We start from the raw sequence: 57671 nt of genomic DNA, 5'->3' as shown, positions 1-57671 counted from the left end.
GGCGAAAGCCCGCTGCAAAACAGAATCGGGAAGCTTACGCATCCCGCTCGCATCTATGGCCAAGACCCGCACCTTTATCGCCGTGGAAGCCGTGGATGGCGTGCATGCCCAAGCGCAGGCGGCGATTGAACGATTGCGCCCTTTGGCTAGTAACGTGAAGTGGGTCGAGCCAGAGAATCTCCACTGGACGCTTCAATTCTTGGGTGATCTCAAGGATGAAGAAATCGCCGAGGTTTGCCGCCGCGTGCAAAAGATCGTGGCTGATGTCGCCCCCTTTTCACTCACGGGCTCGGGAGTGGGTGCGTTTCCCAAGTTGGATCGTCCCAAAGTGCTATGGCTTGGTGTCTCTGAAGGGATGGATCAATTCGCAGCCCTACAAGCCAAAGTGGAAACCAATCTGGAAGGGATGGGCTTTCGCGGCGAGAATCGCCAATTCGTGCCGCATCTGACCCTGGGCCGCGTGGGCCCTGGCCAGGATAACGGTGCCTTGGTCGAAGGGGTGACGCAACTGAGCAACTTTGCCGGCGGGCAAATGTTTGTCGACGAGGTTGTTGTCTATGCCAGCGAGCCACAACGCTCCGGGCCCAAATACACGCCGCTGGCGCATCTAAAGTTGGGCGGATAAGCAGGCGTTGAGCAGCGCTATAGCATGCTTATTCAACTTCATCCACGCCGGCGCATCGTTAGACCTACGCCCGCAAAGGCCAGCGGTAGCGATGCCGTCATGGGTTCGGGAACAGTCGAAACGGTGACCCCGCTTCCCGAAAGTTGATAAGTAAACGCTTGGCCGAGGGCGCCATTTGCAGCGCCTTGATCGGTTTGAATGGTCAACGTCGCACTGTAGGACCGGATTTCGGTCGGATGAAAGTGGATGGGGAGGTTGGCAAATTGCTGTTCATACAGAATTGCTGGAATGAGACTATCAACGCTGAACGCCGCGGCATCGGGGCCTCCGAGAGTCACGCTCAAGATGCCCAGGGACGTGAGCGATGAATCCATGCCCAGATCGGTGCTGGCGTTGTTGAGAATCAAGTGAAAAGCAGCACTGTAATTTACGCCTGTTGTGCCTAAATTGATTGTTGTGTTGGGATGAGCCCCCATATTCGTTGCGAATGTAGGTCCCACCCCCCGTCCGACTGCCAGCACCGCATCTCCGCCATTGCTATGCACGGTTACAGTTTCAGTTGTTCGACTGTTGGTGCTATACGTCAACGGGAGGAGTTGAACGACACTTCCTCCCAGGCCACCACTGAATGCAAACGTGGAGCCCTCGGCTACTCCTGTAAAACCCGCTCCAACATGGTCAAAGAGCCCGTAAAGAGCGCCTGAGAAATCGCCACCGCGTGCTAAAGATGTGAAACCCGATTTCGAACCAGTCCCTATCCGGACGTTCAAAGGGAGTGTGCTGGTGCTTACGTAAGTTTGGAGTTGTTCCACAGTCCCGTTGCTGCCCGGTTGAGCCGCACCAATTGCTGATCCACCGTTGGCACTGACCCCGCTCGCCAGAGGGGCGGCATTTTGTTGAATCAGAACCCGGCCACCACCGCCTCCTCCCCCTGCGTTTGTGCCACCACCGCCGGAGGCATTACCACCGTCGCTGCCGTCGGCAGAAATGGTACCTGATAGTGCCTGAGTGACTTTTTGCCCCGCAACCCGAATAGACCCACCGCTGCCTCCCCCGCCCCCGCCATAGCCATTTGCGGCGACACCCGCTGCTCCACCCTCCGACGTGACCGGAGCTAAAATTTTGACCTCGCCAAGAGCGCTGATTTCGAGAACGCCACCCCCACCGCCTCCGTCACCGTATGTATCGCCGTTACGGCCGGAGCCGCCGCCGCTGCCGCCATATAGCGAGCCCACAATGGAATTGCTCGCCGGGTAGGAGGCACCACCAAGGCTGTCCGTGTCGCTATATCCGCCTCCTCGGCCTCCATTGCCGCCGTAGGCACCTCCACCCGCACCAGCGTAATTGCCAATGTAAGTCGGTTGGCCGGCACCAGGTCCGGCGCCAGCAGCTGCAGAACTTCCACCGGCGAAACCGCCAGCCACGCTCGGTGCGCCATAATTGCCACCATTCACGGAAAGGGCGCTGCGAATAACCACATCGTCACGCGACAAAAGCGCCAGTCCGCGGCTCCCTGTGACTGTCACCGCCACGCCAGGGCCGATGCTGATGTCGTCGAAACTAAAGATGGCAAGTTCGGGCACTCCGGTTGCAGGATTGGCTAAACCATTCTGGTTATCGATCGTCGCGGTAAAGGCGAGGATTCCATTGACTCGGATTTCTCCAGCGGTTGTATCAATCGTCACCGCATTACCAATGCCCACCTCAAAGCTGCCTTGCGAAGTGTAGGCAAGCGGGTTCAGTAGCGACGCCCGCAGCTGGTCTGAGCCGTACGCTGAAAAAAGCAAAATGACTAAGAGATGACAAACGATACTGCAACAAATCCGCCGAGGATGACGGTGCCACATAATTAATCTCCGAGTGAATTACCAAGAAAGGCGATGCAGGTGGGAAAATGATGTTCAAACGACCCGCAAAGCCCACGGGGCAATGCGCTTTAATTATCATAATTTCCGTGGATTTTCACGCAATCTGAACCGCAAAACGCCGTAACGTGGCTTTTTTGCATTTGAAAAGGTCTGTCTTAGAGGCCTTGTTTCTGGATTTCCTTGGGCAGATAAGAACAAACGTCTCGTCTCCGGAGGTCGGGAAATTCTCGCTTGTCCAAATAGGCAGTCCTGAGTTTCGTCGTAATATGCCTAAAAACCGGTGAAAAATCAACAAAAAAATCTTCTTGCAAACTTTACTGAACACCGATACAGTATTCGTGCGTACAGTATAAAAGTTGTGCCGTTCGCTGCGGCTTGCATCCCCGCCTTTTCTGTTGGATAAAGGGTCCGAACACATGGTAACAGCAGTTGCTAGCAAGAATTCCGTGCCGAGCCAAAACACATCGTCGAGAACCACCATGGCTAAAAAAGAAAAGGCGAAGCCTGTTAAGGCTTCCGCAAAACAGACTCCCGCCGAGAAGATGCTCTCTGGCAGTACCGAATTGCGAAATACGGTCGAAGCGATCGAAAAGCAATTCGGCGAAGGTTCCATCATGCCCCTAGGTGCCGACAAGATTTGTCGGATCGAAGGGATTTCCACGGGGAGCCTGTCCGTCGACATCGCCCTGGGGGGCCAGGGAATTCCCCGCGGACGCATCATAGAAGTCTACGGCCCAGAATCGAGCGGTAAAACGACGCTCGCCCTGCACGTGATTGCCGAAGCTCAAAAGGCCGGTGGCATTGCAGCTTTTATCGATGCCGAGCATGCCCTCGACCCCACATGGGCCAAAAAGCTCGGTGTCGATCTCGAGACGCTCTTGGTAAGCCAACCTGGACATGGTGAAGAGGCCATGCACATCACTGAGATGCTTATCAAGTCGAACGCGGTCGATGTGATTGTGGTCGACTCGGTTGCGGCATTGGTTCCTAAAAAGGAACTCGACGGGGAAATCGGCGATTCGCACGTCGGCTTGCAAGCTCGTTTGATGAGCCAGTCGATGCGGAAACTCACGGCCGTGATTGCCAAAGCCAAGACCTCGGTGATTTTTATCAATCAAATTCGCGAAAAAATCGGTGTCATGTTCGGCAGCCCCGAAACGACCCCCGGTGGTCGGGCCCTCAAGTTCTATGCTTCCTGCCGCATCGACGTCCGTCGGATCGGTCAGTTGAAGGATGGCGAAGAAGTCATCGGCCAACGCGTGCGTGCCAAGATCGTAAAGAACAAGGTCGCCCCACCATTCCGTGCTGCCGAATTCGATATGATGCATTCCGATGGCATCAGCTACGAAGGTGACATTCTCGATTTGGGTTTGGAAAAGAAAGTTCTTTCCCGCACCGGTGCTTGGTTTCGCTATGGCGAAATGCAACTCGGGCAAGGCAAAGAAAAGTCACGTGTTTTTCTGAAAGAGAATCCTCAGATCACCGAGGAGATCAAACAGAAGATTCTAGCCGTCGGTGGATTTGATGATTTGCTCTCCACCGCGGGCCGCGCCGCCAATCTCGATGAAGAAGACACTCCCGCAGATTTTGAAGAATAAGAACGCACAAAACCGGGTGACAACGGTTGAGTGACACACCGAAGGTTGATGGTGTGACGACAGAGGAAACCCGGGGAGCAGTCTCCCCGGGTTTTTTTGTGCTATTACCATCGTGGCGGAGGCAGTTTACCTTCACGGGACTCGCCACGAAGATTCGTTTGCCACACTTTGCCGGTTTCGGCTTCCAGCGCCGTGAGCCAACCGCCGCCGTGGGCGTAGGTGTCGATGCAGATTAAATGGCCCAGATTGAGAATCGCGCCTTGCTTATCGGAAGTGTGGCCCAACACGGCGGTCTTTCCCGAGCAATGCATGCCGGGGCGAAAATTGCGGAGCGACTCCCAACGCATCTCGTACCACGGCTGTTGGTCGAGCGGTTTGCGCGCGAGATAGTTTCCGTGGGCGTAAAAATGCGAGGGGGTTTCAAAATAGTCGCCCCATGATCGTAAGAATTCGATATGTTCTGGCGGCAGCCGCGATGCCGCCCAACCCTTGCCATAGGAATCGAGCGTTTCGTCGCCACCGTGGCTCAGCCAATCTTGCAGCGGCATCTTGTTGTCGACCGAGTCGAGTAACATTTCTTCGTGATTGCCCGAAATGCAAATCAGCTGGCATTCATCCTGGAGCTGAAGCAAGCGTTCAATCACGCCGCGGCTATCGGGTCCACGGTCGACAACATCACCGAGAATGACGAGCGTATCCTCGGTTTGAAGCGAGAGCGCTGCCAGCAAGCGTTCAAAGGGTTCACGGCAACCGTGAATATCGCCGATGGCAATGGTGCGGGAAGTGGTCATGCCGATTCAATGCGGAGAGCGAAACGTGTTCCCGCGATTGTCGCTATCTGCCAGCGGAGGGCAACCGCATAAATCGTCGTGAATAAACTGTAATTATTCTCCCGAGTTCACGTGACCTCGCTAGATTGACAAGCGCGGCCCGAGCGATAGGATGAACAATTGCTAACAGCCCCAAGTTCATGGGCTGTTTGACTTTCCATTGCAAATGTTCGCCGGATCGTCGAGGCGATTTGGCGGCTCAGGGAGAGGAATTCCTCAAGAGATGTCAGAGCCGATCACCCAGTTGGAGCATGCCAGAGCCGGAACTATCACCCCTGAAATGGAGTTCGTCGCCCAGCGCGAAAAGCTCGAAGCAAATACGGTCCGCGAGGAAGTCGCCGTGGGTCGCATGGTGATCCCGGCCAATCGCATTCATTTGGAGGGCCGGCTCGAACCGATGTGCATCGGCATCGCCGCCACGTGTAAAGTGAACGCCAACATCGGCAACTCGGCCGTGACGAGCGATCAAGACGGCGAGCTCGAAAAGCTGCACACGGCCGTTCACTATGGTGCTGACACCGTGATGGATCTTTCCACGGGCAAGAACATCGACATGATTCGCAAGTCGATCATCGATGCTTCCCCTGTGCCCATCGGCACGGTGCCCATTTATCAAATGCTCGAGGAGTTAGGCGGCGACATCGAAGAGATGCGTCCGCAGCATTTTCTTGACATGGTCGAGCATCAGGCCAAGCAGGGCGTCGACTACATGACGATCCATTGCGGCGTGAAACTCGAGCATTTGCATATGACCATGGGCCGCGTAACTGGCATCGTCAGCCGGGGTGGCTCGCTCATTGCTAAATGGATGATGTCTCATCGTAAGCAGAATCCGCTGTACGAAGCGTTTGATGACCTGTGCGACATCATGCGACAGTACGATGTCACGTGGAGCTTGGGCGATGGCTTGCGGCCTGGTTCGTTGGCCGATGCCAGCGACGACGCGCAATTCGCTGAACTCGACGTGCTCGGTGAACTCACGAAGCGTGGTTGGGAACGTGGCACACAGGTGATGGTCGAAGGTCCCGGGCATATTCCCATGGACGAAGTCAAAATGAACGTCGACCGGCAGATCGAAGTTTGCCAAGGCGCGCCGTTCTATGTGTTAGGTCCGCTGGTGACCGACTTCGCTCCTGGTTACGACCACATCACGAGTTGCATTGGCGGTGCGCTTGCTGGTTGGGCCGGGGCCGCAATGTTGTGCTACGTGACCCCCAAAGAGCATTTGGGACTTCCCGAACGCGAAGACGTCAAGCAAGGTTTGATCGCCTACAAGATCGCCGCCCACGCTGCCGATATCGCCCGCAAGCGTCCTGGGGCTCGCGATCGAGACGATGCCCTGTCGCGCGCACGGTTTGCCTTCGATTGGGACGAGCAATTCCGTTTGTCGCTCGACCCCGAAACGGCTCGTGCTTACCACGATCAAACGTTGCCCCAAGACACGTTCAAGAGCGCTCATTTCTGCAGCATGTGCGGGCCGAAATACTGCTCGATGAAGATCACCGAAGACATCCGGGCCATGGCCGCCGAAGGTAAGCTAGAATTACCGGTAGTGGCTGTGGGTGATTCGAGCCAAGGTTGATAATTATTCAAAAAGATAAGTAGGAAAATATAATGACTACTCGATTGGCTATCGTTTTGCTGATTGTAACTGTGGTTGGCTGTGCTGATAGCAACGTCGCAACCACCGATGCGACAAGGCCCGCAGCAACGGCCGTCGCCTTTAATGTCGCTGGCGCGCCGACCGTGCAGTTTGAAGTTCCCGACATGATGTGCGAGGAGTCATGTGCCAAGGCGGTCCGCGAAACTTTGGCTGCTCAACCGGGAGCAAAGGAAGTCGTTGTCGATTTTCCCAAGAAGATTGCGACGGTAGCTATTGATGAAAAAGCCTTTAGCTCGGACGACGCCTTAGCAGCACTGCTGGACAAGCAATTTACTGAAGCGAAGCTCGTCGCTGCTCCCGAAAAGCCAGCGGCAGAACCCAAGGCACCTGCGTCACCGGATGCTCCCAAGCCGGCGGATGGTTGAGCGGCTCGCTATTGATCGCTCAGCATCTCATTTTTGGGATGATAAAACAGGGCGATCGGCAGCATAAGAACTGCGATAAACAAAAAGCAAATCGACCGCGGCCAGTCTTGCCATTCGATGATCTTTGTCAGACCCCAGTAGATTGCCACGGCGAGCAAGATGCCAATCCAGTTGGCTTGGTTCATTACGGCGATCATTCGGCCTTTCTTGTCATCAGGTGGACGGGACTGCATAAATACCTGCAATGGCACGGCGAACAAGCCCGTGAATGCGCCCATGACGAGAAACATGGGCATGCTACCCCAAAAGCCCAACCATTGATCGCTCTCGCCCAAGCCAGGAAGTCGTGTCAGCTTTCCTGCTGCATCTTTAAGGTTTGCTATGTCACCGCTTGCTGGGATCGCAACGAGTGCCAATGTGACAAGCATGCCGATGCTCCCCACCCGTAGCAAGCGAAAATCGACACGTCCACGCGAAACGATGCCCCCGATCACGCAGCCGACTGCGATCCCGACGCCGATCATGGCACTCATATAACTCGTGTTGTCGTCACCAACTTGCAAGACGAGCTTTCCCAATGAGTTAACGGCGGGGGGAACAAGGCCCGCCAAGAGCCAAAACCCGCTCGAGACGATGAGCGCCATCATCAGTGGCCGATCAGCCCTTAGCAATTGGATCATGTCCTTGGGAACTGTGAGGGCTTCGGGTGTGAATTTTAGCTCGGGATTGGCAACAGGAACTCGTCTCACAAGGAGTGATGTCAACGTGCCTACCACGGCGATGCCAATGCAGGCGATGGAACCCATCCACAGTTGGCCAGCGACCCGTTGTCGATCAGCGGCAACACGCTCGGCCTCAGGAAGTTCGGCTGCTACTGCGAGTTGTTCCGGGGATCGATGATCTGCCAAGAGAAGCCCTGCCACGGCGGTCCCGAAAATAATTGCCAGAAACGTCGTCATAAGCATGAAACCATTTGCACGCGGTAAGTCGCGATCGCGGAGCATCTCTGGCAGGATGCCATACTTGGCAGGACCGAAAAACGCACTCTGGGCGGCCATAAAGAAAAGCACCGCGTACATCGGCCACATGCTTTTGCTACTGCCATACATTGTGAAAGCAATGCCACCCAAACCCATCGCCACGATTTCGGCAACCTTGGCCCACACAACGATTGATCGCTTGCTGTGCTTGTCGGCAAGGTAGCCTGCATATCCGGTGAAGAGCAGAAACGGGACGGCAAACATAAACATTGGGAGCCACTGATTGTCGGCCGCTTCGCTCTTCAGCGCCTCATCCACGCCCGTGATCGACAACAACAAAACCAGTTGCTTGAACAGATTGTCGTTGAACGCCCCCAGAAACTGGGTGACCGTCATCCCCCAAAAGCTTTTGTCCGCATACAGTGTGGGCAGGGCGGACGTGTCGAGATGTTCGGTGACGGCTTCGGCTGTGGTTTCGGTGGAGGACATGCGGAGATTATGGAAGCCATTGCCGCCAGCAGCAATATGAATTGCCGCCGAAAGACGGAGCGTTCAGCTGAATCCGGGCGAACGCTCTTTGATTTTGGCCAGTACTGCGGGGAGTGGATACGCGATGATCGGGATGTCGAGCGTGACGATTTCTTTAAGTCGTCGCCACCCCCGGGTGAGCAATTCTTCCTGCTGCCGCACGAACTCGGGGTCGAGATTGCGCTTGTCGAACGGTCCGTCGCGAAAAATGGGTTCAAAATCATCGGCGACGATGTATTGCGCCAACTCGGGATTGCAGCGGATATGCCGCTCCGGCGTCGTGTGGAGGACCTCGGGATCGAGCATCCCCACGATATAGCGCAAATAAAGATCGCTGTCGGTGAGCGTGGCGACATCCTGGCCGCAAACGTCGCAGAGATATCCTTCGTCACATTTGGCCATGATTGGTCCTTTGTCAGTTGTTCGCGGTTAACTGCAACTGACAACTGGCTACAGGCAACTTACAAACCCAAGACATCGTTCATGCCGTAAAGTCCGGGTTTCTTGTCGACCACCCAATCGGCGGCGAGTAAGGCCCCTTGGGCGTAGCAATCGCGATTGGAGGCCGCGACGGTCAGCTCAATCGTCTCGCCCAACATGCCAAACACGATCGTGTGCTCACCGGGATTGTCACCTGTGCGCAACGCGTGGTAACCGATTTCGTTACGCGGCCGTTGGCCAGGTCGACCCGAACGGCCGTGGATGTGCGACGATTGGCCCATCGCTTCGGACACGATGCTGCCAAACCGCAAGGCCGTGCCGCTGGGCGCATCTTCTTTAAAACGGTGATGGCGTTCGATGATTTCGACGTCCACGCCCGAGGGCAACTTGGATAAAGACTTCGCCGCGACTTCGGTGAGCTTCATCAGTAAGTTCACCGAAGTGCTCATGCTCGGGGCCCAGACGATGGGAATCTTCGTCGCCGATTGCCGGATGAACTCATCCTGGTTGGCATCGAAGCCAGTCGTCGCAATCACCATCGGTTTCTTGAATTCCAAGCAATGAGTCACGGCAGCGATTGCAGCATCAGGGACCGAGAAATCAATGACCACATCGGCGTCGGATTCGCCAACCACAGACAGTGGAATACGAATTTGACCAACGCCAGCAAGCAGTCCGGCATCTTGGCCTAGGGCAGGGTGAGTTGCGGATTCCAGCGCGGCCACGATTTGGTAGCGACTATCCTTGCTGGCCACAGCGATAACGCGCTGTCCCATTCGTCCCGCGGCACCGTGTACAGCGATTTTCATGATGTGCCTTCCTTGTATCACAATATTAGCTATTCAATTGTATCGCGCGGACGATCTCATCCAGGTCGTTGGCCACGGCAACGGCACGGTTGGCGAACTCAGCTCGTTGGACACCTCGGCTTCCCAGCACGCGATTGAATTCTTCTTGATCGGTGGTGTGATAAGCGACCGTGGCCGTCGGGTCTTTCAACTGATGGCCAGTAAGAATGCAAACGACACGATCCGAAGGAGCAATCACACCCTCGGCACGTAAAACCTTCGCGCCGGCAACACTCGCGGCGCTGGCTGGTTCGCAACCCAAACCACTCGCACCTACTTGCGCCTTGGCATCGAGCATTTGTTGGTCGGTGACTTCGCGGACAACGCCGTCGCAGAAGTCGAGTGCTCGCAGGCATTTTTGATAATTCACCGGGCGATTGATCTCAATCGCACTGGCGATCGTCGATGCGCGGCGATGATCGCGGTCGAGTTCGTGGTAGTAATTTTGCGCGGCTTCGGTGTCGATGTTTCCTTCATTCCACCGCTGGCCGCGAACTTCGAAGAGTTGATGCAGCGTATTGGCACCGGCGGCATTGATAATCGCCAGCCGAGGCACACGGTCGATCAATCCCAACTCGTGGAGTTCTATGAAGGCTTTTCCGAACGCCGAACTATTGCCGAGATTACCGCCGGGTACAACGATCCAGTCAGGAACTTCCCAATTCAGACTTTCGATCACGCGGTACATGATCGTTTTCTGGCCTTCTAGGCGGAAAGGATTCACGCTATTGACCAGATAGATCCCCATCTTCTGGCTGACTTGTTGCACGCGCATCATCGCGTCGTCAAAGTCGCCGGCAATTTGCAGCGTCAGCGCGCCATAATCGAGCGCCTGCGATAGCTTGCCGTAAGAGATTTTGCCCGAGCCGATGAAGATGATGGCGTCCATCAGCTTACTCATGCCGCAATAGAGCGCAAGTGAAGCACTCGTGTTGCCAGTTGAAGCACATGCGGCCCATTTTGCTCCAATCGTATGGGCATGGGTGAATGCAGCCGTCATGCCATTGTCTTTGAAGCTGCCTGAAGGGTTCATTCCTTCGTATTGCAGTAGCAATTGACCGGGGTTTACGCCCACATATTGGGCAACACCGTTCGACGGTAATAGGGGCGTTTGACCTTCGCCGATCGTGACGACTCTTTCAGGCGGTGCGAACGGCAGCAACTCGTGAAAACGCCAAACGCCGCTGCGGCTCAACGGCTCGTTTCGCTGTGACCACTTCTTTTCAAATTCCTTCAGCGACTTGGGGACGGGCAAGCGGTCCCACTCATAGGCCACATCTAACAGCCCCCCGCAGTCGTCGCACGATGTGCGTACTTCGCCCACATCGTATGTCGCTCCGCAAGCGGGTGAAACACAACGCTGAAATGCCAAATCGGTGTTGATTTTGACCGAGGTCGCCACTTGTACTCCGCAATTCGACCCGCGCGCAACTCGAACGGCAGCACCGGAGGAGCCGTGCGGGAATTATGCCGGTGCGTTTGACGCTTGCACGAAAAACCATCGGCCAAAGGCTCACCGATTTACGGTAAGCATAAAGAGTAAAACAACTTAGTGTCAGTTTAATGCGGGTTGTGTCTGGCTGCAACTCAGCACACTTTAGGCTACTACGGACCTATGAAAATCGCGAATTTATCTGCGCGAATTCACCCGAAAATCGAGCGATCAGATAAGCTCTTGATACGTACTGAGGTATGTGACTCGGGAAGAGAATCCTGGCCGATCGAGACAATCTAAATTGCTGTGAATAGGCTAGTTGCCATTGTTGTAAGTTGTTGTTTTCACAGGGTTTATGGGATTGTGTTTCGCTGCCAAAGTGTTTGACGCCTTGTTTTGAACGTATTAGAATAACTGGTCTGGTCTCAATCGCAGAGTGCGTGCTGGGAGAGGTTTACTTCGGAGAACGATAGATGAATTCCGCTGACTTGAAACAGTACAAAGAACGTTTGCTGTTGCTGCGTGCGCGGCTTCGCAACGACGTTACTTCCATGACCGATGCCGCTCTGCATAACGATGGCTCGGAAAGTTCGACAATGCCCATTCATATGGCCGAGCTGGGAAGCGACAATTTCGAGCAGGAATTTACGCTGAGTTTGCTGGCGACCGAAGAAGATACCCTCGGCATGATCGAACGTGCTCTCGAGCGGATCGAAAACGGTACCTATGGTACTTGCGAAGAGTGCGATGGCTCGATCCCCAAGGCCCGTCTCAACGCCTTGCCGCATACGCCCATGTGCGTGAAATGTGCTTCCACGCGTGACGCCCGCGAAATGGCGGGCTAAACCGGGAATTGGCGTCGTTGCGTTTTACATCGTCTGGCAGCGGAAGTCGTGTTGGCTCGTTCCGAGAAACGCGTTACAGTGCGCGTTATGGAACAAGCACATCAATTGGGCGGAACGCGCGCTATGAGAGCCCCCGCTAAAGCTCAAGCAATCGAAATTGGATCGCGTACGATTTCTGCACGTCGCGTGGTGTGGTTTTGCTGTCTGGTCGTTGCCGGGCTCGCGCTTGATCTCTGGACCAAGCATGCCGTCTTTACCAGTCCCAGTTTTTTTCACGGCGATGAGTGGTGGCTGTGGGAGAATCACATCGGGATTCAAAAGAGTCTCAACGAGGGAGCCTTATTTGGGATGGGGCAGGGCAAGGTTTGGATCTTCGCCTTCTTTTCGATTGTAGCCGCGATCGCAATTCCCACGTGGTTGTTCAAATTTCGCGCCGCCGAAGATTTCTGGCTCACCACCATTTTGGGTGTCATCATGGGGGGCGTGATTGGCAACTTCTATGACCGCGTTGGTTTGCCAGGCATGACGTGGGATCAGTTCAATCCCCATCGTGCGGGCGAAACTGTGCATGCGGTGCGCGACTGGATCTTGTTTCAAGTCAACGATCAATGGGTCTGGCCAAACTTCAATATCGCCGACTCATTGTTGGTCTTAGGAGCATTGGCATTGTTTGTGCGTTCGTTTTTTATAACCGAAGCATCACAACCGAAATAAGTTTGAGCACCAACTTTTGGGCACTTTGCAAGAGTTCGCATTCTTTGTGACATAAGTGAAATCGCGATTTCTTTCATGGCTCCTGATAATCGTTCTCAAATTCGCAGCGCAGTTGTTAGGTTAAGATTCTGTTAGAATTTAGCTTGACATGGCTCTTCCACCCAGCGCACACTAACTGCCAGAACTCTTCTTCTCTGAAATACTGCAATTAATTTTTGGCTAGATCCGTAATCAATACTTTTTCGTGGCGAATTGACTAGCGCCGCGTGTATTGAAAGGTGGTGTCGAGTGCTGAATATCGGCTGGGCAGAGCCGCACCTTTTCTCTTCATTCTGGGGGTCCATCTCATGCGATTATCGCGCGCGTCTGCCTATGCGTTGGGAGCGGTGTTACAGCTCTCACACGCTCCCGCAGGATTGCCGGTTCCTTGTAGCCAATTGGCCAGACATGGCCAAATGCCTGAACGGTTTTTGTTACAAGTGCTCCGAAGTCTCGTCAATCACGGCATTCTTGTCTCCACCCGCGGCGTCGATGGAGGGTATGCCTTGGCGAGATCACTTGATGATATCTCGCTACTGCAAATCTTAGAGGCCACCGACGGTCCACAAGTCCCCGTGATTCCGCCGCTAGATGCAATACCCGAGCAATCCCGCGAAAGCCTGGAGGCGGTCCTGCGCGATGTTACTGCAATGGCCTGCAGACGGATGTCCGACGTAAAACTTTCGAGCCTGCAAACCAGAAAGGCTGAACAGGAAGTCAGCGGCTGACTATTGCACGGCGGCCTTGCTGCCGTGAGGCGAGATGCCGATATTGATGCCCGGTGGAAGCGGTTTGACCGCCAGCGAGAAGCCCATCTCCCACAAACTACGTTTGAGCAAGCGAAATTCGCCAAAGCTATCCGTGTGGACCCACACCACAACGGCCGAGGAATTCCGGCGATTCGCGATTAGATGCTGATGCACAGAGCCACCCGCGCCCATCGCAAGTTCGATGTCCTGGCCAATCGATTCTGATGTGGGAAGTATCTCCGCGGCGAAATCGTAAGAATTGCGTTGCATTTCTCCCGCGCGGGGTCCATGAATAGAATTCAAGTCATCAATTTTGAAAACTTGGACTCGAATGCGATAACCATTAATTGGTCCAAAGGTTTCCGTTACGGCGTCACTCGATTGGAGTCGTCGTCCGATGTCACTGAAGTGAGCCTGCGCTTCCGCCATTAACTCGGTAAGCGGCACCACCGAAACCAAGCCATCTTTCAGTCTCAAGTGAATTGCGTCTTCGTCGATTTCCCGCGCGATCGGGGCGGGGCTATTTTCCAACTCTTCAACGACGTCAGGAGCCGACATCAAACTGACTTGCTGTTGTGTTAGTTCATCCAACTTGATTTCCGCTTCAGCAATCCGTCGTTGAACATCGAATTCTTCTTGCTTGTCAGTATCGAGTGCTTTGCGTCGACGTGCGAGATCCTCTTCAATAAGACTTTTATGCATGGCTAATACCACGCGTTCCTGGTCATTGCCAGCCACTTCCTGCCGGATCCGCACCAGCCGAGTGGCGGCTTTCTCGACTTCCTCACGTGCAGCCAAGGCTTCCTTCCGCGCGGCTTCGAGGTCTTCTTCAAGATTTTCATCAACCGGCGGTGATGCAGGCTCCTCGATTTTAGCAACAGGAACAACCGCCACAGGCTCGCTCACGGGCTGAGCTTCTTGATTGGAATCGCGGTTTGCCTTCACGCCAAGGAGCAGGGCCAGAATGAGGATCGCCCCCACGAAGTTGGCGACCACGTCCACAAACGATTTTTGTGACGACTCTTGTTGGATTTCCGGCAGATGCTTACTCATCGGGTCGTACCTCCCGATCGAGCAGAACCAGTTGCACCCGCGTTGGCGGTGGCTGGTAGTTGCACTTCCACGCCGCTGCCCTTTAAGAGGTGCACAATTCGCGTAGCCGTCATTGAGGCATTCTCTTCGACGTGCAGTTCCAGCACGGGCTTCCAATACATCCCGCTGCCGGCCATCCCCCATTCGTCGATACGCTCGTGGACCGCTTTCTTAAAGTTGTCGGAGATATCATTAATTGATTGATCGAGCGCGATTTCCTTGCCGGTGGCTTCGGGCCCACGTTTGGCAAAACCGGTGGGCATGATAATCATTTTGTTTTCTCGAACGACCACGGAAATCGGCCGGCTGATCGCAACAGCTTTTTGACGTGGCTCGTTAACAGCCCAATTTGCGCCCCGCGATTCGGCAATCGGTTGGCTCGGCGTGTTGGAGAAGTTCATGTTGGGAGTACCGCCCGAGGTCGCACCCTGACCAGCTCCGGCAGCGCCGCCGCTGCCCCCACTGCTGCCAGCCGTTCCAGCCGTTTGTTGGCTTCCGCACCCGCCGCTTGCGGAGTCTTTGCCGTTGATTGGTTCGGAAGGAGCATTGGTCGTCGCTCCACTTGCTTGTGACCCGCCTGGGCCTTGGCCCGTGCCAGTTTGTTGCGCGTAGCGTTGTCCTAAGGAATTTTGTTCTCCCGAAGCCTGCTCACCATTTTGTCCTTGAGCGCCTTCGCTGCCAGAAGTGGCTTTGCCAGTTCCATTGCCCGTTCCATCTCCTGCCATGGCGCCGATTTGAGATTCGCCTGGTTGCATCGAACCGTCGCCGTTCATTTCCTCTCCAGGCTGACCACCTGATGCATAGCCATTGCCACCTGATCCCATGCTTTGGCCATTTTGACTACCGATACCAGCGTAGGCCGAACCTTCGCTGCCAAATTCGCCATTGCCTGAACCGTAGGCACCAGAACTCTGTCCCGTGCCGCTCCCTCCCATGCCGCTACCGCTCATTTTCATGCCAGGGAACCGGCTAGGAGCCGATTGCACCAAATGCACTAGCCGCTCACGGGAATTCATCACGGCATGATGTTGCGCGCGGGCCAATTGTGGATCAGGGGCTTCGGGGAAGCTGAGTTTCATATCCTCTTCCACGAATTCATAGCCATAGTCGGAATCCCAAGAACTGATAGCCATACGAGCAAGTGCGTACGCCTTGATCCCACTGGGGCGAACAATGAGCAACGGATACGGATCGGGAGGCTCCGGCGCACCCTCGGCAGCCGCCTTGTTGTTCAGATATTCGCGCGAAGCACGCAGGGCCGACGCCAATGGATTCCCTGGCCAATTCGGAGCAAGGAAATCCTCTTCCGTCAGCACCAGACCTTCGGGGTGCAGCACGACCCCCTTGCTGCTGCACTCGATGTAGATCGGTTTACGGTAAGTGCCGTTTTGTCCCTTGTAAGGAATAATCGCATACGAGCGTTTCCCTTGAGGAGCGTCCTCGCGCAAAACTTCCAATTGCTTGGTCGTGTCGATAACAAGTTGCTCGAGTCGGTCCGCTTCTTTTTTCGCTTGCTCTTGATCAATAGATTGGTTGGCTTCGGTTTGTTTGAGCTGTTCATCGGCAATGGCGAGCTTGGCCAATTCTTCTTGCAGCCGACGCAGGTGCTCTTCGGAGTGGCTCAACTTGGCACTCTCTTGCTCAAGCCGTTTGCTGGCCTCGGCTTGAAGGTTTTTAAGTTGCTGCTGATACGCCGCAACCTGTTCGAGCTCTTCTTTGAGACGCTCTTGATCGTCAGCTTTTACCTGCACAGGCGTAGGGATAACCACAGGCACCGGAACCGGTGGTTGTTCGACGGCAAGTATTTGCGAGGGATCAACCGCCGGCTGCGACGCGTGGTGGGCCGCTCTCTGGACGAGCACGACCAGCAACACCAGCAAGGTCCCCATGGTGCATAGCATCACGGCAAGGAAGGGGATCAGGCTCGTCGCTTCGGAGTTCTCGCTTTTATTGCGATTGCTCATGCTGCCTTAGTCTGGGGGCGTTGGGTTGACAACAGTTCGATGGTTTCGCCCGAGACAAGCGTCTTGCCCAAGTGGGCTCCGAGCAATTGCAGGACGGCCGACAACTCGTCAATCGTTTGCTCGAAGTTTTGAGTCACGGCCAGCGACTGAAGATTGTCGTTGAGCGTTTCTTCGAGTTGTTTGATCTGGTTGGTCGCCTCGATCACTTTAAGCAGCGTGTCGCCCTGCCGCATCAATTGCTCCTGCTGAGCCAGCGACGCACTCGCGGAATCGACGAGTGCCGTTTGCATTTCGCGCAGCAGTTGCTCGCTCTTAGCGACAAGTTTTTCCTGGCGATTGGAAGCGACAATCATAGCCTCACCGACCGCGGCTTCAACGTCGGCCAAATGACGACGATTTTCTTGAGCCATCTCAGCTTCGGCTTTGGTCAACGCTTGGGCATGGAGTTCCAAGCCTTCGTTGAGAAATGTAGCGTGCCTGATGAGTGTGTCTTCCAGAGTTTTCGTGTGATGCTCGACACCCGCGTTGAGCGACTTGGCATGTCGGGTCAGGCCTTCAAGCACAGCCCCCGACAGGGCTTCGTCAAGCGCCGTGGCTGCCGAGGCAAACGATTCTTCGAGCGAACCGGCCGCTCCAGCCATCACACGGTTGAGCGTCGAGGCGGTATGCTCGAACATTTCTGTCCAGCGCCGGCCAGTTTGATCGAGGGTCGATTTCAACAGTTCGGCCTGTTTCTCGGTGCTGGTTTGCACGACGCTGAGCAACTGCTCCGACATCTTACGAACCGACGCCAAGTGCGAATCGTTTTCGCTGCCGTATTGCTGGAATCGTCCGATGAGCAGTTCCGCGGCTTTAGCGTCGACGGCACTCAGTAAGCGGCCATCAAGTTTTTCGGCGAAAAGCTTGGCAAACAACAGGATCGTCGTCAGAGCGATCGCTTGGATTGTTGAATCAAACGCCGCGCTCACGCTCGTAATGATTACCGGAAGCGATTGCTCGTTCGCAGCATCCCAATTGGCAAGTGCCATCGTCACACCGACCGCGGTTCCCAAGAGGCCCAGAATCGGAATTGCAATCAACAGCGTGCGGACCAAGCCATAGCTTTGTGCGGCGCGACTGACATCCGCTGATTGAAGAAATTGGAGATGAGTATCAAGCGTGTCGGCAGTGCGTTTCCGCTCGACGTATTTCAGCGAGCTTGTCAGACGTTCGACGAGATAGCTGCTCTGGAGCGAAGGGGCGAGCGATTCCAGTTTCGCGAGCAAGCCGGGAACGTCGCCAACGGTTTGGCCGTTGATCCCAGCGTTGGGCAGACGCACGCTGTCGAGCGTGGCAAACTGTGCAAAGACGCCGAGCATCTTGATGCCCATCGCCGCCATGCCGACGAAGAACAGAGCAGTCGTCGTATAGTTAATCCAATGCGCCGCGAAATAGCGGTGCGTGATCGTGGTTTCGGCGCTTCCATTCACATAGAGCGCGTAGAACGCGAGGCACGCCAAACCGCCCCAGATGAACGACTGGCGTAACAACCATTCTGAAATGGAACTGATGCGAGACACGGCGAACTCCCTTTCGCTCGGGCAGCAACAAAACGTGCGGAGTATGTCGGCGCACGCCGATTCCGCATAACCTCAAAATCGGCGTAATCGTCAAAGTTTATGAACTCAATCGCGAAAATGAAGCCTTGCTAGCAAGCTATCAGCGTGCAATTGCCGGTTGGACTCTTGAATTGCGTTGGTATTCCTCGCGCGACCGCAAATCTTAGCGAGCCCCTAAACTTTACGAAAGCCGCAACCTCGGTTGGTCGATACTTGTGTACGTCAAACGGAACATACCTGGTCTCTTGAAGGCCGGATTCAATACAGCTTGTAACGACACACCCAGGGGGGCTAGCAGGCGCGGCGATTCAGTTCGTCGCGCCTGCGTTTGTTTTTAGGGCAGCCCCAAAGTGTGGCGTATTCTCGAGCTTTTTCTTCGGGTCCCAAAGTCTTGCCCGATCTGCTACCATTGCCTTCATTCGGGGACGGCAATTCTGGCCGTCTTTCATCTTGTGAAGCTAGCACCAGGGAGGGAAATCTCGATGCGTATCTTCCGCCGAGCGTTGGTCACCGTGAGTCTTGCCATGTCTGTTACTGCCACCCGCGGCGACGAGGGAATGTGGCTCTTCAACGATCTGCCCCATGAGTCGCTCAAGCAAAAATACGGCTTCGAAGTGAGCGAAGAATGGGCCGAGCACATCATGCACTCGAGCGTGCGGTTCAGCTCCGGCGGATCGGCTTCGTTTGTTTCCAGCGACGGCCTGGTGATCACCAACCACCACGTGGCCGCCGATACGCTGCACAAACTCTCAACGCCTGAAAACAATTATTACGACCACGGTTTTTTGGCCGAGGATCGCGAGAGCGAGCTCAAAGCTCCCGATTTGGAACTGAATCAGTTGGTTTCCATCGAGGATGTCACCGACAAAGTGAATGCGGCCGTGACCGACGACATGGAGCCGACCGACGCCAACAAAGCCCGCCAAGCGGCGATGGCCCAGATCGAGCAAGCCTCACTTGATAAAACTGGTTTGCGAAGCGATGTGATCACGCTCTTCGGTGGGGCCAAGTATCATCTCTATCGCTACAAGAAATACACCGACGTACGGTTGGTTTGGGCCCCCGAAGCGACCGCCGCGTTTTTTGGCGGCGACATGGATAACTTTGAGTATCCACGCTATTGTCTCGACGCCACGATCTTTCGTGTCTACGAGAACGGCAAGCCGGCTAAGATCGAACACTTTTTGAAGTGGTCCGAGAATGGCCCGGCTGATAACGAGCTTGTTTTTGTTTCAGGCAATCCCGGCCGCACCGATCGCGGTTATACGACCGATGCGCTCAAATATTTGCGCGACTTTAGCCTGCCGTATTACTTGAATTATTTATGCCGTATGGAAGTGGCGTTGCAGCAATACTGCAATTCGAGCCCCGAACATCGCCGCCGTGGAAGCGACGATCTCTTCGCGGTGCAGAACAGTCGCAAAGCCGTCACGGGGATGCTTACCGGTTTGCAGAGCCCGCACTTCATGGAAGTGAAGGTGGAACGCGAAACCGAGTTACTCAATAAGATTGCCAAGTCGGACGAATTTCAGGAATATGCCAAGGCGTGGGAAGAAGTCGCAGAGGTGCAAAAGCAAAAGGCCGAAATGATCGACGGGGGCGTCGAATTTCGTTCGCCATACTATTTGATCGCGCAGCGTTTGGTGCTGATGGCTGGCGAAGATCAAAAGCCGAGCGAGGAACGCCTCAAGGAATTTCGTGATTCGGGGCGTGAATCACTTGAGCACGAATTGTTTTCTCCCGCCCCAATCTACGATGATTTGGAAATCTCCAAATTCGCCACACAATTGGCGCTGTTCGTTGAAGAACGTGGCGGTGACGATCCGCTCGTGGTGATTGCGCTGGCTGGTAAGAATCCGCTCGATCGCGCGGCGGAACTCATCAGTGGTTCGCAGCTCAACAAAGTCGAGTACCGCAAGGAACTCGCCAAGGGTGGTCAAAAGGCGATTGAAGCCTCGAAGGACCCGCTGATTTTGTTTTTCCGCGATTTGGAGTCGGAGTATCGCCTCAAGCGCGAGAAGCGCGAATCGCTCGAAGAGATCGAAAGGCAAGCCTACGCCAAAATCGATGAAGCCCGCATCGCCGCCGATGGTGTCACGACTTATCCCGACGCGACGTTCACGCTGCGTTTGGCGTTTGGCGTGGTGAAGGGTTACGAAGAAGAAGGCCGAATTCTGCCTCCTTGGACAACGATGGGTGGGGCTTTCGAGCATGAAAAAGCCCATGAGAGCAAAGCATCTTGGATCCTGCCCAAGAGTTGGCACGAAGCGCGTGAACGGCTCGATCTGGAGACGCCGCTCAATTTTGTCAGCACGGTGGACATCATCGGCGGTAATTCCGGCAGTCCCGTAGTGAATCGCGCCGGGGAATTCGTCGGCATCATCTTCGACAGCAACATCCAGGGCCTCACCGCCGACTACATGTACGACGACGTCGTTGCCCGAGCCCTGTCGGTACACAGCAGCGGCATCCGCGAAGCCTTAAAGGTGATCTACGGCGCGGAGGAATTGGTAAAGCAGTTGGGCAAGTAACTGGGACCGCTAGTTCGTGGTCTCAGGATACTCCGTCGGAATCGGTGCGGGCACGGGTTTCGGCGGAGGACTTCCCTTGGGTGCGAAGACCAATACCATCGCCGCACCGGCAATTACCAATAGAAGTCCCGCCACGAACAAGGCGTTCACTTGTCCCCACAGGCCGTTGGCTGTGATTGTGAAGAACGTATTCACAACGGGTGCTCCACCAAACACGAGTGGCATCACATAGACCGGCTTCCCGCCGAAGTTGAAGGCCATGATAATCCCCAACGCGCCGAGTGCACCGGCCGCGCCACCCGCCAAGCTCCAGAATGTGCCGCTGAAATTGTAAGTGCTCGCTTCACCCGCCGCGGCGAGCCACAAGTTCCCGACGATTACGGCAATCACAAAGTAGGCCAGCCCCACGCAAATCAACGGACGGAAGCGGCTGTGATCCATGGCCGCCTGACCGATGTGTAGCACGGGTCCGTACGCACCCCAGCAGCAGATCACCAGCGCGATGGAGCAGATTTGCAAGAGGAAATCGCGGAACGCGCGGGATTCACGCTCGACCATCGATTGCTCTGTTGCAGGCGCGGCGGTCGCAGCTTCCACCTGTGCGGGGGTGGCGGGCTTGGGCGGATTCGGTTTGGCGATCAGTACGGTCGTTGCACCGAGCAGAACAATGATCAAACCCGCCAGGAAGATCGAACCGATCTCACGCATTTTGCCAGTCAGAAAGATCGTGAGAAACGAGTTCACGACCGGCGCTCCGCCAAACACGAGGGGCATCACGTAGATCGGAGTACCACCAAAATAAAACGCGAGAATGATCCCCAGCGCCCCCAGCGCGCCGAGCGCGCCACCGGCGAGACTGAACAGAATTCCTTTCGCCGACCATTGCCCTGCTTCGCCGTAGATTTGCAGGAGCAGCGTCGGTACGGCCACGCCGATCACGAAGTAAGCGAGTCCTACGCAGATGAATGGTCGCAAAGAGGCATTGCCCCCGGTGGTCGACATCGCATGCTGGCCCCAATGGAGGACCGGCCCGTAGATGCCCCAACACAAGATCGTGACGGCGAACGAAGCGATCACTAACGCGAGATTTTTCATGATGAATTCTGAGCGTGAGGAGGGAAGCAAAAAAGGCAGGGGAACAGCCGTCACTGTAGTGAAATTGGGTAATCGGTGCTAGGCGAGTGACGATTCTGTAACGCGATCAATTCTGTAGCCGAGGTCTGTGATCTAGGAGGATATCCTGTGGCTGAGGTCTATGACCTCGGAATTATTCTCCGCGCAATGCCGCCGTGAGAGGGGCACGAATCGCCGCACGCACGGCCAACCAACCCGCGGCAATGCCAGCCAGTGCGACAACTGCTAACAACAAAGCAAGTGTAGCCCACGGAATGCCTGCTTGCTGGCCGATCCAATGGGGGAGTGTGGCCACAATCGCGGCCAAACATCCGCAGCCCAACCCCGCCGCCAGCAGTGAGAGATTTTCCCCCAGCACCATTCCCGAAAGTCGCTGGGGGGCGAATCCCGTGCTTCGCAGCAGTGCCAACTCGCCGCGACGTTCGATCACGCTGCGCAGTTGAGCGATGGCCAGCCCCACGGTTCCTAAGAGCAAACCCAGCGCGCCAAGCGATTGAAATGTCGAAAGATAGGTGTTCTGCACGGCCATGAATTCGGCCAGCCGTGCGGCCGCGCTGACGGCATCAAAGCCTTGATCGACAAGCCGCGATTCAAAAAGAGACGTCAATTCTTTGTCGTTGAGCTTCGCCGAGCCGTGACGAATCAAGAAAAGTTTTCGTCCTGCCGAGTCGGGGAAAAGCTTGAGGAAGTTGGCTTCGCTCATCAACACGTTCCCTTGCAGCACGCTACCCGCGAGCAAACCCACAACTTCTAATGTCACGGGTTTGTCCAAGGCATCGCGAATTGTGAATCGCGCACCAACACCCGAGAGATGCAAACTATAGGCAGCCGTGCTTTTATCGAGTACCACTGGCACGATATTGTTGTCGAGCTTGCTTTCTAAAAGTTGCCACTGAGCTTTGCCGTGTAAATCTTTTGTTGCAGCCCAGGCAAACTTATCGCCAATCGTGTGGAAATCTTGAGGAACACCCACCACTCGTGGCTGAGTTGTTTGATAGAGATTCAGACAACTGGCATCTTCGCCGCCGCTTACTCGAAACGAAGCAACAACAGCGCCCATCAGAGATTTCTCATCCTGCGCGGAAAAACCCAGTTCCGAGCGACCCTCGGGTGTGTTGAGATCGAAATAGACGGGGAGATCGCTCGTGGCGATCAAGTCAAATCCGCCCGTGCCGCCGACGGTGGGGGCGAGTCGAAACGCACTCAGGGCCACAATCAGAAAACTGGCGACCGCTGCGAGCGCCACCGAAAGTATCGTGCGACTGGGATTGCGACGCGCATTGCGCATCGACAGACCGAACAAAGAGAGTGATGACGGTGCGGTAAAACTGGGTTGGCGTAGTTTGCCGCGCAGCCACATCAACAGTGCCGTGAGGACGAGGGCACCGCTGCCAAAGAACGCTCCCGCTTGGGCTTCATCGCGCAAACCGGCGAACAAAGCCCCGATTCCCAAACCTATCGCAGCGAATATCAACACCGAGGGAATCCAGCCGCGTTTTGGCTTTTGGGAAAGTGGTGCGATGTCCCGTGGATCGGTGGTGTCACCCGCCAGGAGTTGCCTTGGTTCGAGCCGGGTGAGTTTTCGCAGCGACCAGGCAATCGTGACGAGCGAGACTAGCACACCCACCGCGAAACCAATCGCCAGACTCACGGGATTCACATGCAACTTCAAAAAGGGAGTGACGGTCGCAGCGACCCACCACGTATTCAGTCCGAGAATCATGATAGCGGCGTAAGCGATCCCCGCGACTGCGCCGAGGATTGCGCCGAGGATTGCCACTACGGCGGATTCGGCGAGCCACACGCGGCGGAGTTTCTTGCTACTCCAGCCAATCGCCGTGAGAATGCCGACTTCCCGCGCGCGGCTTTCCGCGCCCAACCGGAAGAGCAGGGCGATCAGCATCACGGCCGAGGCCATCAAGAAAAAGCTGAAACCCAGGAATAAACCTTCAAAGGGGGTCGTCCCCCGCGCGGCGGCAAGTCCTTGCTCCTTCACGGGAATCCAGCGCATGCCGAGTGATTCGGGGTCGATGCTGTCTTCGAGTTTCTTGGCGACCGTTTCGGCCGTGATTTCGGTAGTGACGGGCAATCGCAACGCACTCGTCGTGCCCCAACGAGTTGACCACAATTTCTTAGCCAGAGCGAGCGATACGAACGCTTTAGGCGTTGTGCGATACTCGTCCCAATAGTCTTCATCGTCCTGCGAGATTTTTTCCACCAGCTTGAAAGGCAACTCCCAGTCGCTGATTGATCGTTCGTCGGTCACGCCGGGCAGTTCGGGCGTGAAATGCTCATCGGCCACGGCTGTTGATTGGCCGTCTGGGGATTGGAGCGGCGCGATGAGCTTCACGGTGAGTGGTTCTGTCGTGCGTTCGACAAGCTCGCCGTGCATTGTTTCGGGTTCGTAGTACTTGAGCGTGACGAAATCGCCGACTTTCGCATTCAACTGCTCGGCGGCCCAGTCATTGAGCGCGATCTCGTTATCGGCGAGCACCACAGGCTCACCAGCTTCATCGCGCAAGGGCCCAAGTTCGCTCGTGGAATCGATACCCGTGACGGTCGAGTAGGGAATCTTTTTGTCACCGAGGTTGATCGTGTTGGCCAGATAGGTGACGACTTCTTGTGGTTGGGCGTTGCCGAATAACTTTTCAAACACTTCGACAACGTAAGGGGCAAGCACCAACCTCTCAGCCGAGAGTTGGACGTAACGAGTCGCTGGGGGCTCGCCAATCGAAACTTCCTCAACCAACAACCCAAAATCAGCCAGTACTGGCTTTAATATTTTCAGTAGCCGCGACTCAACGAGTCGCTGGTCTTCTCCCCCCACGGCAATCACATTCGCCTTGCCACGAATATCCAACATCCGCTGCAGCGTGCTGAGCGGCACGAACACATTCCGGGGTTCGAGTTGCGATGGTTGCAAGCTGAACCGAGAAATACCGCCGCCTAGTCGATCCATAATCCGCACGCGCCGCGATGTCATGCTATTAGATTTTTCACCCAACGTACTATCAGCGGGAATGTTGCTCGGCACCGATACTCGTAAGATCGCTTCTTCACCCAGATAAACGTCGAGTTCGTCCGCGATAGCCCAACTAATGGCCGCGTCGTCAGGGGACGTGAACTTCTGGGGAACGGCTCTCTCGAAATAATCGGTGGGGGCAGCTTCGTAATCATTCAACTGCCAGAATTCATCGGGCACACCAATGATCGAGAGTTGTGTGGCCTGCGATTTTCCATTTTCACCGTCAAGGGTAATGCTGCCGGGAACAATCAGCATTGGCACAACAATCGCATTTGTTTGGGCAGGCAGGCTTTGTTGCAGTTTTGCTGCCAACTCTGCTCGGAAGGGTTGCTCGGCAACGAGCAGGGAATCAATTTTTCCGAGCCGCTCCAGCACAAGATCGCGTAGACTACCGCGGACCGAATCTCCCACGAGCAGCGCCCCAGTGATCACCGCCGTGGCGACGGCCACACCTGCTGCAACAGCCAGATGCACGCGGCGATATTGCCGTAGACTCGCGATGATATAACTTAGCGGCGACATACGGTCATTATGACACGTTCAGCGCGTCGTCAGCTACCTCAGACCTTCGGCGATTCTTCCGATAGCTTTGTGAGCATGTCGGTCAGCTGCGTGCGGATGCCGTTCATGATCGGGTCCCCACCGGCACCGCGGTCGCGATGGCTGGAGACGGGAATTGCTTTCCCAACTTGCACCACCACGTGCAGCGGGCCATGCACGCGCACTTTGTCGGTGAAATCCTCTTCAAACCGTTCGACCGTTTCGAGAATGTGCTCGGGAATGTTGCGTTCCGAATTGCGGACATAATTCCGCGGGTAGTGCGACATTTGTTGCACGTAGTAGCAAGCCGCGAGTTGCTTCCAACGGCGTTGGCGTTCCTCGGCGGAGATCGTGCGATTGATCAGACCAGGCAGCACCGCCGAGCGAATGGCCTTTACGCGGGCGACAACCCCTTCTTCCTTGTCTTTGATCTGCCATTCGGCTTCAAGCTTGGCGAGCACGTCTTCGATCAGCGAGTCGACACGTTGATAAAAATCTCCCATGCGGGCGTGGCCGAAGTATTCGATTTCTTTGAGCGATAATAGCGCCTGGCCGATCTGCTGCAGCCGCCGCGTGAGCGAGCGGTCCTGCTGAGGGAACCACGAGAAGTGGGATTCAATTTCTTCCAGAACAGGCTCGACCGTTTGAGCAACGTTGCCTTGAAAGAAATATCGAATCGCGACGGGATGCACGACCACGCCCGCTTTCATGCCGAGCTTCTCCCGACGCTTGGCGGCGGTGCGGGCGATAAACGACGTGCCATCCATCATCGGCATGAGGACGTCGTTGTGTCGTGAGACAGCTCCTTCAGCAAAGATCACGAGTGGCCGCTTGCCTGCAACCAAGATATCGACCGCTGTGTCGATGGCTTTGCGGTCGATCCCTTCGCGGTAGACGCTAAACGCTCCCATGCGGCGCAGGACGAAACACTTGAGCCAATCTTGCTTGAACAAATGCCACGAAGCCATCGCGTGCATATCGCGTTTGATCACTCGCGAGAGATAGCCCAACGTGAGCGGATCGGACATCCGGCAATGATTGGGGGCAATCAAAATGCCGTTACCCGCGTCGACCGATTCCTGCAAATAGTGCGTGTCGCGGCATTCGACCGAATGCACGCCGAAGGCCTTGCGCAGATAGCGTTTCAGGTATTGGTGCATCAACCACGGCCAGAAGTCGCCGTAAACGGGCGGCACAAACTCGTACGGCTCATCAATGACGACATTCTGCATGGTCGGCGTAATCTACGGGCGGCGGACGGATAATCACTCTAATCGTGAAAGTTTAGCACATGCCAAACGTCATTCCGATGGGAGTTCTACGACCAGAGGAATCTGGTTTTAACCTCTATTTACCTCTTGATCCCGATAAAACTTGAAACCAGATCCCTCGGTCGGCGAGCCTCCCTCGGGATGACACATTGTCGAACGGTAGCAGTTATATCCTTCCGATAACTAAATCATGAAACCACAACGCAAAATCCTGAAACCACGACGCGAGGGGGCCAACCGCGAGGCTGCCCGCTGGCAGGAAGATTTTGCCAACTACCTGCGAACCGAATGCCACATGGCCGCCAACACGGTGGAGGCCTACCGCCGTGACCTCGCGCGGTTCTTCAAATGGCTCGGCTCGCGGCGGATGCAAAGCTTGTCGGTCAGCGAGTTGGCCGGCTATCCGGCTTGGCTCACGGAACAATCGCTCGCGCCCAAAAGCGTCACACGGCATGTGGCATCGCTCAAGGTCTTTTATAAGTACCTGCAACTCGAAGTGGCGATTGTCGACAATCAGGCGGCACTGCTTGGTTCACAGAAGCTGTGGCAAAAGGTGCCGCACGTGCTGTCGATTGCGCAAGTCGAAGCGTTGCTTGCCGCGCCACGTGCGGCTGATGGATTGTGGCTTCGCGATCGTGCGATTTTAGAACTGTTGTATGCGACAGGCTGTCGGGTGTCGGAATTGTCGTCACTCAGCATGCGTAACATTCATCTCACCGAACGCTACTGTCTTTGCCACGGTAAAGGCGACAAGCAGCGAGTCGTGCCGCTGGGCGGGCGAGCCATCGAAGCGGTTGAGCGCTATTTCAAAGCAGAACGACCGAAGCTCGTGGTAAGGCGAAATCCACCGAGCGACCGAGTGATTCTTTCGCCGCGTGGTGGACCGATGCGGCGCGAGCGGATTTGGGAACTTATTAAGAAATATGCAATCCGCGCCGGTGTGCCGAGCGAAATCAGCCCCCATTCACTGCGCCACAGTTTTGCCACGCACGTGTTGGCAGGCGGAGCCGATCTACGGCAGGTGCAAGAAATGCTCGGCCATGCGAGCATCGCGACGACCCAAATCTACACGCACGTCGATCACACGCGGCTCAAGAAAGTGCATCAGCAGTTTCATCCGCGAGCCTAGTATCCGTGGCTTCTTAACTGTTCGGATTGTGAAATCTTTCAAAAATTTCCGGGGCGTGCCATTTCAGCATCGTCACGTGGCCAGCGCGCGGGTCGAAGTGGTATTCACTCCCAGCGATTTGGCTGTGGAAGAATCGCCCGGTCGATGGGGGGGCAATGCGATCGCAGCCTCCTTGCCAAATTGAAACCCCCACGCCTTGGATCTCGCATAGCTCAAAGCCCCAGTGGCAGGCGAGTAAGCGAACGTCAGTGACCAAGCCATCGGCGCCACACATAGTGGCTTCATGGAGCACGGCAACCAGATCGTTGTAATAGCGGGGACTACAAAGAATGAGTTGACGGTCGCAATTAGCCCAATTTTTTGTGACTTGTTTGATCACTTTGTCGGGCTTGCGATCAAGTCTCTTGGCAATCCAGCTCATACCCATCCGGGATAGCTTAGGCCGACGGGCCACGAGCGCGATGATTTTGTCTTCACTGCCGGCAGTGACTCCGGGTGCTCCTAACCAAGCATGACCCGACACAACCGCCACATGGGTGAGCCGATGGGGAATCATCCGCGCACAAGCCGTGGCGTAGGGTGTGCCCCCCGACATGCCAATCACGCCGAATGACGTTCCGCTGTAGCCCAGCGCGTCGGCTACTATTTCCACTTCGTGTGGCCAATCGACGACGCGGCGTCCACTGTAGTATGTCGAGCGACCAATACCTGGGCGATCGATGGCCACGAGATGCACGCCGGCCAGCGCCGCTTCATCTTCAATCAGCCCTCCTTCGAGGCTAGCCCCGGGGGTGCCATGAAAGTAAAACACGAGCGGCCCCGTCGGATCGCCGAAGCGGTGGTAGGCCAAGCAACGTCCATTGGAAAGGCGCAATTGTCCCCGTTCAGCGATGCCGTGGATGGAGCGCGACCGCGCGCTTGCCAACGAGGGCAAGAGGGCGGTGGAAAGCAGGGCAGCTCCTCGGCTGAGCGCTTCGCGGCGGGAAATCATGGCCAGTCCTACAGGATAAATCGTCTGCTGTGGTATCGTCGGATGTTCTGGCCCAAGTGTAGGCGCAGCGTCAGAGGAGTGAAGGCACAAGCTGTGCCGAGCGTGCAGATTACGCGGATTCGGGGCGACAGATCGCTAGCCGCGAGCGATTTGCCGGGCCTTGCGGCAATAGGAAAAGAAGCACGCAATGGCGAGCAGGCAGCAGACATTTGGTTCGGGCACTGCCACTTGCAAAACGTGCGCTGGCGGACCGGTGAATTGCCTTTGCCAAGTGAGAAAGTCAACGCCATCGGAATCACCGTCGCCATCGGAATCGCCCAAATTGGAAACGCCAAAAGCATTTTGCCACATCGCAAGATCAGTCCCATCAACGTAGCCGTCTTCGTTAAAGTCCGCGCCTAGAAAAGTGGCAGTCGTTGAGGGCGAATAAAGAAATATGCCTGAATCTCCGTCGGTGAACGTGGCTCGAAAGATCAGTTGATCAAGGGAGTTGAATCCCGTTCGCTGTCCATCGCTGCCACTGGAATTCCCTGTGAAGCTCAGTGAGCTAATGGTTTTTCCAGCCAACAAGTCACCTTCACGCGCTATGAGAGATTTGTTGCCTTCGGCGTCGGCGAACCAAATTCCTTCATCGTTTTCGGTTGTGATTCCCGCAATCCCATTGGTGAGTGTGGCGCTAACAACGAGCGAACCTACTTCGTTCACAGCCATAGTCGTAAAATCAGCAAAATGGGCTGCCGGTAGGCCGGGGACACCAACACTGCCAGTACGAAAGAGCAGGGCATTTTGCGATTGTCCCATCTTCCAAAGGCCAGTTTGATTGGAGGTATTAACCCCACCTGTGCCGTTCTGGAGTGTTGCACGGAAAAACATGTCGCCGGTATCACTTAAGAAAGGACTGCCAAATCCAGCAAATAAGGCATCTGGTGCTCCGGGAGCATCACTCACTCCTGCGAGTGCGATCAACTCGCCTTGATTTTCAGTGTAGCGCCACACCCCCTGAGTTTCACCAGACGTGATGGTGCCTCGAAAAGCAACTTGATCTACATTATTGATCGATGGCCGCGACAGCGCTTGAAATGAAACATTTGAAACTCCAGGAACGTCTTGGCCGGTTCGAGCGATCAGTTCGCCGACACCTTGGTTGTACTTCCAAATACCCTGGCGATTGGTTGTATTAATATTGCCGCCCAGATTGAGTACACCCGAGAAGGCGATTTGATTGTTGTCGTTGATCACGGGTTCGGAGAAGATACTAAACGTTCCCATCCCCGTGTCGGGTGCAATCGTGGAACCTTCACGACTGATGAGCGCTCCCGATGTTCCGTCATAAGACCAAATGCCGCGATCGTTGTTGAAAGTGATACCGCTGCTCCAAGTTAACTGCGTGAGAAAAACCGCGCGGCCGTCTGCCGACAAGAGAGATTCTTCAAGCGGCAAAGAGCTAAAAGTGTTGGAAGAAGCCATGCCCGGCACCCCCGTGGAACCGGTCCGAGCGAGCAGCGAGCCACTGCTTGAATAACGCCACAATCCTTGGTTGTTACCCGTTGTGATTGAACCAGTTTGTGACATTTCACCCCGTAGCAACATATGGCCTGCATCATCAATGGCGACGGAGGAAAAATGGCTGAATGTTGCGCCACTTATGCCCGGTGCACTGGCCCCTTCGCGTGATACAAGTGACCAGCTGCCCTGATTGATTTTGTAAACCGCGCCGTCATTGGCAGAGTTAACGCTCCCAGGACCCAACTCCAGTGTCGCTGTTAGTACAGCATCGCCGTCGGCATTCAGCGAAGGGAGTCCGAAAGAATATAGCTCTGCGTCAGAAATCCCAGGGGCGGTACTTCCCGACAGAGCAATCGTGTTGATCGCTCCAACCGCAGAAGCAGGGCAGAGCATCAGCGCAAACACGAGCGATGCAAGATAACGCATGGTGCCAACTCAAGGTGCGAATTAAAGCAAACTGCCTAGAGAGGCCCAGTGTAATCCCGGGATATAGTCGTGGCAAAGAAATTTTCAAAAAATTCCCGGTCAAAAACCTACAACAACGGACTGAGCAGCCGGGCTGTGTTTTCAGCGATTCTTTGGCCCAGCGACCGCCGCCGCCAGGTTTCCAGGTCCATCAACTGCGACTGGTCGATGTAAGACTGTTGCAGTTGCCGCAATTCGGCGGTGAACTCGCGGTTGTATACGGCCAGCGAGATCTCAAAATTCAGCCGCAAGCTCCGCGGGTCGAGATTGACCGAACCAAATAGGCTGATCTCGCCGTCGATGGTGACGCTCTTCGTATGGAGCAGGCCACCATTAAAGTTAGCAATTCGCACGCCCGCGTTGAGTAACTCTCCTTTGGAAGCTTGACTGGCGTGGCGAACAAGTTTGGAATCGACTTTGGCGGGGACGACTAATACCACTTTCACCCCTCGCTGTGCTGCCGAGGCCAAGGCCATCAGCAGAGTTTCGTTGGGCACGAAGTACGGCGTGGTTAGCACTAACTCTTCCCTCGCGGTATAGATGGCCATGATCAAAATTTGCTCGATTGCACCACGAATGTAGGCGGGGCCCGATGGCAAGACTTGGGCGGTTGCCTCGCCGACTTTAGGTTGCGGGTTGGCATCGCCCGATTGTTGGAGCTCAGTCAAGGCCGTATTGGATTCGATATACCAATCCGCGAGAAACGTGATCGCGAGTGGTTCCACTGCCGGGCCTTCCATGCGGACCATCGCGTCGACCCATTGGCCGACGCCAGCGTCTTTTTTGAAGTAACGCGGATCAACCAAATTCAAACTGCCCGTGTAAGCGATCTTGCCGTCGATCACCACGATCTTGCGGTGCAGGCGAATATCAAACCTGACGAACGGCAAACGTAGAATTCCTCCCGTGAGTGCGTCTTGGATTTGAACGCCCGCATCACGAAGCTGTTGAGCGCAATCGCTGTGGAGAAATCGGTGACTTCCCATGGCATCGACCAGCACACGGCATTTCACGCCGCGGTTGGCGGCACGTTTTAGAGCTTCGACCACACGGTCGACTTCACCGCCCGCGTGCCAGATATAAAATTCAAAATGGCATGTGCTGCGAGCGGCATCGATATCTTTTTCCAGGCTATGAAACACGCGTTGCCAGTCGTCCAGCAATTTCATTTGATTGCCGGGGAGAGCGGGCATGCCAAAAGTTTGCTTGCCCAGGTGGGCCAACTGTTCGCTGCGCATGTTGAGCCTCAGCAAGTCTTCATCAAACCGCTCGTCGAGTTGTCGCAGCCAATCGCGAATTGGCGTGTAGAGATTTTCAAAGCGACGCGCGCGGCGTTGCCCAAGCCGCAGTTCACCTAGCAACAGATAAGCTAACGGGCCAACGACAGGAAACACAAAAATGACTAACATCCACGCCAATGTTTCGCCCACCGGTCGGCGTTGCATGAGAACCCGGAAGGCGAGGATGACTTGAAGCGCGAAATGGGCGAGCACCAAAACGTAGGTAGTCACATGAATGTTTTTTAGGTCTTCGAGCATGGCTCACAGGATAGCATAAATCGCTAAGCGAGCCGTCACCAACTTCTCAATCATTCCAAACAAACTCGGCCACCAACGGCAAGTGATCCGACGCCTGATGGGCCACGGCCGTGCGGCAGGCGAACGAGTGATGCACTTTCAGCGGGCCTCGAAAGTACACACGGTCCAAGGGGCGCATCGGTAGGATCGCCGGGAAAGTTCGCAGCATGCCCCCCGCTAAATGAAAACCGGCGGGCTCCAAAACTTTTCGCCCAAGGCTTCCCCAAACGTCGTTGAAGTCGCCACCCATGACGATCGGAGTTTGGCGTTGGGCATCGGCCACGAGATGATGCTGCAAGAACTTACGGAGTTGGTAAACCCGTTCCGGCCCGGCGAGTCCCAGATGCATGTTGGCCATGATCAGCGACTTGGTGTGGTCGCCTATGGGAACTTTGCAGCGAGCGAATAAGGCCTGACGGCGCTTCTTGAAACGAATCGTCAGGTCATAGCTTTCGATCTCCGAAAGTGGAAAGCGGCTCAAGATGGCATTGCCATACCAGCCCTTCCTAAGGGTCACATTGCGCTGGAAGGCGATGTACGAAAGTCCGAGTTCCGCGGCCAACAGTTCGGCCTGCATGTGATGCCGTGAACGGGGGGCATCTTCATCGACTTCTTGCAAGAACGCGATATCAGGCTGGATATGCGCGAGCGTTTCGATAATCCGTTCAGGCATGTACCGACGGTCCCGTCCGCCGATACCTTTGTGGATGTTGTAAGTGACAAGTCGCAGGTGCATGCCAGAATGATACCTATCAGGTTGCAGTCCTGACTAGGTTGCGGCATTTTGCAAATTCAAGCCGCCGCGCGGCGCTCTTCGGCGGTGGGAGGCGCTTCGATCTTTGCCACGAACCGTTTGCGGCTCAAATGCTGTGCGAAATCGATCAGCCCAGGCAAGAAGCGTTTTGCGATGTGGGCCAAGCGAGCATAAGGCTGCATCACAACCATCGCCTCGTCATTTTTAATGGCTTTAATCGCGCGCGTGGCCACTTTCTCACAAGTGCCTATCATCCATGAGGGAGGCCGCTTCGCAAACCAACGGTCGGTTCCCAGTGGTGCAGCATCAAACAGGTTCGTATCCGTGAAGCCGGGGCAGAGTGCTGTCACGCCCAAATTCGTGCGAGCGTATTCGGCGCGCAGCGCTTCGCTAAAACCGACAACGGCGAATTTACAAGCCGAATAGACCGACAGTTTGGGTGCCCCTACGACTCCCAACAAACTCGAAATATTCAAAATATGAGCTTCGGGACGAGACACCAAAGTTGGCAACATTAACCGAGTTAACTGCAAGGGACCGTGAATGTTGACGGCCAGAAGCTGTTCGCAATGCTCGCCCGACATGAATTCGGTGTGGCCGTAGTAGGTGATCCCCGCGTTGTTCACCAGCAAATCAAAGTGGTCCCAAGTATCGAGGCCATAAGCAACGGCAGCTTCGAGTTCTGCCAATTGACTGATATCACAGGGGCGCGCGATCACCGCAACGCCACGCTGCTTGGCCGAGATCACTGTGTTGGTCAGTCCATGCGCATCGATATCGAGCAGGAAAAGATTGGAGCCTTCTTCCGCTAAGCGTAGTGCCAGCGCGCGGCCGATTCCTGACGCGGCACCGGTGACCAAGGCATTCTTATTTCGTAGCGTCTGCATGGCGATCCCCCCGGAACTCAGTTGGCTTCAAAAACGAATTAAGCAGCCAACCGGCTTTGCTTGGTTTGCTCGCGCGGCGAAAGTCGAGCCGGCACCACCGTGCGGCTGAGCTTGTACTTGTCTTCGCCTCGCAGCACGACGACGCCCCAATTCTTGAGATAGTATTTGCCGCCGTTGTAGACCGAGCGGTATTTCTCTTTGTTGGTGAGCACCGGCACGTTCGTCGGAATAATCCGCATGTTAAACGCCAAACGATGACGGTCGGTCGTATTCGCGGGCGAACCGTGAATGCAACGCTCGGTGAAAATGATGAACTGACCCGACTTCACGGGAACGGTCATCACCCGATTGGGATCGCGGTCGAATTCCAGCGAGAAGTTCGCGTTATAGAATCCTTCTTCACCGCCGAACTTGATCGTGTGCATCTTGTCGTGCGTGCCGCGGACAAATTGCATGCAGCCGTTCTCGGGAATCGCATCGTCGACGGCGATCCAGACGGTGAGTTGGAACATTTCGTCGAGCTTCGGTGGGAAGATCGCCGGGTCGAGATAATCCTCGACCATGAACGTGCTCGCTTGATGGAATTGAATCGCGGGCGAGCCGGGACCTTTGTAGAACATTTGAGTCCGCCACAGCAACAGATCGGGGCCCAACAATTGAGCCGCCCGTTCCACGATGGCGGGATGATTCATGTATTCAAAGAGCCGCGGCATTTCCAAATGGCGATCACGCGGCGTAACAAAGCCATAGGTTTTGGAGTTCTCTTTTTCCACGGCCAGCATCTCCTTGCGGAAGTCGGCCATTTCTTCGCGTGAGAACGCATCGAACGGACCAATGAAACCGTTGTTATAAAACTGTTCGATTTCTTGTTTCGACATTTGATACGCCGGATCGGTTTTCACCCGCGGCTCAAACGATTCTGGTTTTTTGAAAACACAAGGTTCATCGATGTAAGCGCGGGTGACGCCGCTTTTGATCAGCATCCAGAACATCGAATAGTGCCAGTTTGTGACAATCGAACGGAACGCCCGCGGCAGAATCCGCCGAGGCAAATGCAAGGCCTTGTAAATCATCAAGCATGTCAAAGCAGGGACAATAATCGCACGTTGCCACAGCGGGCGGACTTTGGGATGCAGATTCATTTCGTTGTCCTGAACAGACCGAGAAAAGTTCGGATTCCCTGGCGTTCACTCGCGCGAAGGCTGCGAATCCGTACCGATCACGCGGACCTTGCCGGTGAGCGGACTGGAGACTTATCGGCCAGCGGTTCGCGCCGGGTTCAGTGAATCAGGTGTTTTGAGGCCAGTTTGCTAGCGGCTTGGGGGAAATTGGGGCCGAAATTATTTTCTGGAATGGTGCTAGCACCCCGGTTAGAATCAAAATCCTCGACGTTCCCGGAAGAAGAGGCCTTCGTTCTGGTCGCCATCGAGAGTTGCGGATCATGCCTACCTCTGCTTCGTCCCGCCTCCACCGCACGGAGAAGTTGGATTCTCCAGACTCGCAAACGGCGGTCGAGACGTTCACCTTTGAAGTCACAGCCGGGAAAAAGTTGGCTGCTGATCGTGCCGTGGCTAGCTCGGGATCGGTGGCCGTTTCCTTGAGAGCGCACGTAGCGTCTGCGGCGCATAAAGGCGCCGCGCCGCTTGTTGCTGCCAGCCTGCGACGTTCGCCCAGTAAGTTGCTTCAGTTTGTGGCCAAGTTCCGGCCCATACTCGGCAGTCTCTTTGTGAATGTCGGTTTGTTGGCGGGTATGAGTTTGATTTCGATTGCCGGGCTGCCGCAGTCGTTTGACTTCAGTCTTTCTTTTGATGCCGAACCGGCGGCTGCCGACGAAATGGTGTTTGATGAGATCGCCGTCGAGCCGCTCGAGAATCTGGACAACGTGGAGAACCAACTCACCAGCGAAATCATGCAGACATCGGCGATGATGGAAAGCGAGTTGAGTTCGGAAACAGTGCTCAGCGAATTATCGAGCGATACGCTCTCCAGTGACATATCGGGAGATGTATCGAATCTCTTGGCGAGTGGCAGCGGTATGACCGACGTTTTGCCAACTGCGGAGCAATTGACCGCGAGTTTCTTCGGCACGAAGGTCGATGGCGAGCGGATCATGTATGTGCTCGACAATTCGGGCGGTATGCAAGGGGGCGAACTCGAATTGTTGATTGACGAACTGCTGGCGAGTGTGGAATCGCTCGATCCGAAGCAGAAGTTCTATGTCATCTTTTACAGCGACATGCTCTACCCGTTGTACTATCCGCATCCCGCCAAAGATTTTGTGCCTGCGACGGATCGCTCGAAGTTGCGCTTGCGGAGATGGCTCGACACTGTCGAGTTCTGCATGGGCAACACGGTCGATCAAGCTATCCAAGCCGCCGACCAGGCACGCCCCGACGTGGTCTATTTACTGACCGATGGGCAACTCGACCAAACACGCGATCAACGCCGCCTCGCGGCCTTGTTGGATCGCCGCGGGCGAGATTATCCTATTCACACGTTTGGCTTCCTGGCCGGAGGGTGGGGCAGCAAGAAGGCCGAAGAGCAACTTCGCCAAGTCGCCGAAGGGAACGAGGGGACGTTTCGCATGATCAAACTTACCGACGAAGCCGTTGTGCGATCTAAAGAAAAAAACCGCCCTTACCACGACAAAGAACCAGGCCGCGAGTGGGGCCTCAGCGTGGGGCGCAGCTGGGGGAGAAAGTGACCGCGCAAAAAAGCGGGTCCCGGACGAGCCAAATACACATTGACTTAACGAATCGGTCAGGGGCAATTGCACCGACGCGTCACAGTTCGTCCGAGACCCCGCGGGCCAGCGAATTAATGTTCAGCGTGGAAGGACCCATGCCGAACGCCTCTTATAAGTTGCACTCTGCGTGCCATTGCCTTGGCCCGGGTCTAAAGACGATCCATAGCAGTCGACATAACCGCTGTATTTCAAAGTGGTTAGCATGAGACGGGCGACAAGTTTTCGTCATCAATAACCGCAACTTGCGCGCGGCCAACGACCCAGAATAACTCATTCAAAATGAACCAATCTCGGGCCGTTTGCGCGATCCTGCGTCAGGAAAATCGAGTTCGCACGGCAATTTTCAAATCGTCTCATAACGAGAGGAGTTTTATTGCAAGTCGTTTATGCATAAGTGGTTATGAAGCATAAATTGCTGACGCATCGAATTGGCGGAAATCGTGAAAAGCTCAAAACGAGACGAACTGCGAAATTCAGCGAAATAACCACCAATTTGGGCGGTTTCCGCAGGATTTGGCCAAACAGGCACGCCGCGTAGTTCGTAAGCGGTAATGAGGTTATATTGCCCGAACTTCAATCCCCGTTACTGCTTACAGGCCATCTCAACTTAGGATCGCGACGTGCCGAATTATCCCGCTTCCATCGGCCCCTATCAGTGCGGCAGCGACCAGCCGCTGCTCTGGATCGCTGGGCCGTGCGTGCTCGAGACGCGGGAAGCGGCCCTGGAGATCGCCGAGGAATTGCAGCGGATCGCCCGGCTGCTCAACATTCAGTTGGTCTTCAAGGCGTCGTTCGACAAAGCCAACCGCACGAGCAGCGGTGCCTATCGCGGGCCGGGGCTCAGCGATGGTTTGGAAATTCTTGCCGAGATCAGCCGCACGACGGGCTTGCCAGTCACGACCGACATCCACGAGTCGTATCAAGCCGCCGCGGCGGGCGAAGTTTGCGAGTTATTGCAAATCCCAGCGTTTCTCGCGCGGCAGACCGATTTGTTGATCGCCGCAGCACGGACGGGCCGGGCCGTCAACGTGAAGAAGGCGCAATTCTTGGCCCCCAGCGACATGCAATATGTTCTGAATAAACTGAGTGATGCCGGGTGTCGCAACATTTTGCTGTGCGAACGCGGCACGTTTTTCGGTTACGGTCGTTTGGTGAACGACATGCGCGCGATTCCCCAGATGCAAGCCTTGGGCGTGCCAGTGGTTTTCGACGCGACCCATAGCGTACAAGAACCGGGCGGGCTTGGTGGCGCAACCGGCGGCAACCGCGCGATGGTCGAACCGTTGGCTCGCGCGGCGATGGTGCTCGGTGCTGAAGGCTTGTTTTGTGAAACTCATCCTGATCCGGATCGCTCGCCGAGTGACGGTCCGAATATGATTCCCCTTGGCCAGATGGAAGACATGATGCGGCGACTTGTCACCTTGCGTCAAACGGCCGCGAACTTGATTGAGATCCCTTGTGAATAAGCAGCGATATGTTTTGGTAGGCTTGGCTCTGTTGGCCGGCGGACTTCTGGCAAGTGTCAGTTGCAACAACAAGCATCAACCCGTCGCCAGACGCGGTGGAGGGAGTTCGACGACTGCGCGGCAGAATAGTGCCGCCGTGTTGGTCGAAGCCGTTGCCAAGACGCTCAACAGCTTGCCCTCGCAAGTGGTGCTCGATCTCGTTCCCGCCGAGCCGATTCTCGACGACTCCAAAAGCGCCAATCAGCAGCCGGTGCTTGCGACCGTGAACGTGAATCCACAGGATCCCGAAGGGGGCTACGATTATCTCTCCGTGCCGGCAGGCAACGCCAACTTCCGCGGCGTGGGAGTACGAGCTGGTGACATTGTTCGCTACTTCATCAAGTATGACATGGAAAGCGAAGAGCATGGCGGCGGCGCGCAAGTGGGATACATCGAACTCCCCGTGCGGCGGCTTGATACGAGCAATCCGAACAACGCCCTCATTTTGGATGGTTCGCTGGGTGGGCCTGTCGAAGAACCCCATCGCATCGAGATTTGGCGTTTCTCCGACCGCCGGATGAATGAAATCCGTTTGCGGCTGACAAACTACATCACCCGCCGTCGGCCCGACTTGGCGTGGGAACCCAGCCCCGACGAAACGGCGCTCATCCAGTTGGTGGATCGCGCGAATCAGTGGTATCGCAATTTCCAAGATCAGAATCTGAAGTGGCAACAAGCGAAACTCGTTGAAACATTGCCCAAGACGTTGCGCGAGGCGGAGCAGATCGCGCCGCTCATTACAGCGGAAGCAATGCGCGACGGGCAATTCAATCTCGCGGAAGTGCGATCGTTACAGGAAGCGATTTGGCATCGCGATCTCGCCGCCTGGGCGAAGCACGACGCCTACGAAAAGCTCGATGTGGCGAAGAAGTACTTTGATTGGACGATTCGCAACATTCAGCTCGATGACCCCGACCAACCCGATATCGTCTATCAACCTTGGCAGGCACTCATGTATGGCCACGGCACGGCGGAACTTCGTGCTTGGGTGTTTGCCGAGTTGTGTCGGCAACAGCAGATCGATGCCGTTATCTTGGCGGCGGGAGAGCAATGGCTCGTCGGCGTGCCGGTGGATGGCGAAATCTATTTGTTCGATACAAGCCTGGGGCTACCCATCCCCGGTGCAGAGCCTGGCAAGGTGGCGACGCTTTCCGAAGTGATCGCTGATCCCGAGTTGCTCCGCACGCTCGATCTCGATGCCGAACATCCGTATCCCCTCACAGCGGAAGACCTGCAAAATGTGCGCGCTCAAGTCATCGCTACGCCGCTCCAGATGTCTCGCCGGGCCGCGGCGCTGCAAAGTGTGTTGCAAGGAGAGGATTTTGTCGTTCTCTCGGCTGATTCCGATCGTTTGGCGGAATCGCTCAAGTCGCAAAAAGGAATCACGGGCGTTGAGCTGTGGCCGTTTCCTTACGAATCCCGCATCGCTGAAGTCACGATGAAACGACCGCAACGCGAACAAGCGGCTCAGCGTTTCTTGGTGTTTGCCAATGCGCCACGTTTGTGGAAAGCTCGCGTGCTGTATTTCCAAGGGACCAAGCCCGTGCCGGTGTCTCAGCAAGATGATCCATTGGCTCAGCCGCGGCGCGGCCATCGCGAAGCGACGCAGCACTTGCAACACAGCGAAATCCGCTTGCCGGAAGATGTGATCAATCAACTCGATCCGCTCAAAAAATTGATCTATACGACGGCTAAGTCTGACGCGAGCTATTGGCTCGGTTTGTTGAGTTATGAACTCGGCAAATATGAGGTAGCCGAAGATTGGTTCCGTCGTCGTACGCTCGAATCCTTTCCCGACGGGCCGTGGACCACGGGGGCCACTTACAATTTAGCACGCACGTTGCATCAACTGAATCGTACCGGTGAGGCCATCGATTTATTGGAGGCCGACAAATCGCCGCAGCAACAGGGCAATCGCATCTTGGCCCGCCAATGGCAGGAAGAGCAGAAGCCTGCCGAACCCGCCGCGGAGTGATCGTTCCTTTCATGCGGCCCATTTTGCAACGCCATTGGTTTCTGGTTGTGTTGGGCATTGTGCTGGCGATGGGAATGGCGTTCCCCAGCGCCAGCGGTCGTTTTGCCTTTGCGATTCCTAAAGATTGGATTATCGCGCTGGTGCTGTTGGTGATGTCGCTACCACTCGCCTTTGATGCGATGTGGAATTCGCTTCGCCGCCCTGGGCCTTCGCTGCTGGCTACGTTGATTACTTTTGTGATCGTGCCGCTGCTGGCCTGGCCGGTGAGTTTAGCTTTTCAAGCCGATCTGGCGGCAGGGATCATCATCGCTTCGGCTGTACCTTGTTCGATGGCTTCCGTGACGGTGTGGACGCGGATGGCTGGCGGCAGCGAAGCGGTGAGCATGTTGGTGACTGTGATTACCAACATGGCTTGTTTTCTTGTGACGCCGGCGTGGGTTTGGCTGTTGATTGGGCATGAATCGGAAACAGAATCTTTCGCGGCAATGGCCCATAATCTGCTGCAAGTGGTGGTCGTGCCCATTATCGTTGGTCAACTCTTGCGATTGATTCCAGCAGTGGCTGCCTTGGCTGATCGCCATAAAAAACGGCTCAGCATCATCGCCCAACTGGGTGTGCTGATGATTGTCTTCATGGGAGCCGTCCACGGCGGCACGCAGCTGCGCAATCTCGAAAGCCAGCTCGGCGAAGTGGCTTTGCAAATCGTGCTGATGATGGTGTGCGTCGCGCTCTTACATTTGTCCGCTTGGACGATTGGTCTTGTCAGTGCGGGGCGGATGAACATGGCGCGCGAAGACAAAATCGCCGTCGCGTTTGGCGGAAGTCAAAAGACGCTCATGGTCGGGCTCGCCATCGCTCTCGACATTGGCGGACTCGCGATTCTGCCGATGCTTGCTTATCACGTCGAGCAATTGTTGATCGATACGGTGTTGGCTCAGCGATTACAAGCGAAAGCAGCAGCAGATGACTTGGTGGCCGATCCCGTTGATTAGAGCCAGTTTCAGTGCCGCGAGAAGCTGAGACACGATCAGTGAGGCCCATTGCTTCGTGAAACTGTTTCCAGTTTCACCATGCCAGACGGGTTATAGGGTGGCGGATTTATTGTGGTGCATCGTAATTATGTGCATACTAAAAGCTGTAGGGTGGCGCGAGGCACAGCTTATGTCGTTGCCGGTTAAACGCCCCCTCGATTTTCTTTTCAGCTAGGCGGCAAGAGTCCGCGACTGCTCAGGGACAGGCAATGCGAAGACGAAGTAATGTAACGCGCCGTGCGATGCACGGTTTCGAGCTATTAGAGAATCGGATGATGTTGGCCGCTCAGCCGATCATTTCCGAGTTCATGGCCAGCAACAACGACACGCTTTCCGACGGTTTCGGCCAGGAGTCGGATTGGATTGAGCTCACGAATATTGGTGACGAGCCAATCGATTTGCAGGGTTACTATCTCAGCGACAGCGTCAACAACTATACGAAATGGTCGTTCCCCACGTCGACAATCCTCAACCCCGGCCAGTATCTCGTCGTGTTTGCCTCAGATGCTAACACGATCGATCCCCTTGGCTATCATCACACCAATTACAAGCTCTCCGCCGACGGCGAAGACGTCGTTCTTGCCGCCCCGAATGGCCCGATTCTCAGTCAGTTTGGACCCGATGGCGACGATTATCCACCTCAGCTTACCGATATTTCCTACGGTGTGAGCGACGTGGTGGTGAACGGCGATAGTGCCGCAACGTATCTCATCCCAACGAATGGAACACTTGGAACGACGTGGACGAACATAAATTTCGATCCCGTGGCCAATGGATTTTCTCCTGGTAAAGCCGCCATCGGTTACGATACGAACCCCTCGGGCGTGGATTACAACTCGCTGATCAGTACACAGTTGCCTTTCGGCACAACGTCAGTGTATGTGCGCGCAGAGTTCGACCTTACTAATGCGGCAGCGATTACCGCGCTCAGCATGAATTTGAAGTACGACGATGGCGTCGCGATCTACATCAATGGCAATCTCATCACCAGTAGTCTGGCGCCAGCTAGCCCCGTGTGGAATTCTGTGGCGACGGGCATTCGCGACGACAATCTCGCGGCGGCTGGTGAAACATTCAATCTCAATTCCGCGTTGCCGTTCTTGCAAACTGGCAAGAATGTCTTGGCGATCCATGCGCTCAATTCGGGCAGTTTCAGTAGCGATTTGTTGATGCATCCCATACTGACCGCCCAGGCAAGTGCCGCGACGATCGGATACTTGGCCGTGCCAACGCCCGGCCAGCCCAACAGCAGCATTATGCAGCTCGGACCGCGCATCGATGCGTCGGTCTTCACCCCCACGCAGCCCGTGGCCGGGCAGGCGATCACGGTCACCGCCGATATCGAATCATTCCTCGCGCCGGTCAATGGTTCCAGCGTGCGACTAAATTACCGCGTGATGTATGGCAGCGAAGTGCAAGTCACGATGTTCGACGATGGCGTTACCGCGGGTGATGCTGTGGCCGGCGATAACGTGTTTACGGCACAGATCCCAAGTAATTCCTTTTCAGCGGGACAGATGGTCCGCTGGTACGTGACCGCTGCCGACACCACTGGCATCGTGGGGCGAGGTCCGAGTTACCTCGATGAATTGGATTCGCCGCAGTACTACGGTACGGTGATCGCCGTGCCAGGCATCACGACCGACTTGCCGGTGATCCACTGGTTCGTACAGGATACGAACGCTGCCGCCACGGATGTTGGGACACGGACTTCGCTTTACATCGATGGTACTTTCTACGACAACGTCCAAGTCGACTTGCACGGTCAGTCGACAACCCAACCGCAATTCTTGAAGAAGTCGTTCAATTTCGACGCCAATAGTGGCCTGAAATTTGAATTCGACGCAGCACTCGGCGAAGTGAGCGATTTCAATTTGCTCACGAACTTCACCGACAAAACGTACTATCGAAACACGATGGCGTACGAGTTGTACACGGCTGCCGGTGGTCCGGGTTTGTTGGCCTATTCAACGGTCGTGTATCGCAACGGAGCTTACTACGGGATGTACGACCTCGTTGAAGAAGCGCAGTCAGAATACTTAGAGCGGGTTGGTCTCGATCCCGATGGCGCGCTCTACAAAATGGGCAACGGATTCAACTCAACAACATTTGAAGTCGAAAAGAAGACTCGCAAGGACGAGGACAGCAGCGATCTACAGGCACTCATCGACTCGGCGTGGCTCAGCACCAATCAGGGACAGATTTGGGTCGCCGACAATCTTGATTTGGCGAGCTGGGCCAATTATTTCGCAATCCAGACGCTGATCGGAAATCGCGATTACGGCCAGAAGAACCATTATCTTTATCGTGATACAAACTTGACCGAGCAGTGGTCCATCCTGCCTTGGGATATGGATTTGAGCTTTGGGCATCAATGGAATCCCAGCGAAAATTATTTCGACGACGATCTCATTTGGAACGATGGCTTGTACGTTTATATGGGCGGCAACCATTTGATGGACCGGTTGATTGCCTATCCGCAGTTCACCCAGATGTACACGCGCAGGTTGCGATCTTTGATTGACGAGTTCTATGGGCCCGTGGGTCAAAACATTGCCAGCAGCGACGTCGTGCAGCGCATCAGCGATTTGATGGCCGAGATTGGTGCGGATGCGGCGATTGATCGCAACATTTGGGGCACCGCGGCGGGAATGGCGTTTGAAACGCCCGCCCAATCTGTGGCTCGTGTGCAGGCTGATTTTCTTGCGAAACGAAAGACTTATCTCAACAGCTTGTCGAGTATTCCGACATCGCAGACGGCACTCCCCAATGTGTTGATCAGTGCTGAGTATGCATCCTCAAGCGGCAATCAAAAGCAAGAGTTTATTACGCTTTTGAATAATAGCAGCACGGCCGTCGATATCTCAGGGTGGACTGTTTCGGGCAGCGTAAACTACACCTTTAAAGGGGGAACGGTCATCCCTGCGAATTCGACCTATTATCTTGTTGCCGACGTGACGGAATTCAAAGCGCGCACGACAGGACCCCGGGGCGGGCAAAAACTGTTTATCCAAGGCAACTACGACGGCGAATTGAATAACAGCTACGGCGAGTTGACTCTGAAAAACAAAGCCGCTGCCACGGTCGCGACGATGAGTTATGGAACACCGCCGTCGCAAGGTGATTACGACAACGATGGCGACATCGATGGCCGCGACTTTTTGGCCTGGCAACGGTCATTTGGCACAGCGGCTGTGCCCGCAGGAAGCGGCGCTGATGGCGACGGCAGCGGGACGATTGATGCTGGTGATTTGGAAATTTGGCAGGACAACTATGGCACACAGCCGATTGTCGCGCAGGTTTCAGCAATCACGGTCTTTGACGAGCCGCAACAAGCAGCACTTTCAGCGGCACTGATTGACGCAGCTTTGTTTGAGAGCCTGGGTGCCGACGAGGACGAAGAAGTTAGCACACTTTCTGAAGAGTTGCAGATCCCAGCCTTCAGCGCTTATGAAGCTGACAGCGAACTTTTCGATGCCCCAGTGTATTCTCTAACTAACGAAGATGACACAAGCGGGGTGCTTGACGATCCTGCCGAGCTTGAAGTGGTATGGTTGAGCGAGGAATTGCTCGAGAGAGTTTTTGGTTAAGAAAAATTGGCTGAAATCTTGCGACAGGTAGTAGCGGAGCTTAAAATCATTTGTAATTGATCTTGGCAGTTTGCCACTTGTCAAAAAAACATTACGGTAATTTTGCTACTGAGAAAACGCTGTCGGCCTTTGCCTTATCGAGCTTTGAAGCTCGGGCATCGGCCGTCAGCGTTTTTTTGTTGACACTGGAATTTCTTAGTGGGATGCAGAAGTTATGAATGTTCGAAAACATGCTATCTTTTTCTTCATTCTGGCCACGAGTGCGAACCTTCTTGCGACAAGAGTTTTAGCTTTCAGTTTTGTTCCGCTTGGAGATTTGAACGGAGGAATCTTCTCCAGCACCGCGACGGATATCTCTGGTGACGGGACAATTGTCGTGGGCTACAGTACCTCGGCGAATGGTAGCGAGGAAGCTTTCCGCTGGACAAACCAAGCAGGAATGGAAGGGCTGGGGGACATAGCGGGAGGTGTGTTCCAAAGCCGCGCCAACGCCATATCGCTCGACGGTTCAACCATAGTTGGGCGCGGCACCGGCGCAGGAGGATTTGAGGCTTTCCGTTGGACCGATTCCGGGAGTTTGGTAAGTCTTTTTTATCCGATTACTTTTCCTTCTTTTGGCGAAGCGTTTGACGTGTCTTCCGATGGCTCGGTGATTGTTGGACGTTCCCGCGGTGCCGGTCAAGTGGCCATTCGATGGACCGGTGCGTCAGGGCCTACGGATTTACCACAACCAGAACTCTATCAGGACGAAAGCTCGGCGTATGGTGTTTCCGGTGATGGTTCCGTAATGGTGGGAAATGTGACAGTTTTTCCTACAACTTTTGCCTATGCATGGAAGGGCGGTGGCACGGATGACTTCTTGATTGATCCCGCCATACAGGAGGAGTTGACTGTTGCGAGAGCCGTATCTGAAAGTGGTGCGATAATTGTCGGAAATACCGAGTACTTCGCATCGAGTCTCAGGGAAGCTTTCCTTTGGACCGAGGGAGCCGGTCTGTTTTCCATTGGTGTTCCCAACGGCTTCGATGGTAGCACGGCTCTGAATCTCTCGGCAGATGCGTCGACGATCGTCGGATCGCTCGATATTGAATCGTCGTTCACTTCGCAAGCAGCAGTTTGGACGGAGGCGAACGGCTGGCGACTTGTTTATGACATACTGTCCACTGAAGGCATCGACCTCACAGGTTGGACGCTAACACAGGCTGTCGCCGCTTCGGCTGATGGTCGAATCATTACAGGGGTAGGAATTAATCCCGCTGGATTTAAAGAGAGTTGGCTCGCCGTGATCGCCGTTCCAGAGCCTTCAGCACTAGTACTGATGATCCTTCCGAGTATCGGTTTATTCCTGCTCAGAAAAAGGCTAGGCTTGTAATTGCTGCCACAAAGCGTACTTCTCGGTCTGGTAGTTCGAGCTGTTATACCTCAGACGTGCTAGACAAGCGAGAACATGTGAATTGGAGCGTTTAAGGATTCTCGTCCAATCTTTTCCTCGCACGATTCACCAACTCCTGCACCTGGGCATGCGCTCGCTGGATGACTTCGGGCGTCGTCAAATCGCCAAACTCAATTGGCTCGCCGAATTCGACGGCCACGCTCATCGACTTGACCATCGTGAGCCGCTTGGCGTGGTCGATGAATGCCTCGTGAAAAAAGTAGGCTGCTTCATCGCTGTAGGCGAGTCCAATCGGCACGAGTTGGGCGTTGGCACGCCGGGCCGCGTTGAAGGCACCGTTGCGAAATTCGCGGACCTCATCGCCCCCATACGATGTTCCCTCGGGGAACATGGCCACTCCTTCGCCGTTTTCAATAGCATGACCAACTTCTTTGAGCACGGCCGCCCCGCTGCGACGTGACTCGCGATCGACGAAGAGCGTGCCGATGCTTCGCGCGCCACGGCCGATGATTGGCCAGTTCGCCAAGTCATGTCGGCTAATGCAGTGGGCTTCGACCAAGGAAAGGAGCAAGGGGATATCGAGCCCTGATCGATGGTTGGAAATAAAGATGCGTCCTCGGCCTTTGCTATCGCGACCCGGTATGAGTTTGTCAGCATCATATAACTGGCCAGCCGGCAGAACGCGAATCCGAAAGATCAACAGATTGATACGTGCCCAAAGTGGGACCCAGCGATTGATCACTTGTGTGCGTTTTTGTTTTCCCGCCAACAAGCAGTTGAGGGCAAAGAACGACCAACACACGAACGTGTTCACGAGCATTGCGAAGATGCGCCAATAAAAGCGAAAAGTGGCGGCCAAGGCAGGGTTATCTCGTGGGTTAGTGGTTAACTTAGTCCCCCTCCCCAGTACTCGGGGGAGGGGTTAGGGGAGGGGGGAGTCCATGCGGTTAGGTAAGTTTCAAAATGCGCCTTATAAACCCTCCCTAGCCCCTTCCAGTGTACCGGCAGAGTGATCAGCAAAGCTTACTTTATGTTCCAGAGGGTGACGATGCTATGGATCAGCATCAACAACATTCCGACTGAAAACGTGATTAAATTGACCATCGCCGCAAAGGGGACGTTGTATCCTGCTCGCTGGGCCCAGGTGGCGACCCCCGCGGTGACCGCCCCCGTCACCACCATCCAGCCGCCGGTGACGCGATTCACGGGATACCAGACTTTGGGATCAGCCAAAGTGCGGGCAGTGCGAAAACCGTAGAACCGATTCGGCGGGATCTTGCGAAAATAAAGCGGCAAACCTAATAGCACCAACACCCCGCCCACCAGCATGTAAGTCAGCAGAACTAGCGATTCGGGAGCGATCGTCGGCATCTTCGAGTGGCGTCCGGTGCGAGCGAAACAACCGGCTATGCAAATATTAAACCTATAACCGTGCCGCAAGATTAACTAAAATAAAGGCTCTCGGTAAGTCGCTAATTACTTAACTTGTCGTCTTGGTCTTCTTGCATCGCTGATTGCCGGAACTTCACCGATGAAACATTGGCTACAAATTTTTCGCGTTTCCGTATGTCTCTGCGGAATACTTGGCTTCCTCAGGCCGATCAATTCGGCGGAACTTCAGCGCATCGCGGGAGTTTCTGGCCCAGCACCCGGCATCCCTGGCCAACCCGGCGCCAACCATTTTACCTTGCAGCCACCCGTGCTGAACAATCATGGCCAAGTGGCATTCCATTCATTTCTTGATCCCACCACACTCTCGGGTGGTAACTCAGAAACCGTTTGGGGCGGCTCGGCTACTCTGCCCCAGCTGATTGCTCGCGTAGGAAACAGCGCACCAGGCACGACGCAACAATTTGAAAGCTTTGGTCTTGATCCGCTGATCAACAATGCGGGGCAACTGTTGATCAACGCGCGTGTCACCGGCAATTTCGATCAATCGAATGGTTTGTGGCTGGGCACGGCTGGGAACCTTCAGCTTGTTGCCCGCACGAATGTGGCGGTGAGTGGGTCGCCCTACATGATCGATGACATCGATGCGTCGAGCGTCGCCGTGAGCGACAACGGCAAAGTTGCATTTACCGGATCCGCTTCAAACAATAAAAGTGCTCTGTGGTACGGCTCGCCAGGGAATCTTGCTGTGGTTGCTATGGAGGATAGCCCTGTTCCCACGGGCGCCGGTTTGCCCGCGGGCAGTTATTTTCTCCCGTTCTTGCCTCCATCAGAATCCCCCGTTTTGAATTCGTCGGGCAAGCTGGCCTTTGCCGCGACGATCACGAATACTTCGGGCTCAGTCTATGGCCGGACGATCTGGACCGGCACGCCGGGAAACTTGCAGCTCTTAGTACGCGAAAACACTTCCGCGCCGGGTGTCCCTGGTGAAGAGTTCTTTCTTATTGACACCGAGCCGGTGATCAACAATTCAGGCCAGATCGCTTTTGGTGCGCATCTCACGAATTTCAATGATTCGATCTGGCTCGGCACGCCGGGCAATTTGCAGATGGTTCTTGAAGGAAATGACCCTGCACCCGTGGGGACTGCTGGCGTTCGGTTTGCTGACTTTGGAACTTACGATCAACTGCGGCTCAGCGATTCCGGGCACATTCTCTTCCGCGGCCAATTAGAAGGCACGGGCGTTAATTTCAACAATGATCATGGCCTATTTCGCGCGACCGTCGATGGTGTCGACATGGTCACACGGATGGGTCGACAGGCACCAGGACTGCCCACCGGGGCCGTGTTTCAAGATTTCACGGACTACTCCATCAACGCAACCGGGCAGATCGCTTTCATGGGGGCGGTCACTGGTGGTGGCGTTCCCTTGGCGGAGTCAACGGGTATCTGGGCACAAAACGCGGATAACGAATTGGAACTTGTGGTGAAGGTCGGCGATTGGGTTCACCCACTGACTGGCGATTTGGTGCCAGCCGCCCAAGCCACGAACACATCGTTACTGCAGAGCCAAGGCTACGATGAAGTGTTCCTGTTGGAGTTCCGCAGCGCGTTCACGCTGGAGTCGGAATTCGGCACGGCATGGAACTCCGAGCATCAACTCGCGTTCCAAATTCATTTTGCCAACCCAAGCAACGGCAGTTCACTGTTCTTAGCCGACCTCGGAAGCATGCCGGGTGATTTCGACAACGATGGTGACATCGACGGCCGTGACTTTCTCGCCTGGCAGCGAGTCGACAAAACACCGGCGGGTCTCACAGCTTGGCAAGCCAGCTACAACGACAGCAATCTCAACGTGTTCGCCGCCATCCCCGAACCCACGGCATTGCTCCTAGCCGCTTGCGGCGTAGCGCTCCTAATCCAAGGCCGTCACTTCGTGAGATAAAGCTTCCCCCGCGAGGTAACCCGCAGGCGGTAGATTTGCCCTTCGTGCTCGATCCACAACTCACGCCGTCCTTGGAGCACTTCTTGCGACGTCACCGTCAGCGGGCGCTCGCTTTCTGGCTGGTCGTCGGTATGTTCTTCAGGCAGGGACGTAGACGGTTGAGTCGACATCATAGTTTTTTCGGCTGGGATGAAGGTTTTTTGCCTAGCAGATTTTATCCACGCCTGGACAAAGCCGAGCGCCGAATCTTTCGGCACCAATGTCGCAATTTGTGACTGCAACCCAAAGGTGGGGCACAAACATGTTGTATTGCCCCACAGTAAATGGACGGCTGGAGCGATGATTGTCACGCGAATTTTGGTGGAAATTGCGCAAAAACGATGGGTCTTGTCCCTAAAGCCACTCGGGAGTATATTTTGTGATTCCCATTAAGTTCTCTAAGTTCACAGGATATGGCCTAGCCGAGCGATCCACGCCGGCGGGAGATCGACATGAAAGCAGACATTCATCCTCAATATTACGATACCAAAGTGTCTTGCGGTTGCGGTAACACCTTTGTCACCGGCAGCATTCGCAAGGAATTGAAGGTCGATATCTGCAACGCTTGCCATCCCTTCTACACGGGCAAGCTGAAATTCGTCGACACGGCTGGTCGTATCGAGAAGTTCAAGAACAAGTTTGCCGCCGCGGGTTACGCGAGCTTGGGCAAAGGCAAAAAGGCCGCCGATAAGAAGTAGCTGGTCCAAGTGTGGATTGCGAGACGCCTTGTGCGTCGATTCCTCACCCTTGGCCCCTAACTTCTTAATCTGGTTAATATGCGAGACCTCCTCGAAGCAAAGCTCGCTCGGTTTACTGAGCTTGAGCAACAGTTGATGAATCCCGAGGTCCAGGCGAGTGGCCCGCGCATGGCAGCCACAGCGCGGGAACACGGTTCGCTGGCTAAATTGGTCAACAAGTATCGCCGCTTCAAAGAGCTCAATAGCGAAATCTCCGATGCCCGCGAGATGATCGCCGGCGACGATTACGAGATGCGCGAACTCGCCGAGGCCGAACTGCCCACGCTGATCGAAGAACGTGAGGCCCATTGGGATGAACTATTGTTGCTCACCCTCGGTGGTGCCGACGCCAACCGCACTCGCTGCGTGATGGAAATTCGTGGCGGAACCGGCGGTGATGAAGCGGCTCTCTTTGCCCGCGATTTGTACGAAATGTACAAGTACCACGCCGAGACAAAGGGTTGGCGCGTGGAAATTATCGAAATGAGCGCGACCGAGCTGGGGGGATTCAAAGAAATCACCTTGGGTCTTGAGGGCGAGGGCGTCTATCGCGAGCTGCAATACGAAAGCGGCGGCCACCGCGTGCAGCGCGTTCCCCAAACAGAAACACAAGGACGAATTCATACTTCCGCCGCAACGGTCGCCGTGATGCCCGAGCCCGAAGACCTGGAAATCGAAATCAAGCCCGACGATTACCGGCTCGACAAATTCTGCGCAAGCGGACCCGGCGGGCAGCATGTGAATAAAACGGAATCGGCCGTTCGTTTGACGCATCTCGAAACGGGGATCGTCGTCCAGTGCCAGGACGAAAAGAGCCAGCACAAGAATTTGGCCAAGGCGTTGCGCGTGCTCAAGTCGCGCGTCTACGAAGCCAAGCGCCAAGTCGAAGACCAAAAGCGGGCCGACGAACGCCGCTCGCTGGTCGGTTCTGGTGACCGTAGTCAGCGGATTCGCACTTACAACTTTCCCGAGAATCGCGTGACCGACCATCGCATCGGCCTGACGTTGTATAAGTTAGATCAAATCTTGGCGGGAAACCTACAACCCGTGACCGACGCGCTCGTGGATTATGAACGCCAACAAGTCCGCGATGCGTTTGGAACGGATGAGTAAATGTGATAGCCGCAGGCGGTAGCCCGCGGTTCTCATCGAACAACCGTCGGCTACCGCCTGCGGCTAACATGATAATTCATTATGGCCGACGAAAAACCCACAGCCGATGTTTGGACCGTGGGACGGCTGCTCAATTGGACGACCGATTTTCTGCGTGGCAAAGGGGCCGACAGTCCCCGTCTCGACGCGGAAGTGCTGCTCGCCCACGCGCGGGGTTGCCAGCGGATCGAACTCTACACCGCGTTTGAAGAAGAGCCACCCGAAGCGATCCGCACCTCCTTTCGCGAACTCGTGGGCAAACGGGCCAAGGGAACGCCGGTCGCCTATCTTGTTGGCCGCCGTGAGTTTTTCTCGCTGATGTTCGAAGTCACGCCCGATGTGTTGATTCCACGACCCGAAACGGAATCGCTCGTTGTTCGGGCGATTGATTTGGCCAAATCATGGCCGAGCCAAAGCATACGCATCGCCGACGTTGGCACCGGCAGCGGCATCATCGCGGTCACGATGGCTAAGCGGGTTAAGAATGCTCAAGTGACCGCCGTGGATATTAGCCCTGCGGCAATCGAAGTCGCCCGGCGCAATGCAGAAAAGCATGGCGTTGCCGAGCGGGTTGAATTCATGGAAAGCGACTTGTTCTCCGCTGTTCCCGCCGACGCGAAGTTTGATTTCGTGCTGAGTAATCCTCCTTATATTGCAAGTGCGGACATGCCGACGCTTCAGTCCGATGTTCATGATTACGAGCCCCATCTGGCGCTTGATGGCGGTGCGAACGGTACGGAAGTGATTGAGCGATTGATTCCCCAAGCCGCGCAGCGATTGAACCCCAGCGGCTGGCTGCTCATGGAAGTGGGAGCCGATAATGCCAAGCGAGTGGAAGAACTCATCCAAGCCAACGGCTGCTTTGAGATAGCGGAGACGGTTAAGGATATTGCCGGCTTGTCGCGTGTTGTTCAAGCAAAGAAAAAGTGACTATGAGCAATCCCTTACGTTGGCTGTCATTGGTGATGCTTTCCGAACCGGAATTGCCGGCGTTTGGTGACGTTGTGCGCTACATTGGCCAGCTGTATCCCGACGCTCCTAAATTGGTTGAAGCGGGATCGACCGACAATCTTTTCACTTGCACAATCGGCGAATACACAGCCGCCGTCACGCTCGTGCCGCGGCCTGTGCCTTGGTCGCAGTTAGAAGGCCCCTGCGCCACGGCTTGGTATTGGCCCGATGCCACCGAAGCCCTCAAAGATCATCAAGCTCATCTGCTCGTCGCACTTGTCGATGAAGGCAGTAAGTCGATCGACAAGAGCATCGCGCTCACGCAGTTGGTGAGCGGGCTGGTCGGCACGGCTCCGGTACAAGGCGTTTTTTGGGGACCCGGGCGGCTTGTGCATCCACCCCAGGCGTTTCTCGATCAAGCTCAGCAGATGTCGCCGCGTGATCTGCCGTTATTCTTGTGGATTGATTTCCGCGTCGAACGCGATCCCGACGGCAACGGCCGGCTCTACACGACCGGGCTCGAAGCGTTGGGAAAACTAGAGATCGAGATCCGCGACTTCCCTGGTGAGCCGCAAATCATGTTGGAATACGCCTACAATGTGGCTCACTATCTGCTTGGCAAGCAGAAGCAAATAAACGAGGGCGACACCGTCGGCCTGACCGACGAAGTGCAAGCGGTCGTGCATTTAGCCCGCTCGATGTTCGACCCCGCAATGGAAGTCGTGCGCCTCGAATTTCAGTCGACTGTCTAACTCCGAGCCGACCAACGCTACGCGTCGGTGCCCGCGCTGACGGCTCGCCGTCGGCCATCTTTTAATTTTTTCAAAGTTTCTCTTGACGCGAAGGATCGTGCCTCGCTACGATCATCTAAAGAATTAAAACATGGTCAGAGATAGAACGCGGATCACACGGATTGGGCAGATATTCGCAAATTACACAGAAGTTATAAGTCATCCTGAGAGAGCCTAGGCGACCGAAGGATCTGGTTTGCAGTACCATCACGTAGGGAAGACGTGAAACGATTGACGCCAGATTCTTCAAGTCGCGGAACTCCTTTCAGAATGACCACTGGGGACGCTAATCAACGCTTACTGAATTCATGAGCGAATATTAGCGTGAATTAGCGGTTCAAAAACTCTTCCCAATCCGCGTTAATCCGTCCGATCCGTGTTCATCTGCGTTCTATAGTGCATTCTAGGAGTTACTCATGCCGCGACCCGCGTCGGAGCAGCCCACGGAGCTGGAGCTCGAAATCCTCAAAGTGCTTTGGCAGGAAGCACCGCTTCCCGTGCGGGAAGTTCGTGAGCGCTTAGAGCAGCAGGCCGAGCGGACCCTTACGCACAGCAGCGTGATCACGATGCTCAACATCATGGTCCGCAAAGGATTCTTGCGCCGCCAGAAAGAAGGCAAGGCTTTTCTGTTTGCCCCCAAGGTCGCGAAAGAAGATATCTCCGGGGGATTCGTCGGCGATCTCTTGTCGCGGGTGTTCGACGGCTCGCCGCAGGCCTTGGTGCTCAATCTTTTGGAAACCACCGATCTCGATGGCGAAGAACTGGCCGAGTTGCGCCGTCTCATCAATCGCAAAGCCAAGGAGCAAAAGTCATGAACACGTTCCTGGAACTCGGTTTTGATCCCCAGTTGTGCAACCGAATCTGTTTGACGCTGGCGCATTCCTTGTGGCAAGTCTCGCTATTGGCCGCTTGCGCTTTTCTGCTGGTCAGTTGCTTACGCCGAGACAAACCAGAACGCGGCTACTCGGTGTATGTCGGTGCGATGCTGCTCGCAATCGTGGCCTTGCCGATCACTTATTGGCAACTTGGATCAGATTCGTTGGTCGTCAATGAGACTCTTGCTGCCGCGAACGAAACAGGTTGGCCCACGCAATCCCTCGAGGTGTTGCCACCGACGGAGATTGTCAAACCACGAGCCGATTCAGAGCCTGTTTCATCAGCACCAGCAATTGTCAGCAATCAGGCTGTAACATCCTTCGGTTTCGCTGCATTCGCTCCGTGGCTGCTGGGGGTTTATCTGTTGGGAGTCGTCGCCATGCTGCTGCGCGTGGGGCAGGGCGTCTGGAAGGCCCAGCGGTTGGCAAGTCTAGCTCAGCCGCTCAGCAGTGGCCCACTTGTCGCGGCGCTCGAACGGCTCGCCCGCTCGTGGTCGTTGCGTGTGCTACCGAGGCTTGCCGAGGCACAGCACATCATCGTGCCACAAGTCGTGGGGTTGTTGCGGCCAACAATCTTGATTCCCACGTCGGCACTCACGGGCCTAACACCCGGCGAGCTTGAAATGATTCTTGCCCACGAGCTGGCCCACGTGCGCCGTCACGACATGTGGGTGAATCTTTTGCAGCGTCTGGCCGAGGCGGTGCTGTTTTTCAATCCCGCGCTCTGGTATCTCAGTCGGCAGATCAGCATCTACCGCGAGTACTGCTGCGACGAACAAACATGCCGCGGCGCAGATCAATCGTCGCCAAGCCGCGTGCAATACGCCCAGGCTTTGCTACGAATCGTGGAATTGAGTGGACAAACCGATCAGCGGCCGGAAATTGCGGCGCTTGCCGCATCAGGCGGCCGTCCGTCGGAATTACGCCGCCGCGTGGCGCGGCTGTTTGGCGAACCGTTGCGCGAGCCAATTCGCGTGTCGCGCTCGGGATTGTTGGCGCTCGTCATTGGCTTGGGATTGATGGCTGTCGCGCCACTGAGCTGGCAAAACGCCGCCGAGCCTGTGAAAGACGAGGAACAGCCTGTGGCAGCAGGTGAGCAATCCGCAAAGCCCAAGGTCGAAGTTCTTGCGATTGGCACCCACGATGAAGAGCCGCAACGGTGGTGGAATGCGGAAGGCGAAAATTTGGAGTCTGTGCCGTTCACATGGTCGAAAGGGAGCACTGTTGCCTCACCGGATAAAGTGTGGCGGCGGATTGCGATTCGCGTTGATGTACCGTCGGAGGATGACGCCGACATGACCTGGAACATTATTGGAGCACGAGCTTCCGCGGGAGGGAATCTCGTTTTCGACGGTGAACACCAACCAGGGATCTATCGAACACGCTATTTCGGACTCGACGAAAACCAGAAAACAATCGGACTGCGAGTTGGCGTAGCAAGAGGAAAATGGAATACCGTGGCCGAAACCAGCGGCAGTGGATCAAGTGCCTCTGGCTTGATGGGCGGTAAGAGCATTGTGTTTTCATCGCCGATGGCCAGTGCCGAGGGAACCACGATCATCATCTCGCATAATTTTTTCGACGTGGCGTTCCGGATTGTCGCCATCGACAAACAGGGTAAGACTCACGACACGGCCGGTCGCGGAGGCTACAGCGCTGGCCAAATCTATCAGTCCCCCGCGACTTTTCGAGGGTTGAAACCTGACCAAATCGAACGTTTCGAATTTCAAACGCGCGACTACGAGTGGACGGAGATTGACGATTTGCCGATGGAGCCGGGAAAGCTCACAAGTAAGAATCCTTCTGCTTCAGAACCAATAGCGCAAGAAGCAGAAAAACAACATACTGACGACAACGATAAGGCAAAGATTGCTTCTCTCGAAGAGTTGATTGCCTCCTATGAAGCGATTTACCAGCGGATCAATGTCCTTTACGACCAAGGGCTGGCTGGTGGAGAGCCAGCCAACAAATGGCTGGCCTACTATCATCTCTCAATAGCTCGTGCCGAACTCGCCACAGCCAAGGGGGAGGGAGAGCCAGCGGTTGAACAATATCAAGAGGCTGTCAAAGCGGCAGGCGAAGTTATCAAAGCACAGCAAACCCTATACGACGTTGGGCGCGTGACGGTGGAGGCCGTGCTTGAAGCTCGAAAGTTGCGCGCCAAAGCTCAAGTGTTATTCTATGAAGCAAAAAAACGGAACAGTCAGAGCGAAATTGCTGATGAGATTTATATCGGTGATTTAACGATATCAAAACAAAACGTATGGATAACTAGATTGAATCACTTAATCGATCACAATCCGACAGCTTTTTCTGTTGGTCCCCAGATGATCGCCGACCTCTCTCCGCCAGAAGCCTGGCAGGTTGTTCAGACAGTTTGGCCGGAGATTGACATCGACGAAGTCAAGACAGGACTGCTGAAGACGTTTGAGTTTGCACGGCATCCCAAGGTGCTCAAGGTGCTCGACTTAGGAGCGACAGATGAATCGGAGTTTGTGCGTGATTATGCCTACTCGTATCTGCAAAATTATGCTTTGCGAGATTTCAAGAAGCCTGAGCACGAATATCAATCATGGAGGAGTGAGAATGCTCAGAAAACAATTGATGAAGTGTTGGCCGCCAACTGTCAGTGGTTTGTCGATCAGCTTCGTAGCCAACCACCGATCACCGATCCCATGGCTTGGCAAGAAATGGAGATGATGCTTGAGATTAGTGGATCGAAATCGTCTTACCCAGTGAAAGCCGAATACCTGATCAAGGCAGGTTTGCCAGCAGTCCTCAGATCCTGGCGAGACGATGCGCAGCTTGACGATCGGATGAAACGACAAATTACGACATTTTTAGGCAAGCTCGAAAAAACGCTTGATGATTCCTTGTCGTATATCAACGTTGATCTTAGTGGCCGTAATCTCGAAGGGATTTCTTTGCTCGGCAATGTCGACAGCCTCTTTATGAACGCGAATCTCAGCAAGACAGATCTTTCTAATGCCACACTCGTAGGCGGCGCGAAAGCGTTTTATGAAACGAATTTCTCAGAGGCCAATCTTAAGGACGCTGTCCTCATCGGTCGTGCCGCCCTGCAAAAGGCCAACCTCTCTGGAGCAAATCTGGAGAACACATTGGTTAAAAGCGGAGTATCAGGCCTGCAAGAAGCCAACTTTGACGATGCCGTCATTCAAGGAGCACGTATTCACGGCTCGATGCAATTAGCGACGTTCCGACGCGCGCGAATTGCTGACACCCGCTTTGAAGGCATCGGTCCGGCAATGCAAATGTCGAATTTCGAGGATGCTCAGCTCACCACCGTGACTCTGATTGGTACTTCGTTTCAGGCGGTGAGTCTCAACAATACGCAATTCCAAGAGTGCGACCTTAGCACGGTCAGGGCCAATGACTTGGCCTCCAGCAAATTCGAGACCTCCACTCCACCGCGCTACGACGCGGCCACAAAGTTTCCCGAGGGTTTCGATCCCGCGGATCACGGTTGGCAGTTGATTGAGTGAGGCGAGCCGTCAGCGTTAGCGCCCGGAGATCTTCGTGTACGCAAACCGCTCCGGGCG

At 55.2% G+C, this 57671-nt stretch carries 43 protein-coding genes; 22 read left to right on the top strand and 21 right to left on the bottom strand.

The genetic code is table 11. The annotated features are described in order from the left end of the window. Positions 1–55: 55 nt before the first annotated feature. The gene (gene thpR, locus AC6T8Q_RS03805; protein ID WP_496921632.1) at positions 56–625 is read left to right on the top strand and encodes an RNA 2',3'-cyclic phosphodiesterase; all 570 of its coding nucleotides are present in this window, start codon (positions 56–58) and stop codon (positions 623–625) included. A gap of 38 nt (positions 626–663) precedes the next feature. On the opposite strand, the gene AC6T8Q_RS03800 is transcribed toward thpR, so the two are convergent. Continuing rightward, a complete protein-coding gene (locus AC6T8Q_RS03800; protein ID WP_500677815.1) occupies positions 664–2328 on the bottom strand; it encodes a hypothetical protein in 1665 nt (554 codons plus the stop codon). A gap of 644 nt (positions 2329–2972) precedes the next feature. On the opposite strand from AC6T8Q_RS03800, the gene recA reads away from it, so the two are divergent. Continuing rightward, a complete protein-coding gene (gene recA / locus AC6T8Q_RS03795; RefSeq protein WP_500677814.1) occupies positions 2973–4091 on the top strand; it encodes a recombinase RecA in 1119 nt (372 codons plus the stop codon). 104 nt (positions 4092–4195) lie between these two features. Here recA and AC6T8Q_RS03790 read toward each other — a convergent pair whose 3' ends face one another. After that, positions 4196–4882 (bottom strand): metallophosphoesterase family protein, encoded by a 687-nt coding sequence (locus AC6T8Q_RS03790; protein WP_500677813.1) that lies wholly within the window; start codon positions 4880–4882, stop codon positions 4196–4198. A 274-nt stretch (positions 4883–5156) separates the two neighbouring features. On the opposite strand from AC6T8Q_RS03790, the gene thiC reads away from it, so the two are divergent. After that, positions 5157–6503 carry a phosphomethylpyrimidine synthase ThiC gene (gene thiC / locus AC6T8Q_RS03785; protein WP_500677912.1) on the top strand — a complete coding sequence of 449 codons (1347 nt, stop codon included), beginning with the start codon at positions 5157–5159 and terminating at the stop codon, positions 6501–6503. Positions 6504–6535: 32 nt separating this feature from the next. After that, positions 6536–6949, top strand: a complete 414-nt coding sequence (locus AC6T8Q_RS03780; RefSeq protein WP_500677812.1) for a heavy-metal-associated domain-containing protein — start codon at positions 6536–6538, stop codon at positions 6947–6949. An 8-nt stretch (positions 6950–6957) separates the two neighbouring features. Here AC6T8Q_RS03780 and AC6T8Q_RS03775 read toward each other — a convergent pair whose 3' ends face one another. From AC6T8Q_RS03775 to thrC, 4 genes are all read right to left on the bottom strand, one after another. Further along, entirely contained in the window at positions 6958–8418 is a 1461-nt protein-coding gene (locus AC6T8Q_RS03775; RefSeq protein ID WP_500677811.1) for an MFS transporter, read from the bottom strand. Between the two features lie 63 nt (positions 8419–8481). Then, a complete protein-coding gene (locus tag AC6T8Q_RS03770) occupies positions 8482–8859 on the bottom strand; it encodes a hypothetical protein (protein ID WP_500677810.1) in 378 nt (125 codons plus the stop codon). A 59-nt stretch (positions 8860–8918) separates the two neighbouring features. Further along, complete coding sequence (dapB, locus tag AC6T8Q_RS03765; protein ID WP_500677809.1) at positions 8919–9707, bottom strand: 4-hydroxy-tetrahydrodipicolinate reductase; 789 nt, start codon at positions 9705–9707, stop codon at positions 8919–8921. Positions 9708–9732: 25 nt separating this feature from the next. After that, positions 9733–11148: a threonine synthase gene (gene thrC / locus AC6T8Q_RS03760; protein ID WP_500677808.1), complete on the bottom strand. Its 1416-nt coding sequence runs from the start codon at positions 11146–11148 to the stop codon at positions 9733–9735. 506 nt (positions 11149–11654) lie between these two features. On the opposite strand from thrC, the gene AC6T8Q_RS03755 reads away from it, so the two are divergent. The 3 genes from AC6T8Q_RS03755 (at position 11655) to AC6T8Q_RS03745 (ending at position 13507) form a co-directional block, all read left to right on the top strand. Next, a complete protein-coding gene (locus AC6T8Q_RS03755; protein ID WP_496921641.1) occupies positions 11655–12026 on the top strand; it encodes a TraR/DksA family transcriptional regulator in 372 nt (123 codons plus the stop codon). Positions 12027–12149: 123 nt separating this feature from the next. Then, entirely contained in the window at positions 12150–12740 is a 591-nt protein-coding gene (locus AC6T8Q_RS03750; RefSeq protein WP_500677807.1) for a signal peptidase II, read from the top strand. Between the two features lie 347 nt (positions 12741–13087). After that, entirely contained in the window at positions 13088–13507 is a 420-nt protein-coding gene (locus tag AC6T8Q_RS03745; protein WP_500677806.1) for an RrF2 family transcriptional regulator, read from the top strand. On the opposite strand, the gene AC6T8Q_RS03740 is transcribed toward AC6T8Q_RS03745, so the two are convergent. The 3 genes from AC6T8Q_RS03740 to AC6T8Q_RS03730 are packed head-to-tail and all read right to left on the bottom strand — an operon-like array spanning position 13508 to position 18143. Then, on the bottom strand, positions 13508–14581 hold the full coding sequence (locus tag AC6T8Q_RS03740; RefSeq protein WP_500677805.1) for a hypothetical protein: 1074 nt from the start codon (positions 14579–14581) through the stop codon (positions 13508–13510). Beyond that, entirely contained in the window at positions 14578–16584 is a 2007-nt protein-coding gene (locus AC6T8Q_RS03735; RefSeq protein ID WP_500677804.1) for a hypothetical protein, read from the bottom strand. The genes AC6T8Q_RS03740 and AC6T8Q_RS03735 overlap by 4 nt, the downstream gene beginning before the upstream one ends. After that, positions 16581–18143: a MotA/TolQ/ExbB proton channel family protein gene (locus AC6T8Q_RS03730; RefSeq protein WP_500677803.1), complete on the bottom strand. Its 1563-nt coding sequence runs from the start codon at positions 18141–18143 to the stop codon at positions 16581–16583. The genes AC6T8Q_RS03735 and AC6T8Q_RS03730 overlap by 4 nt, the downstream gene beginning before the upstream one ends. Positions 18144–18664: 521 nt before the next feature. Between AC6T8Q_RS03730 and AC6T8Q_RS03725 the strand changes: the two genes are divergently transcribed. Beyond that, on the top strand, positions 18665–20713 hold the full coding sequence (locus tag AC6T8Q_RS03725; RefSeq protein WP_500677802.1) for a S46 family peptidase: 2049 nt from the start codon (positions 18665–18667) through the stop codon (positions 20711–20713). Between the two features lie 9 nt (positions 20714–20722). Here AC6T8Q_RS03725 and AC6T8Q_RS03720 read toward each other — a convergent pair whose 3' ends face one another. The 3 genes from AC6T8Q_RS03720 to AC6T8Q_RS03710 form a co-directional block, all read right to left on the bottom strand. After that, the gene (locus AC6T8Q_RS03720) at positions 20723–21808 is read right to left on the bottom strand and encodes a hypothetical protein (RefSeq protein ID WP_500677801.1); all 1086 of its coding nucleotides are present in this window, start codon (positions 21806–21808) and stop codon (positions 20723–20725) included. 172 nt (positions 21809–21980) lie between these two features. Next, positions 21981–25394, bottom strand: coding sequence for an ABC transporter permease (locus AC6T8Q_RS03715; RefSeq protein WP_500677800.1), 3414 nt, complete (start codon positions 25392–25394; stop codon positions 21981–21983). Between the two features lie 38 nt (positions 25395–25432). Next, a complete protein-coding gene (locus tag AC6T8Q_RS03710) occupies positions 25433–26644 on the bottom strand; it encodes a 1-acyl-sn-glycerol-3-phosphate acyltransferase (protein WP_500677799.1) in 1212 nt (403 codons plus the stop codon). 229 nt (positions 26645–26873) lie between these two features. Between AC6T8Q_RS03710 and xerD the strand changes: the two genes are divergently transcribed. Then, positions 26874–27812: a site-specific tyrosine recombinase XerD gene (gene xerD, locus AC6T8Q_RS03705; protein ID WP_500677798.1), complete on the top strand. Its 939-nt coding sequence runs from the start codon at positions 26874–26876 to the stop codon at positions 27810–27812. Between the two features lie 13 nt (positions 27813–27825). Here the strand turns inward: xerD and AC6T8Q_RS03700 are convergent, their stop codons facing one another. The 6 genes from AC6T8Q_RS03700 to AC6T8Q_RS03675 all read right to left on the bottom strand — a co-directional run bounded on the left by AC6T8Q_RS03700 (position 27826) and on the right by AC6T8Q_RS03675 (position 35134). Further along, positions 27826–28803, bottom strand: coding sequence for an alpha/beta hydrolase (locus tag AC6T8Q_RS03700; protein WP_500677797.1), 978 nt, complete (start codon positions 28801–28803; stop codon positions 27826–27828). Between the two features lie 135 nt (positions 28804–28938). Next, the gene (locus AC6T8Q_RS03695; RefSeq protein ID WP_500677796.1) at positions 28939–30735 is read right to left on the bottom strand and encodes a DUF7453 family protein; all 1797 of its coding nucleotides are present in this window, start codon (positions 30733–30735) and stop codon (positions 28939–28941) included. A gap of 107 nt (positions 30736–30842) precedes the next feature. After that, positions 30843–32312 carry a cardiolipin synthase gene (gene cls, locus AC6T8Q_RS03690; protein WP_500677795.1) on the bottom strand — a complete coding sequence of 490 codons (1470 nt, stop codon included), beginning with the start codon at positions 32310–32312 and terminating at the stop codon, positions 30843–30845. 46 nt (positions 32313–32358) lie between these two features. Beyond that, the gene (locus AC6T8Q_RS03685; protein ID WP_500677794.1) at positions 32359–33087 is read right to left on the bottom strand and encodes an endonuclease/exonuclease/phosphatase family protein; all 729 of its coding nucleotides are present in this window, start codon (positions 33085–33087) and stop codon (positions 32359–32361) included. Between the two features lie 56 nt (positions 33088–33143). Continuing rightward, the gene (locus AC6T8Q_RS03680; protein ID WP_496921658.1) at positions 33144–33992 is read right to left on the bottom strand and encodes an SDR family NAD(P)-dependent oxidoreductase; all 849 of its coding nucleotides are present in this window, start codon (positions 33990–33992) and stop codon (positions 33144–33146) included. Between the two features lie 38 nt (positions 33993–34030). Beyond that, positions 34031–35134, bottom strand: a complete 1104-nt coding sequence (locus AC6T8Q_RS03675) for a phytanoyl-CoA dioxygenase family protein (protein WP_500677793.1) — start codon at positions 35132–35134, stop codon at positions 34031–34033. A gap of 299 nt (positions 35135–35433) precedes the next feature. Between AC6T8Q_RS03675 and AC6T8Q_RS03670 the strand changes: the two genes are divergently transcribed. From AC6T8Q_RS03670 to AC6T8Q_RS03645, 6 genes are all read left to right on the top strand, one after another. Beyond that, the gene (locus tag AC6T8Q_RS03670) at positions 35434–36696 is read left to right on the top strand and encodes a vWA domain-containing protein (RefSeq protein WP_500677792.1); all 1263 of its coding nucleotides are present in this window, start codon (positions 35434–35436) and stop codon (positions 36694–36696) included. A 662-nt stretch (positions 36697–37358) separates the two neighbouring features. Next, positions 37359–38204: a 3-deoxy-8-phosphooctulonate synthase gene (gene kdsA, locus AC6T8Q_RS03665; protein WP_500677791.1), complete on the top strand. Its 846-nt coding sequence runs from the start codon at positions 37359–37361 to the stop codon at positions 38202–38204. Further along, a complete protein-coding gene (locus tag AC6T8Q_RS03660) occupies positions 38197–40218 on the top strand; it encodes a tetratricopeptide repeat protein (RefSeq protein WP_500677790.1) in 2022 nt (673 codons plus the stop codon). The genes kdsA and AC6T8Q_RS03660 overlap by 8 nt, the downstream gene beginning before the upstream one ends. Before the next feature lie 11 nt (positions 40219–40229). Next, positions 40230–41210: a bile acid:sodium symporter family protein gene (locus AC6T8Q_RS03655; RefSeq protein ID WP_500677789.1), complete on the top strand. Its 981-nt coding sequence runs from the start codon at positions 40230–40232 to the stop codon at positions 41208–41210. A gap of 248 nt (positions 41211–41458) precedes the next feature. After that, positions 41459–44839 (top strand): CotH kinase family protein, encoded by a 3381-nt coding sequence (locus tag AC6T8Q_RS03650; RefSeq protein WP_500677788.1) that lies wholly within the window; start codon positions 41459–41461, stop codon positions 44837–44839. A gap of 214 nt (positions 44840–45053) precedes the next feature. Further along, the gene (locus tag AC6T8Q_RS03645) at positions 45054–46211 is read left to right on the top strand and encodes a hypothetical protein (RefSeq protein WP_500677787.1); all 1158 of its coding nucleotides are present in this window, start codon (positions 45054–45056) and stop codon (positions 46209–46211) included. Between the two features lie 91 nt (positions 46212–46302). On the opposite strand, the gene AC6T8Q_RS03640 is transcribed toward AC6T8Q_RS03645, so the two are convergent. Both AC6T8Q_RS03640 and AC6T8Q_RS03635 read right to left on the bottom strand, forming a co-directional pair. Continuing rightward, positions 46303–47091, bottom strand: coding sequence for a lysophospholipid acyltransferase family protein (locus tag AC6T8Q_RS03640; RefSeq protein ID WP_500677786.1), 789 nt, complete (start codon positions 47089–47091; stop codon positions 46303–46305). Positions 47092–47255: 164 nt separating this feature from the next. Then, entirely contained in the window at positions 47256–47603 is a 348-nt protein-coding gene (locus AC6T8Q_RS03635) for an SdpI family protein (RefSeq protein WP_500677785.1), read from the bottom strand. Between the two features lie 160 nt (positions 47604–47763). Between AC6T8Q_RS03635 and AC6T8Q_RS03630 the strand changes: the two genes are divergently transcribed. Continuing rightward, positions 47764–49566 (top strand): DUF7453 family protein, encoded by a 1803-nt coding sequence (locus AC6T8Q_RS03630; RefSeq protein WP_500677784.1) that lies wholly within the window; start codon positions 47764–47766, stop codon positions 49564–49566. Here the strand turns inward: AC6T8Q_RS03630 and hemP are convergent. After that, positions 49551–49739, bottom strand: a complete 189-nt coding sequence (gene hemP, locus AC6T8Q_RS03625) for a hemin uptake protein HemP (protein ID WP_500677783.1) — start codon at positions 49737–49739, stop codon at positions 49551–49553. The genes AC6T8Q_RS03630 and hemP overlap by 16 nt on opposite strands. 318 nt (positions 49740–50057) lie before the next feature. Between hemP and rpmE the strand changes: the two genes are divergently transcribed. The 6 genes from rpmE to AC6T8Q_RS03595 all read left to right on the top strand — a co-directional run bounded on the left by rpmE (position 50058) and on the right by AC6T8Q_RS03595 (position 57614). Then, positions 50058–50303, top strand: a complete 246-nt coding sequence (gene rpmE, locus AC6T8Q_RS03620) for a 50S ribosomal protein L31 (protein ID WP_496921669.1) — start codon at positions 50058–50060, stop codon at positions 50301–50303. A 78-nt stretch (positions 50304–50381) separates the two neighbouring features. Then, positions 50382–51455, top strand: coding sequence for a peptide chain release factor 1 (gene prfA, locus AC6T8Q_RS03615; protein WP_500677782.1), 1074 nt, complete (start codon positions 50382–50384; stop codon positions 51453–51455). A gap of 81 nt (positions 51456–51536) precedes the next feature. Further along, the gene (gene prmC / locus AC6T8Q_RS03610; RefSeq protein WP_500677781.1) at positions 51537–52424 is read left to right on the top strand and encodes a peptide chain release factor N(5)-glutamine methyltransferase; all 888 of its coding nucleotides are present in this window, start codon (positions 51537–51539) and stop codon (positions 52422–52424) included. A 2-nt stretch (positions 52425–52426) separates the two neighbouring features. Next, a complete protein-coding gene (locus tag AC6T8Q_RS03605; RefSeq protein ID WP_500677780.1) occupies positions 52427–53197 on the top strand; it encodes a DUF4261 domain-containing protein in 771 nt (256 codons plus the stop codon). 455 nt (positions 53198–53652) lie between these two features. Next, entirely contained in the window at positions 53653–54051 is a 399-nt protein-coding gene (locus AC6T8Q_RS03600) for a BlaI/MecI/CopY family transcriptional regulator (RefSeq protein ID WP_500677779.1), read from the top strand. Further along, on the top strand, positions 54048–57614 hold the full coding sequence (locus AC6T8Q_RS03595; protein ID WP_500677778.1) for a M56 family metallopeptidase: 3567 nt from the start codon (positions 54048–54050) through the stop codon (positions 57612–57614). The genes AC6T8Q_RS03600 and AC6T8Q_RS03595 overlap by 4 nt, the downstream gene beginning before the upstream one ends. Positions 57615–57671: the final 57 nt, after the last annotated feature.

The organism is Bythopirellula sp., assembly GCF_041737835.1.
Lineage (GTDB): Bacteria > Planctomycetota > Planctomycetia > Pirellulales > Lacipirellulaceae > Bythopirellula.
Note: the sequence above shows the minus strand (reverse complement) of the source record. Positions and strands in the feature narration are given on the sequence as shown.

Excerpts from the sequence above, each read along its gene's own strand:
- AC6T8Q_RS03605 (WP_500677780.1), top strand. The coding sequence starts at position 52,427 with ATGAGCAATCCCTTACGTTGGCTGTCATTGGTGATGCTTTCCGAACCG.
- rpmE (WP_496921669.1), top strand. The coding sequence starts at position 50,058 with ATGAAAGCAGACATTCATCCTCAATATTACGATACCAAAGTGTCTTGC.
- AC6T8Q_RS03710 (WP_500677799.1), bottom strand. The coding sequence starts at position 26,644 with ATGCAGAATGTCGTCATTGATGAGCCGTACGAGTTTGTGCCGCCCGTT.
- AC6T8Q_RS03735 (WP_500677804.1), bottom strand. The coding sequence starts at position 16,584 with ATGAGCAATCGCAATAAAAGCGAGAACTCCGAAGCGACGAGCCTGATC.
- AC6T8Q_RS03695 (WP_500677796.1), bottom strand. The coding sequence starts at position 30,735 with ATGCGTTATCTTGCATCGCTCGTGTTTGCGCTGATGCTCTGCCCTGCT.
- prfA (WP_500677782.1), top strand. The coding sequence starts at position 50,382 with ATGCGAGACCTCCTCGAAGCAAAGCTCGCTCGGTTTACTGAGCTTGAG.
- AC6T8Q_RS03750 (WP_500677807.1), top strand. The coding sequence starts at position 12,150 with ATGAGAGCCCCCGCTAAAGCTCAAGCAATCGAAATTGGATCGCGTACG.
- AC6T8Q_RS03770 (WP_500677810.1), bottom strand. The coding sequence starts at position 8,859 with ATGGCCAAATGTGACGAAGGATATCTCTGCGACGTTTGCGGCCAGGAT.
- AC6T8Q_RS03745 (WP_500677806.1), top strand. The coding sequence starts at position 13,088 with ATGCGATTATCGCGCGCGTCTGCCTATGCGTTGGGAGCGGTGTTACAG.
- hemP (WP_500677783.1), bottom strand. The coding sequence starts at position 49,739 with ATGATGTCGACTCAACCGTCTACGTCCCTGCCTGAAGAACATACCGAC.
- AC6T8Q_RS03740 (WP_500677805.1), bottom strand. The coding sequence starts at position 14,581 with ATGAGTAAGCATCTGCCGGAAATCCAACAAGAGTCGTCACAAAAATCG.
- thpR (WP_496921632.1), top strand. The coding sequence starts at position 56 with ATGGCCAAGACCCGCACCTTTATCGCCGTGGAAGCCGTGGATGGCGTG.
- AC6T8Q_RS03630 (WP_500677784.1), top strand. The coding sequence starts at position 47,764 with ATGAAACATTGGCTACAAATTTTTCGCGTTTCCGTATGTCTCTGCGGA.
- AC6T8Q_RS03700 (WP_500677797.1), bottom strand. The coding sequence starts at position 28,803 with ATGATTTCCCGCCGCGAAGCGCTCAGCCGAGGAGCTGCCCTGCTTTCC.
- recA (WP_500677814.1), top strand. The coding sequence starts at position 2,973 with ATGGCTAAAAAAGAAAAGGCGAAGCCTGTTAAGGCTTCCGCAAAACAG.
- prmC (WP_500677781.1), top strand. The coding sequence starts at position 51,537 with ATGGCCGACGAAAAACCCACAGCCGATGTTTGGACCGTGGGACGGCTG.
- AC6T8Q_RS03680 (WP_496921658.1), bottom strand. The coding sequence starts at position 33,992 with ATGCAGACGCTACGAAATAAGAATGCCTTGGTCACCGGTGCCGCGTCA.
- AC6T8Q_RS03685 (WP_500677794.1), bottom strand. The coding sequence starts at position 33,087 with ATGCACCTGCGACTTGTCACTTACAACATCCACAAAGGTATCGGCGGA.
- cls (WP_500677795.1), bottom strand. The coding sequence starts at position 32,312 with ATGCTCGAAGACCTAAAAAACATTCATGTGACTACCTACGTTTTGGTG.
- xerD (WP_500677798.1), top strand. The coding sequence starts at position 26,874 with ATGAAACCACAACGCAAAATCCTGAAACCACGACGCGAGGGGGCCAAC.
- AC6T8Q_RS03790 (WP_500677813.1), bottom strand. The coding sequence starts at position 4,882 with ATGACCACTTCCCGCACCATTGCCATCGGCGATATTCACGGTTGCCGT.
- AC6T8Q_RS03635 (WP_500677785.1), bottom strand. The coding sequence starts at position 47,603 with ATGCCGACGATCGCTCCCGAATCGCTAGTTCTGCTGACTTACATGCTG.
- dapB (WP_500677809.1), bottom strand. The coding sequence starts at position 9,707 with ATGAAAATCGCTGTACACGGTGCCGCGGGACGAATGGGACAGCGCGTT.
- AC6T8Q_RS03645 (WP_500677787.1), top strand. The coding sequence starts at position 45,054 with ATGAATGTTCGAAAACATGCTATCTTTTTCTTCATTCTGGCCACGAGT.
- AC6T8Q_RS03595 (WP_500677778.1), top strand. The coding sequence starts at position 54,048 with ATGAACACGTTCCTGGAACTCGGTTTTGATCCCCAGTTGTGCAACCGA.
- AC6T8Q_RS03600 (WP_500677779.1), top strand. The coding sequence starts at position 53,653 with ATGCCGCGACCCGCGTCGGAGCAGCCCACGGAGCTGGAGCTCGAAATC.
- AC6T8Q_RS03775 (WP_500677811.1), bottom strand. The coding sequence starts at position 8,418 with ATGTCCTCCACCGAAACCACAGCCGAAGCCGTCACCGAACATCTCGAC.
- AC6T8Q_RS03650 (WP_500677788.1), top strand. The coding sequence starts at position 41,459 with ATGCGAAGACGAAGTAATGTAACGCGCCGTGCGATGCACGGTTTCGAG.
- AC6T8Q_RS03655 (WP_500677789.1), top strand. The coding sequence starts at position 40,230 with ATGCGGCCCATTTTGCAACGCCATTGGTTTCTGGTTGTGTTGGGCATT.
- AC6T8Q_RS03670 (WP_500677792.1), top strand. The coding sequence starts at position 35,434 with ATGCCTACCTCTGCTTCGTCCCGCCTCCACCGCACGGAGAAGTTGGAT.
- AC6T8Q_RS03780 (WP_500677812.1), top strand. The coding sequence starts at position 6,536 with ATGACTACTCGATTGGCTATCGTTTTGCTGATTGTAACTGTGGTTGGC.
- AC6T8Q_RS03715 (WP_500677800.1), bottom strand. The coding sequence starts at position 25,394 with ATGTCGCCGCTAAGTTATATCATCGCGAGTCTACGGCAATATCGCCGC.
- AC6T8Q_RS03725 (WP_500677802.1), top strand. The coding sequence starts at position 18,665 with ATGCGTATCTTCCGCCGAGCGTTGGTCACCGTGAGTCTTGCCATGTCT.
- AC6T8Q_RS03720 (WP_500677801.1), bottom strand. The coding sequence starts at position 21,808 with ATGAAAAATCTCGCGTTAGTGATCGCTTCGTTCGCCGTCACGATCTTG.
- AC6T8Q_RS03675 (WP_500677793.1), bottom strand. The coding sequence starts at position 35,134 with ATGAATCTGCATCCCAAAGTCCGCCCGCTGTGGCAACGTGCGATTATT.
- AC6T8Q_RS03755 (WP_496921641.1), top strand. The coding sequence starts at position 11,655 with ATGAATTCCGCTGACTTGAAACAGTACAAAGAACGTTTGCTGTTGCTG.